The 55,262-nt window shown below is 70.7% G+C and carries 55 protein-coding genes (2 of these 55 cut by a window edge); 24 read left to right on the forward strand and 31 right to left on the reverse strand.

Going from position 1 to position 55,262, the window contains the following annotated elements; genetic code table 11:
- The 7 genes from ACWGKJ_RS13840 to ACWGKJ_RS13870 form a co-directional block, all read right to left on the reverse strand.
- Positions 1-505 carry the 5' portion of a dienelactone hydrolase family protein gene (locus ACWGKJ_RS13840; RefSeq protein WP_385019577.1) on the reverse strand. Its footprint begins 257 nt before the window's first position, so 505 of the gene's 762 nt are visible here — the first part of the coding sequence; its start codon is at positions 503-505; the stop codon falls past the left edge of the window.
- A gap of 419 nt (positions 506-924) precedes the next feature.
- Entirely contained in the window at positions 925-1,485 is a 561-nt protein-coding gene (locus ACWGKJ_RS13845) for a bacterial proteasome activator family protein (protein WP_385019649.1), read from the reverse strand.
- 76 nt (positions 1,486-1,561) lie between these two features.
- Positions 1,562-4,438 carry an FtsX-like permease family protein gene (locus ACWGKJ_RS13850; RefSeq protein ID WP_385019575.1) on the reverse strand — a complete coding sequence of 959 codons (2,877 nt, stop codon included), beginning with the start codon at positions 4,436-4,438 and terminating at the stop codon, positions 1,562-1,564.
- Entirely contained in the window at positions 4,435-5,175 is a 741-nt protein-coding gene (locus ACWGKJ_RS13855) for an ABC transporter ATP-binding protein (RefSeq protein WP_385019573.1), read from the reverse strand. Before ACWGKJ_RS13855 ends, ACWGKJ_RS13850 begins: the two co-directional genes overlap by 4 nt.
- Positions 5,176-5,538: 363 nt before the next feature.
- Entirely contained in the window at positions 5,539-6,144 is a 606-nt protein-coding gene (locus tag ACWGKJ_RS13860; protein WP_385019571.1) for a PadR family transcriptional regulator, read from the reverse strand.
- Positions 6,145-6,217: 73 nt separating this feature from the next.
- Positions 6,218-7,114, reverse strand: a complete 897-nt coding sequence (locus tag ACWGKJ_RS13865; RefSeq protein WP_385019569.1) for a hypothetical protein — start codon at positions 7,112-7,114, stop codon at positions 6,218-6,220.
- Between the two features lie 281 nt (positions 7,115-7,395).
- Complete coding sequence (locus ACWGKJ_RS13870) at positions 7,396-9,081, reverse strand: protein kinase domain-containing protein (RefSeq protein ID WP_385019567.1); 1,686 nt, start codon at positions 9,079-9,081, stop codon at positions 7,396-7,398.
- Between the two features lie 447 nt (positions 9,082-9,528).
- Here ACWGKJ_RS13870 and ACWGKJ_RS13875 point away from each other — a divergent pair, with 447 nt between their 5' ends.
- Complete coding sequence (locus ACWGKJ_RS13875; protein WP_385019565.1) at positions 9,529-11,211, forward strand: protein kinase domain-containing protein; 1,683 nt, start codon at positions 9,529-9,531, stop codon at positions 11,209-11,211.
- A gap of 147 nt (positions 11,212-11,358) precedes the next feature.
- On the opposite strand, the gene ACWGKJ_RS13880 is transcribed toward ACWGKJ_RS13875, so the two are convergent.
- The 3 genes from ACWGKJ_RS13880 to ACWGKJ_RS13890 form a co-directional block, all read right to left on the reverse strand.
- Positions 11,359-12,363, reverse strand: a complete 1,005-nt coding sequence (locus tag ACWGKJ_RS13880; RefSeq protein ID WP_385019563.1) for a phosphotransferase — start codon at positions 12,361-12,363, stop codon at positions 11,359-11,361.
- Between the two features lie 15 nt (positions 12,364-12,378).
- Positions 12,379-12,795 (reverse strand): pyridoxamine 5'-phosphate oxidase family protein, encoded by a 417-nt coding sequence (locus ACWGKJ_RS13885; RefSeq protein WP_385019561.1) that lies wholly within the window; start codon positions 12,793-12,795, stop codon positions 12,379-12,381.
- A 188-nt stretch (positions 12,796-12,983) separates the two neighbouring features.
- Positions 12,984-13,655 (reverse strand): response regulator, encoded by a 672-nt coding sequence (locus tag ACWGKJ_RS13890; protein WP_385019559.1) that lies wholly within the window; start codon positions 13,653-13,655, stop codon positions 12,984-12,986.
- Between the two features lie 328 nt (positions 13,656-13,983).
- Between ACWGKJ_RS13890 and pdhA the strand changes: the two genes are divergently transcribed.
- From pdhA to ACWGKJ_RS13910, 4 genes are all read left to right on the forward strand, one after another.
- Positions 13,984-15,147 (forward strand): pyruvate dehydrogenase (acetyl-transferring) E1 component subunit alpha, encoded by a 1,164-nt coding sequence (gene pdhA, locus ACWGKJ_RS13895; RefSeq protein ID WP_385019557.1) that lies wholly within the window; start codon positions 13,984-13,986, stop codon positions 15,145-15,147.
- A gap of 2 nt (positions 15,148-15,149) precedes the next feature.
- Complete coding sequence (locus tag ACWGKJ_RS13900; protein WP_385019555.1) at positions 15,150-16,130, forward strand: alpha-ketoacid dehydrogenase subunit beta; 981 nt, start codon at positions 15,150-15,152, stop codon at positions 16,128-16,130.
- A 14-nt stretch (positions 16,131-16,144) separates the two neighbouring features.
- Positions 16,145-17,599: a dihydrolipoamide acetyltransferase family protein gene (locus ACWGKJ_RS13905; protein WP_385019553.1), complete on the forward strand. Its 1,455-nt coding sequence runs from the start codon at positions 16,145-16,147 to the stop codon at positions 17,597-17,599.
- 137 nt (positions 17,600-17,736) lie between these two features.
- Entirely contained in the window at positions 17,737-18,231 is a 495-nt protein-coding gene (locus ACWGKJ_RS13910; RefSeq protein ID WP_385019551.1) for an SRPBCC family protein, read from the forward strand.
- A 48-nt stretch (positions 18,232-18,279) separates the two neighbouring features.
- Here the strand turns inward: ACWGKJ_RS13910 and ACWGKJ_RS13915 are convergent, their stop codons facing one another.
- Positions 18,280-18,687: an ATP-binding protein gene (locus tag ACWGKJ_RS13915; RefSeq protein ID WP_385019549.1), complete on the reverse strand. Its 408-nt coding sequence runs from the start codon at positions 18,685-18,687 to the stop codon at positions 18,280-18,282.
- Positions 18,688-18,910: 223 nt separating this feature from the next.
- Between ACWGKJ_RS13915 and ACWGKJ_RS13920 the strand changes: the two genes are divergently transcribed.
- The 4 genes from ACWGKJ_RS13920 (at position 18,911) to ACWGKJ_RS13935 (ending at position 21,200) form a co-directional block, all read left to right on the forward strand.
- Entirely contained in the window at positions 18,911-19,792 is an 882-nt protein-coding gene (locus ACWGKJ_RS13920; protein WP_385019547.1) for a helix-turn-helix domain-containing protein, read from the forward strand.
- Between the two features lie 3 nt (positions 19,793-19,795).
- Complete coding sequence (locus tag ACWGKJ_RS13925) at positions 19,796-19,990, forward strand: DUF397 domain-containing protein (RefSeq protein WP_385019545.1); 195 nt, start codon at positions 19,796-19,798, stop codon at positions 19,988-19,990.
- Between the two features lie 122 nt (positions 19,991-20,112).
- Positions 20,113-20,283, forward strand: coding sequence for a DUF397 domain-containing protein (locus ACWGKJ_RS13930; RefSeq protein ID WP_385019543.1), 171 nt, complete (start codon positions 20,113-20,115; stop codon positions 20,281-20,283).
- 179 nt (positions 20,284-20,462) lie between these two features.
- The gene (locus tag ACWGKJ_RS13935; RefSeq protein WP_385019541.1) at positions 20,463-21,200 is read left to right on the forward strand and encodes a S1 family peptidase; all 738 of its coding nucleotides are present in this window, start codon (positions 20,463-20,465) and stop codon (positions 21,198-21,200) included.
- Between the two features lie 51 nt (positions 21,201-21,251).
- On the opposite strand, the gene ACWGKJ_RS13940 is transcribed toward ACWGKJ_RS13935, so the two are convergent.
- Positions 21,252-22,025: a hypothetical protein gene (locus ACWGKJ_RS13940; protein WP_385019539.1), complete on the reverse strand. Its 774-nt coding sequence runs from the start codon at positions 22,023-22,025 to the stop codon at positions 21,252-21,254.
- A 169-nt stretch (positions 22,026-22,194) separates the two neighbouring features.
- Positions 22,195-22,668, reverse strand: coding sequence for a carboxymuconolactone decarboxylase family protein (locus tag ACWGKJ_RS13945; RefSeq protein ID WP_385019537.1), 474 nt, complete (start codon positions 22,666-22,668; stop codon positions 22,195-22,197).
- A 187-nt stretch (positions 22,669-22,855) separates the two neighbouring features.
- Between ACWGKJ_RS13945 and ACWGKJ_RS13950 the strand changes: the two genes are divergently transcribed.
- Positions 22,856-23,263, forward strand: a complete 408-nt coding sequence (locus ACWGKJ_RS13950; protein WP_385019535.1) for a TIGR03618 family F420-dependent PPOX class oxidoreductase — start codon at positions 22,856-22,858, stop codon at positions 23,261-23,263.
- 144 nt (positions 23,264-23,407) lie between these two features.
- Positions 23,408-23,785: a hypothetical protein gene (locus ACWGKJ_RS13955; RefSeq protein ID WP_385019533.1), complete on the forward strand. Its 378-nt coding sequence runs from the start codon at positions 23,408-23,410 to the stop codon at positions 23,783-23,785.
- Between the two features lie 7 nt (positions 23,786-23,792).
- On the opposite strand, the gene ACWGKJ_RS13960 is transcribed toward ACWGKJ_RS13955, so the two are convergent.
- Positions 23,793-24,911: an FAD-dependent oxidoreductase gene (locus tag ACWGKJ_RS13960; protein ID WP_385019531.1), complete on the reverse strand. Its 1,119-nt coding sequence runs from the start codon at positions 24,909-24,911 to the stop codon at positions 23,793-23,795.
- 139 nt (positions 24,912-25,050) lie between these two features.
- Between ACWGKJ_RS13960 and ACWGKJ_RS13965 the strand changes: the two genes are divergently transcribed.
- The 3 genes from ACWGKJ_RS13965 (at position 25,051) to ACWGKJ_RS13975 (ending at position 27,951) form a co-directional block, all read left to right on the forward strand.
- Positions 25,051-25,875 carry a TetR family transcriptional regulator gene (locus ACWGKJ_RS13965; protein WP_385019529.1) on the forward strand — a complete coding sequence of 275 codons (825 nt, stop codon included), beginning with the start codon at positions 25,051-25,053 and terminating at the stop codon, positions 25,873-25,875.
- A gap of 133 nt (positions 25,876-26,008) precedes the next feature.
- Positions 26,009-26,662 (forward strand): GntR family transcriptional regulator, encoded by a 654-nt coding sequence (locus tag ACWGKJ_RS13970; RefSeq protein WP_385019528.1) that lies wholly within the window; start codon positions 26,009-26,011, stop codon positions 26,660-26,662.
- On the forward strand, positions 26,659-27,951 hold the full coding sequence (locus ACWGKJ_RS13975; protein WP_385019526.1) for an MFS transporter: 1,293 nt from the start codon (positions 26,659-26,661) through the stop codon (positions 27,949-27,951). Before ACWGKJ_RS13970 ends, ACWGKJ_RS13975 begins: the two co-directional genes overlap by 4 nt.
- Positions 27,952-28,056: 105 nt before the next feature.
- On the opposite strand, the gene ACWGKJ_RS13980 is transcribed toward ACWGKJ_RS13975, so the two are convergent.
- Entirely contained in the window at positions 28,057-28,881 is an 825-nt protein-coding gene (locus ACWGKJ_RS13980; RefSeq protein ID WP_385019524.1) for a maleylpyruvate isomerase family mycothiol-dependent enzyme, read from the reverse strand.
- A gap of 185 nt (positions 28,882-29,066) precedes the next feature.
- Between ACWGKJ_RS13980 and ACWGKJ_RS13985 the strand changes: the two genes are divergently transcribed.
- Positions 29,067-29,870: a carbon-nitrogen family hydrolase gene (locus tag ACWGKJ_RS13985; protein ID WP_385019522.1), complete on the forward strand. Its 804-nt coding sequence runs from the start codon at positions 29,067-29,069 to the stop codon at positions 29,868-29,870.
- 135 nt (positions 29,871-30,005) lie between these two features.
- Positions 30,006-30,671, forward strand: a complete 666-nt coding sequence (locus ACWGKJ_RS13990) for a class I SAM-dependent DNA methyltransferase (RefSeq protein WP_385019520.1) — start codon at positions 30,006-30,008, stop codon at positions 30,669-30,671.
- Between the two features lie 90 nt (positions 30,672-30,761).
- Here the strand turns inward: ACWGKJ_RS13990 and ACWGKJ_RS13995 are convergent, their stop codons facing one another.
- On the reverse strand, positions 30,762-31,295 hold the full coding sequence (locus tag ACWGKJ_RS13995; protein WP_385019518.1) for a VOC family protein: 534 nt from the start codon (positions 31,293-31,295) through the stop codon (positions 30,762-30,764).
- A gap of 413 nt (positions 31,296-31,708) precedes the next feature.
- Here ACWGKJ_RS13995 and ACWGKJ_RS14000 point away from each other — a divergent pair, with 413 nt between their 5' ends.
- The 3 genes from ACWGKJ_RS14000 (at position 31,709) to ACWGKJ_RS14010 (ending at position 34,124) form a co-directional block, all read left to right on the forward strand.
- On the forward strand, positions 31,709-32,107 hold the full coding sequence (locus ACWGKJ_RS14000) for a GntR family transcriptional regulator (protein ID WP_385019516.1): 399 nt from the start codon (positions 31,709-31,711) through the stop codon (positions 32,105-32,107).
- Positions 32,104-33,060, forward strand: coding sequence for an ABC transporter ATP-binding protein (locus ACWGKJ_RS14005; RefSeq protein ID WP_385019514.1), 957 nt, complete (start codon positions 32,104-32,106; stop codon positions 33,058-33,060). Before ACWGKJ_RS14000 ends, ACWGKJ_RS14005 begins: the two co-directional genes overlap by 4 nt.
- A 101-nt stretch (positions 33,061-33,161) precedes the next feature.
- Positions 33,162-34,124, forward strand: coding sequence for a hypothetical protein (locus tag ACWGKJ_RS14010; RefSeq protein WP_385019512.1), 963 nt, complete (start codon positions 33,162-33,164; stop codon positions 34,122-34,124).
- Positions 34,125-34,130: 6 nt separating this feature from the next.
- Here the strand turns inward: ACWGKJ_RS14010 and ACWGKJ_RS14015 are convergent, their stop codons facing one another.
- Both ACWGKJ_RS14015 and ACWGKJ_RS14020 read right to left on the reverse strand, forming a co-directional pair.
- A complete protein-coding gene (locus ACWGKJ_RS14015; RefSeq protein WP_385019510.1) occupies positions 34,131-35,927 on the reverse strand; it encodes a thiamine pyrophosphate-binding protein in 1,797 nt (598 codons plus the stop codon).
- 4 nt (positions 35,928-35,931) lie between these two features.
- Positions 35,932-37,509 (reverse strand): FAD-dependent oxidoreductase, encoded by a 1,578-nt coding sequence (locus ACWGKJ_RS14020; RefSeq protein WP_385019508.1) that lies wholly within the window; start codon positions 37,507-37,509, stop codon positions 35,932-35,934.
- Between the two features lie 318 nt (positions 37,510-37,827).
- On the opposite strand from ACWGKJ_RS14020, the gene ACWGKJ_RS14025 reads away from it, so the two are divergent.
- Positions 37,828-38,880, forward strand: a complete 1,053-nt coding sequence (locus tag ACWGKJ_RS14025) for a LacI family DNA-binding transcriptional regulator (protein ID WP_385019506.1) — start codon at positions 37,828-37,830, stop codon at positions 38,878-38,880.
- 17 nt (positions 38,881-38,897) lie between these two features.
- On the opposite strand, the gene hisD is transcribed toward ACWGKJ_RS14025, so the two are convergent.
- From hisD to ACWGKJ_RS14040, 3 genes are all read right to left on the reverse strand, one after another.
- A complete protein-coding gene (hisD, locus tag ACWGKJ_RS14030) occupies positions 38,898-40,226 on the reverse strand; it encodes a histidinol dehydrogenase (protein ID WP_385019504.1) in 1,329 nt (442 codons plus the stop codon).
- A 129-nt stretch (positions 40,227-40,355) separates the two neighbouring features.
- On the reverse strand, positions 40,356-41,849 hold the full coding sequence (locus ACWGKJ_RS14035; RefSeq protein ID WP_385019502.1) for a CoA-acylating methylmalonate-semialdehyde dehydrogenase: 1,494 nt from the start codon (positions 41,847-41,849) through the stop codon (positions 40,356-40,358).
- Positions 41,850-41,896: 47 nt separating this feature from the next.
- A complete protein-coding gene (locus ACWGKJ_RS14040) occupies positions 41,897-42,997 on the reverse strand; it encodes a zinc-binding dehydrogenase (RefSeq protein ID WP_385019500.1) in 1,101 nt (366 codons plus the stop codon).
- Positions 42,998-43,398: 401 nt separating this feature from the next.
- Here ACWGKJ_RS14040 and ACWGKJ_RS14045 point away from each other — a divergent pair, with 401 nt between their 5' ends.
- Positions 43,399-45,012: a PucR family transcriptional regulator gene (locus tag ACWGKJ_RS14045; RefSeq protein WP_385019498.1), complete on the forward strand. Its 1,614-nt coding sequence runs from the start codon at positions 43,399-43,401 to the stop codon at positions 45,010-45,012.
- 36 nt (positions 45,013-45,048) lie between these two features.
- On the opposite strand, the gene ACWGKJ_RS14050 is transcribed toward ACWGKJ_RS14045, so the two are convergent.
- From ACWGKJ_RS14050 to ACWGKJ_RS14080, 7 genes are all read right to left on the reverse strand, one after another.
- Positions 45,049-45,711 (reverse strand): ThuA domain-containing protein, encoded by a 663-nt coding sequence (locus ACWGKJ_RS14050; RefSeq protein ID WP_385019496.1) that lies wholly within the window; start codon positions 45,709-45,711, stop codon positions 45,049-45,051.
- A gap of 77 nt (positions 45,712-45,788) precedes the next feature.
- On the reverse strand, positions 45,789-47,321 hold the full coding sequence (locus ACWGKJ_RS14055) for an APC family permease (RefSeq protein WP_453315735.1): 1,533 nt from the start codon (positions 47,319-47,321) through the stop codon (positions 45,789-45,791).
- 531 nt (positions 47,322-47,852) lie between these two features.
- Positions 47,853-48,356 (reverse strand): LURP-one-related/scramblase family protein, encoded by a 504-nt coding sequence (locus tag ACWGKJ_RS14060; RefSeq protein WP_385019492.1) that lies wholly within the window; start codon positions 48,354-48,356, stop codon positions 47,853-47,855.
- A 62-nt stretch (positions 48,357-48,418) separates the two neighbouring features.
- Positions 48,419-48,814 carry a PIN domain-containing protein gene (locus ACWGKJ_RS14065; protein ID WP_385019490.1) on the reverse strand — a complete coding sequence of 132 codons (396 nt, stop codon included), beginning with the start codon at positions 48,812-48,814 and terminating at the stop codon, positions 48,419-48,421.
- Positions 48,811-49,104, reverse strand: coding sequence for a hypothetical protein (locus tag ACWGKJ_RS14070; RefSeq protein WP_385019488.1), 294 nt, complete (start codon positions 49,102-49,104; stop codon positions 48,811-48,813). Before ACWGKJ_RS14070 ends, ACWGKJ_RS14065 begins: the two co-directional genes overlap by 4 nt.
- Before the next feature lie 233 nt (positions 49,105-49,337).
- Complete coding sequence (locus ACWGKJ_RS14075; RefSeq protein ID WP_385019486.1) at positions 49,338-49,808, reverse strand: NUDIX hydrolase; 471 nt, start codon at positions 49,806-49,808, stop codon at positions 49,338-49,340.
- 4 nt (positions 49,809-49,812) lie between these two features.
- The gene (locus tag ACWGKJ_RS14080) at positions 49,813-50,553 is read right to left on the reverse strand and encodes a helix-turn-helix domain-containing protein (RefSeq protein ID WP_385019484.1); all 741 of its coding nucleotides are present in this window, start codon (positions 50,551-50,553) and stop codon (positions 49,813-49,815) included.
- Between the two features lie 307 nt (positions 50,554-50,860).
- Between ACWGKJ_RS14080 and ACWGKJ_RS14085 the strand changes: the two genes are divergently transcribed.
- Both ACWGKJ_RS14085 and ACWGKJ_RS14090 read left to right on the forward strand, forming a co-directional pair.
- Positions 50,861-51,091, forward strand: a complete 231-nt coding sequence (locus ACWGKJ_RS14085; RefSeq protein WP_453315736.1) for a DUF7848 domain-containing protein — start codon at positions 50,861-50,863, stop codon at positions 51,089-51,091.
- Between the two features lie 59 nt (positions 51,092-51,150).
- Positions 51,151-52,959 (forward strand): NHL domain-containing thioredoxin family protein, encoded by a 1,809-nt coding sequence (locus tag ACWGKJ_RS14090; protein WP_385019482.1) that lies wholly within the window; start codon positions 51,151-51,153, stop codon positions 52,957-52,959.
- 28 nt (positions 52,960-52,987) lie between these two features.
- Here ACWGKJ_RS14090 and ACWGKJ_RS14095 read toward each other — a convergent pair whose 3' ends face one another.
- Both ACWGKJ_RS14095 and ACWGKJ_RS14100 read right to left on the reverse strand, forming a co-directional pair.
- On the reverse strand, positions 52,988-53,209 hold the full coding sequence (locus ACWGKJ_RS14095) for a DUF6458 family protein (RefSeq protein ID WP_385019480.1): 222 nt from the start codon (positions 53,207-53,209) through the stop codon (positions 52,988-52,990).
- A gap of 146 nt (positions 53,210-53,355) precedes the next feature.
- Positions 53,356-54,678: a M18 family aminopeptidase gene (locus ACWGKJ_RS14100; protein WP_385019478.1), complete on the reverse strand. Its 1,323-nt coding sequence runs from the start codon at positions 54,676-54,678 to the stop codon at positions 53,356-53,358.
- Between the two features lie 128 nt (positions 54,679-54,806).
- Between ACWGKJ_RS14100 and ACWGKJ_RS14105 the strand changes: the two genes are divergently transcribed.
- A complete protein-coding gene (locus ACWGKJ_RS14105; RefSeq protein ID WP_385019476.1) occupies positions 54,807-54,986 on the forward strand; it encodes a hypothetical protein in 180 nt (59 codons plus the stop codon).
- Positions 54,987-55,111: 125 nt separating this feature from the next.
- On the opposite strand, the gene ACWGKJ_RS14110 is transcribed toward ACWGKJ_RS14105, so the two are convergent.
- Positions 55,112-55,262 carry the 3' end of an acyl-CoA dehydrogenase gene (locus ACWGKJ_RS14110; RefSeq protein WP_385019647.1) on the reverse strand. 1,676 nt of this gene lie beyond the right edge of the window, so 151 of the gene's 1,827 nt are visible here — the last part of the coding sequence; its start codon lies beyond the right edge, outside the window — the gene reads right to left on this strand; it ends in the stop codon at positions 55,112-55,114.

Below are 55,262 nucleotides of genomic sequence, written 5' to 3' on the forward strand. Positions count from 1 at the left end.
TGTCGGGCTGGTCGGTGGCGAGACGGCCGCCGTGGAAACCACCGAGCGCGGCCACCCGGTCCGGGTAGGAGCCCGCGGTGTACAGGGCGAGCCGGGCGCCCATGCAGTAGCCGGTGATGCCGACCGGCCCGTCGGTGGCCTGGGGGCAGTCGGCGAGCCAGCCGAGATAGGCGTGCGCGTCGGAGACCACCAGGTCCGGTGTCAGGCCCTGCATCAGCGGCATCACTCCGGCGATCAGCGGGCCACGGTTGTCGTGGTCGATGTGCTCGGGCAGCGGGACCACCGGGGCGGGGCCCTGGCGGTAGAAAACATTGGGCACCAGGACCGCGTATCCCTCAGCGGCCAGCCGGTCGGCCATCGCGTTGAGCGCCGGGCGCGGCCCGAACGCGTCCTGGTAGAGCAGCACAGCGGGGTGACGCCCGTCGTCATCGGGGTGGACGAAATACGCGTCCGCCGTGCCGTCCTGGGTCGGAATTTCGACAGTACTGCTGCGTACGGCCTGCATGTCCGCGTCCCGTCTTCGTGGGGGTTGGCTTTCGCGCTCCACCCTCTCACCAAGCGGAAGGGGGTGTTCGGCCACCCGCCGAAACCGTCAGGCGTGGGTGCGGCGCGAGCCGCGGCAGCCACCGGCACACGGCGGAGGCCCGGCATCCCGCAGCGAGCAGGATGCCGGGCCTCCGGGCCCGCCGCCCGCCGCCGAGTTCGGGCACGGGAAGGAGCGACGGGCAGGAACGTAGAGGTACGGGCGGGAACCCAGACGTACAGGCCGGAACGTGGAGGTACGGGCCTGACCTCAGACGTACGGGCAGGAAGTCCGTGGTGGCCTGACCTCAGACGTACGGGCAGGAAGTCCGTGGTGGCCTGACCTCAGACGTACGGGCAGGAAGTCCGTGGTGGCCTGACCCCAGACGTACGGCCCTGAACTCACAGGTACGGCCCCGAGCGGATCGCCCCGTGGCCGCCTTCCACGTCCTCGTCCTCGGGGCCGGCCACGCCGGGCGGAAGCGCCCGCCGCATCTGCTCCAGCTGGGCCCGCGCCGCCATCTGCTGGGCGAACAGCGCCGTCTGGATGCCGTGGAACAGACCCTCCAGCCAGCCCACCAGCTGCGCCTGCGCGATGCGCAGTTCCGCCTCCGACGGGATGGCCTCGTTGGTGAAGGGCAGCGAGAGGCGCTCCAGCTCCTCCACCAGCTCGGGGGCCAGGCCGTCCTCCAGCTCCTTCACGGACGAGGCGTGGATGTCCTTGAGCCGGACCCGGCTCGCCTCGTCGAGAGGGGCCGCCCTGACTTCCTCCAGGAGCTGTTTGATCATGCTGCCGATGCGCATGACCTTGGCGGGCTGTTCCACCATTTCCGTCACTGGGACCTCGCGCGACTCGTCGTCACCGCCGGCCCCGCCGCCGAGCGCCATCCCGTCCTGTCCCACGATGAGGACCTTGGGGTGCTCCTCCGGCTGTTCCGACCGTTCACTCCTCGGCATCTCCATGCCGACATTGTCTCGCACACGTACTCCATGAGGGGTTCTGCCCCCGTTCCGGGTTGATCCACCGTGCGGCGCCGCATCAGCCGGCCCGCCGGGCCAGCACCAGCCGGGACCGGGTGAGGCCCGCGGCCAGCAGACCGGCCAGGACCGGTACGGCCACCACGAGGATGCCGATGGTCTCCCACGGCAGCTCGATCGGGGTGTACGCGGAGTCCATCGGGTGCGCCCGCATCTGGTCCAGCGCCCTCTTGAGGTCCGTGAGCCGCACCGCGACGGCCGGTATCACGCCCGCCGCGGTACCGAGCAGCACCCCCGCCCCCGCGACCACCGCGCACTGGAAGCCGCTGAGCGTGCGCCGTACGCCGGGCGGGGCGCCGATGGCGCTCAGGGTCGTCAGATCGGCCTCCGCGTCGGCCTTCGCCAGGCCCGTGGTGATGGCCGCGGCGCCCAGCGTCACGACACCGGAGAACAGCGCCAGGATCAGCAGGGTGGTGTCGTTGTTCTCCGGCTTCTCGTTCTGGGAGAGGAAGGCGACGTTGCCGGCCTGGGACATCTCGTCGCTGAAACGCTGCTTCTCGGCATCGGTCGGCGGGCGTGCGACCCGGTAGACGGAGACGTCCGGGCCGGTGTGCAGGCCGAGGCGGTCGGCGGCGGCCTGCGGCATGACCAGGCGGATCCCGGGGGTGGCCGCGAACCGGTCGGCCGCCCGGTAGACCGCGAGGCGGCTGACGGTCGTCCTGGCCTTCCCGGGGTGCCGTGCGCGGTTCGCCTTGTCCTCGGGGAGGTAGCGGTGGACGGCCTTCAGGGTGACCTTTCCGTCGGACCCGGCGTACGCGTTGTTGAGGAGTACGGGGGTGCCGGCTGCCAGCGCCCTGGTGGCGGCCGGGTCGGTCAGCCCGGCGTAGAGGCGCAGCGTCGCGCTGTCGCCGACGACGATCTCCGCGTCGTTGTCGAAGGCGGTGTCCGCGTACTCGGCGTCCTTGCACTTCGGTGAGTTCACCAGCTGCTTGTGCTCGGCCGCGGAGAGCCTGGCCGCCAGCTCCTTGCCCCCGGCTGCCTGCAACGGACAGATGTTGGCCTTGGGCTTCGGCATGGTGAGCGTGCCACAGGCAGCGGTGTCCGCGTCCGGGAACGCGGCGCAGTCGCTGCCCGCCCATATGCGGCTGATGGTGGCGGGGGCGCCCTGCACCGGCAGGTCGCGCCGGGCGAGGCCGCGGGCCAGTTCCAGTGCCTTCGCCGGGTTGGCGTGCTCCCGGTAGATGTCGGCGTTGAGCGTGATGACACCGGGCGGCAGGGAGTGGTGGGCGTTGTACGCCTGCTCGGCCTGGGAGCTCGCGCTGTACGTCGCGATGGCCACGGTGCCCGCGACCGCGGCCATCACCGCGGCGACGGCCGGGGCGGTACGGCCCCGGTTGCGGGCCGCGTCGCGCAGGGCGAGCCGTGGGGCGAGCGGGAAGAAGCGGCCCAGCCGGCCGAGCGATCCCACGATCACCGGAGTGCAGGCGAGCACGCCGAGTTCCGCCACGACCGAGCCCGCGGCGGCCGCCATCGCGTGCCCCTTGAGTCCGCCCAGGACCGCCACGGCGCCACCGGCCAGGATGGCGACGACGCCGAGCACCGGCAGCACCCGTGAAGAGCGGCGCACCCCGCGCCGGCCCGTCAGCGACTCGACGACCGGCTGCCGGCCCGCCACGATGGCCGGAGCCAGCGCTGCCAGTACCCCGGTGACCAGGCCGATCGCCGCGATGGCCAGCAGTTCCCAGGGCCGGATGTCGATGCTGCCGAAGCGCTTGCCCGCCCACCCCTCGATCAGGGGACGCAGGGCGATCGTCAGGACGAGACCGGCGGCGGTACCGGCCACGGCGCCCCCGGCGCCCAGCACCGCTCCCCCGGCGAGCACGATGGAGCGGATGTGCCGCCGGTCGCCGCCGCAGGTGCCGACCAGGCCGAGCTGGCGCCGTGAGCGGCGCGCGCCGACCGCGAAGGCGGGGCCTGCCAGCAGCACGATCTCCAGCATCGCCATGGCGACGACGGTCGCCAGCGCCGCGGTCAGCTCCAGTTCGTGCCCCGATCCGCCGACACTGAGCTGGGCGGCGGCCGGGACCTCGGAGTCCGGTGGCGGGTCGAGCACGACGCGGCGGGACTCGACCAGCACGCCGTGCTTGTTGGCCGCCAGGACGTCCTGCCAGCTCACCCCGGATGCCCCGGCGGCCTTGACGAGCAGGGCGGGGTCCCCGGGGTCGGGAGGTGTGACGCCGTGGTCGGCCGCGGCGGCCCGCTGCCAGGGCTTGATGAGGGCACCCGGCCGCACGTACAGGAAGCTCTCCTTCAGCCCGGAGGGTACTTCGACGGCGCCGGTGATCGTGAAGGTCTTGTCGAGGCCCCGGACCGTGGTGTGCGAACCGACGTGCAGTCCGGCCGACTTGAGGAAGGCGTCGGTGGCGACCAGGTCGCTGTCCGCCTTCGGGTACGTACCGCGCAGCAGGCTGACCATGCCGCGGACCATGGGGTCCGCGGTGTCCAGCTCGGTGATCTCGTCGGTCTTGATGCCGTAGCGGGTGGTGACGGTCGCCAGCACGTCCTGCTTGGTGATGGTGCGTGCGCCCCGGGGGAGCGCGGCGGTCAGGTCCGAAGGACCGCTGTGCGCGGTGGTGCGCGCGGCGGACGTACCGCCGGACTTGGTGTCGGCCGGCATGTACGAGTCGGCCTGCGGCAGTTGCTCGATCGGGCGGCCGTCGAGTCCCGGATCGCTGAACAGGGCGTCGGCCGCGCCCATCGTGGAGGTCAGCCTCTCCGACGGCGTCGAGACGGCACTGCGGTACGTGATGTCCGCCGCGGTGACGCCCAGCACCGGCAGCGCGATCATGGCGACGACCAGGGCGCTGCGGCCCTTGGCCCGCAGTGCGTCCCTGCGGGCGATTCGGAGGGCCGCGCGCCGGCCCTTGAAGACGCTCACCTGGTGCCCTCGGCCGTGAGCAGCGAATCGGCGTCCGCCCTGAGGGTCTGGTCGACGACCGAGCCGTCCCGCAGGAACACCACGCGGTCCGCCCAGGCCGCGTACCGGGGTTCATGGGTGACCATGACGCCCGCCGCGCCCGCGTCGCAGCGGGTGCGCAGCAGGGCCAGCACCGTCTCGCCGGTCTCGGAGTCCAGGGCGCCGGTCGGCTCGTCGGCGAGTACCAGCCGCCGGTCGCCGACGAGGGCGCGGGCGATGGCCACGCGCTGCTGCTGGCCGCCTGACATCTCGTCCGGGAAGCGGTCGGCGACCTCGGTGAGTTTCATCGCGTCGAGCGCCTCCCTGGCCTCCGCGCGGGCCTTGCGGACGGATATGCCGTCCAGTTCGCGCGGCAGGGCGATGTTCTCGGCCGCGGTGAGGGCCGGGATGAGGTTGTAGTCCTGGAAGACGTACCCGACGCTGCGGCGGCGGAGCGCGGCGAGCCGCTTGCGGCTGAGGGCGGTGATGTCCTGCCCCTCGATGATCACTTGGCCGGTGCTCGCGGTGTCCAGGCCGCCGGCCAGCGTGAGAAGGGTGGACTTGCCGGAGCCCGACGGGCCCATGACGGCGACGAGTTCACCCGCGCGGACGGTGAGGTTCACCCCGCGCAGGGCGTGCACCTCGGCGATGCCGCTGCCGTGGGTGCGGGTGAGTTCTCTGAGCTCCAGTACGGGTGGTGCGGTGGTCTGTGTGGACACGGGGTCCCCCCTTGGTGCGTGCGGTGGTCGGTCGGCGGGATGGGCGGTTGGGCGGCCGGGCGGTGGTCGGTCGGCGCCGGGTGGACGGTGGCGTGCGCTCTCGGACGGCGCCGGACGGGCGGTGGTGGCCGGGCCGGGTGACCGGATGGACCGTGGTGGCCGGCCACAGGGGCCGGGTGTCCGGCCGCATGGGCGTGGTGGCCGGCCGGATGGACGGTGGCCGGTCTGCCGGGTGGGCCGGGTGGCCGGTCCCGGACGGCCTGGCTGCGCCTGCCCGGCCGGGCGTCTCCGGTGCCCGAACAGCGCCCTGCGGATGCCCGAACGGGCCGTCATGGGCAGTTCGAACGGGCCGTCAGCAGCGGTTCAGCGGCCGGACTTTGAGCGGGGCCTCGCGCGGGGTCTGCGTGCTGCGGCCGGGGCGGGCTCCGTCTGTGCCGCGGCTGCCAGGCGAACCAGACGGGACTCGCAGTGGTCGAGCCAGCGGGCCTCCGCCTCCGCCTGGAAGATCAGCTGTTCCAGTACGAGCAGCCAGGCCACCTCGTCACGGTTGGCCGGGTCGTTCTCCAGGGCGCGGGCCTTCAGCCGGGTGTAGTCCTGCATCGCCTTGACCGTGTGGCCGCGCTGCAACTGGATGACCGCGCGGATGTCGACGCCGGGCGCCCCGACGGCCATCGCCAGCTTGATGGCCAGTTCGTCACGGGCCGGACTGGTGCGGTCGACGGGGGCCTCGTACCAGCTGTGGAGTTCCTCCCGGCCGGCGTCGGTGATGGCGTACAGCGTGTGGCCCGCGCCGTCCTCGGAGTCCTGCACCACCATGCCGTCGCGCTCAAGACGGGCGAGTGTCGTATAGACCTGCCCGACGTTGAGCGGCCAGGTGGAGCCGGTCCTGGACTCGAATTCGGTACGGAGCTGAGAGCCGTAGCGGGGGCCACGCTCCAGGAGGGCCAGTAGGCCGTGACGGATCGACATACTCAGTATGTATACCGAGTATGTCGTCAAAGGCAAACCCCGGCGGGCCTCCCGGTGAGCCGGACGCGGCCTCCTACGGCCGGCGCAGTCGCAGCCCCAGGAAGCCCAGACCGAGGCCGACCAGGGCGAGTCCGGCGCCCAGGGCCCCCACGTGCAGCGCGAGAGCGGAGGTGTCCGAAGCGGTCTGCTGGGTGGCGCGGTCGGCCGCCGCCTCCATGTTCTTGGCGGTGGGATCCGTGGGATCCGTGGTGTCCGTGTGGGCTGTCGGGGCGGTGCTGTCCGCCCGCGCCGTGTGCTCCCGTACCTGCCCGTTGTCGTCGTGGCCCCGCGTCATCGGGTGCCGGCCGGTCGGGCGGTGGACCGGTACGGAGAGGTGGCCGGCCCGTGCCGTGGCGCTCGGGTGGGCGGCGGGGTCCGGTCCGCCGGAAGGGGAGGGTGAGGCGCCCGGTTCCCTGCCGGGCCGTGGACGGCCCTGCCCGGCGGGGGCACCCGCCAGTGAGGGGTGTGCCGAGGGGTCCTTGGGGGCGCCCGCCGCGCCGCTGCCCGAAGTGATGGTGCCCGGGGTGGCGGTGCCGGGCACGGTGCCGGACGGTTCGGGTCCGCCCGTCCCGGGGGGCGTGCCCCAGGGGCCTCCGGGCCCCCTGCCGGTGCCCCCGCCCGCGCCCGGAGCGCTGCCCGCCTGGGCCCCCTTGCCCGGGGAGCCGTCGGTTTCGGTGGGCCCGGTCCCCGCCCCGTCCGCCGCACCCGCGATGCCGGCGGGGTCGGCGGCCGGGTCCCCGGTCGTGTTCCCCGCGATGACCCCCGCGTCGGCACCCGCCGCGGTTCCCGGTGGGGGTGCGAGCGCCGCACCGCTCACGGCGGCCCTGGGGGACGCGCTCTGGGTGACCACCGCGCCGGCTGCCGGTGGCGGCGCCGCCGAGTCCGTGGATACCGGGGACAGCATCACCGCAAGCGCCACCAGACCGATCACCGGGTGCCCCTTCTTTCCTGCCGGAGCGCCCGGCAGCAGAAAGCAAAAGAATGACGAATAGATCGTCACATCTCAGCACGATTCCGGCATCCCGGGCATAGCGAAAGGCCCGGCACACGCCGTACGTGTACCGGGCCTCTGGCCAGATGGGCCTACGCCTGAGAAAGCCTGCGAACAGGTCGGCCCGCACCCGAGGAGCCCGCACCCCCGAGGGGCCCGCACCCGAGGGGCCTTCGACCGAGGGGCCCGCACCCGAGGGCGCCGCCTCAGTTCGCGCCGCCTCAGTTCGCGTCGCCCGTCGAGACCCCGAGCGTGATGGTGAGGTCCTTGGGGCTGACGTTGGTGTGGGCCAGCGGGTACTGGTCCAGGACGACGTCCTGGCCCCACTGACCGCTGGCCTCCTTCTTCGTCGTGATGTGCCAGCCGGCCGCCTGGGCGCACGCCTTCACCGACAGGATGTCCTTGAAGGTGAAGTCGGGCAGCTCGATCTTGTCCGGGTCCGTGACACCCGCCGGCGGGTCGGAGCACTCCGTGGTCTCCATCGTCCGGTCCCGCTCGGGCCCCTTGTGCCCGGCCTTCACCGACGTACTGGAGTCCTTCTTGCCGTCAGCGGCGGCCTTGTCGTCCGAGCCGCCGTAGTGGACCGCCGCGATCACCCCGCCGACCGCCAGCAGCGCCACCACGACGGCGCCCACCAGCATCGGCGTCCGCCGCCCCCCGGAGCCGCCCGGCCCGGCGGGCGACGACGGGGCCGGAACACCGTACGGCGGCGGGGTCTGCATCCCGGCCCCCTGGACCCCGGACCCCTGCATCCCGGACCCCTGCACCCCGTACTGCTGCGCGCCGTACGGAGTGGCGGGCGACTGGTAGCCGTGCTGCGGCGGCGGGGTCTGGTATCCGCCCTGCTGGGGGTAGCCGTACGAGGACGCGGGGGACGGGGTCCCGTACGGTCCGGGCTGGTAGGGCGTCTGGACCTGGCCGCTCTGCGGCAGCGACGAGTCCACCGGCGGGAAGACCGCCGAGCCGACACCCGAGCCGCTGTTCGGCGCGGCGGCGCCTCCGACGACCATCGGGGCGGCGCCGGTGTGGCCCGACGTCATGACCCGTAGACACTCGTCCCGCATGGACTCCGCCGAGGGGAACCGCTCGTTCGGGTTCTTCTTCAGCGCGCGGGCGACCAGCGCGTCGACGGCCGGTGTGAGGGAGCGGTTGAGCGAGGAAGGAGCGACCGGCTCCTCCTGGACGTGTGCGTACGCGATCGCCAGCGGCGAGTCCGCGTCGAACGGCAGCCGTCCCGTCAGCAGCTGGAAGAGCATGATGCCGACCGAGTAGAGGTCGGAGCGCGCGTCGACGCCGCGGCCGAGCGCCTGCTCCGGCGAGAGGTACTGCGGGGTGCCGACGACCATGCCGGTCTGGGTCATCGACGTGACGCCCGACTGCATGGCGCGGGCGATGCCGAAGTCCATGACCTTCACGACGCCGCGCTTGGTCATCATCACGTTGCCCGGCTTGATGTCCCGGTGGACCAGGCCCATCTCATGGCTGGTGTCCAGCGCGGCCAGCACATCGGCGGTGATCTTCAGCGCCTTGTCGGCCGGCATCGCGCCGTACTGGGCGATGTCCGCCTGGAGTACGGAGCCGAGCGGCTGCCCCTCCACGTACTCCATGACGATGTACGGCATCAGCGCTTCGCCGAGGGTGTCCTCGCCGGTGTCGAAGACCGAGACGATGTTGGTGTGCGAGAGCTTGGCGACCGCCTGTGCCTCGCGCCGGAACCGCTCGCGGAACGACTGCTCGCGTCCCAGCTCCGTGTGGAGGGTCTTGATGGCGACCTGCCGGTCGAGCGCCTGGTCGTACGCCAGGTACACCGACGCCATACCGCCCTCGCCGAGCAGGTCACGGAGCTGATAGCGCCCTCCGGCGACCGAATCTCCCGCGTAGCGGCCCTGCGCGCCGTCCTGGCTCATGGCGTGGCTCCCCCTGTGGCGCACCGCTGGGGTGCGCTGCGTACCGATGTGGCGCTCGCCTGCCGTCCGTGTGGACCCGAGCCCCTTGACCTCTTACCCGCGACCTCTGATGACCCGCGACCTCTGCACTGCGGACTGCCTGCGGGTCCCGGCCACACCGGCCCCCGCCCGGGGCCTTCCGGAAAGCCCCGGGGAAAGTCTGCCCGAGGCCACCGACACGTCAAGCCGGGTGCCCGTTCCGTGACCGTACGCGTACCAAGCGTCTCGTAAGCGTTACCGGAAGGACGCAGGATTTGCATGGGTGACGCCCTTCCGGGTTTGATGGCCGGTCATCGCCGGACCGGGCCCTCCTCTGGAGCCTGTAGCGTGGCGAAGCACTGGGCCGCGAGGACCACCGAGCACCCGCGTACCACCGCTGACGCGGACCGAACACGACGGCGAGGACTGATGGCACCCGAATCCGATGCAGGCGGCGGCGGGGTGTCGGACGTGCCGGAGTCGTGGGGCGTCGGCGGACTCGTCGGCGACGGCCGTTACCGGCTGACCCACCGTCTCGGCCGCGGCGGCATGGCCGAGGTGTTCGCGGCCGAGGACGTCCGGCTCGGCCGCACCGTCGCCGTGAAGCTGCTCAGGTCGGATCTGGCCGAGGACCCGGTCTCCAAGGCCCGGTTCACCCGCGAGGCACAGTCCGTCGCGGGCCTCAACCACCACGCCGTGGTCGCCGTGTACGACTCGGGCGAGGACCACTGGGGCGGCAACACCGTCCCCTACATCGTGATGGAGCTGGTCGAGGGCCGCACCATCCGCGATCTGCTGATCAACGCCGAGGCCCCGCCGCCCGAGCAGGCGCTGATCATCGTCTCCGGTGTGCTGGAGGCGCTCGCCTACTCGCACCAGCACGGCATCGTGCACCGGGACATCAAGCCGGCCAACGTGATCATCACGGACGGCGGCGCGGTCAAGGTGATGGACTTCGGCATCGCCCGCGCCCTGCACGGCGCGCAGTCGACGATGACCCAGACCGGCATGGTCATGGGCACGCCCCAGTACCTCTCCCCGGAGCAGGCGCTCGGCAAGGCCGTCGACCACCGCTCCGACCTGTACGCGACCGGGTGTCTGCTGTACGAACTGCTCGCGATGCGGCCGCCGTTCACCGGCGAGACCCCGCTCTCGGTGGTCTACCAGCACGTCCAGGACGCGCCGGTCCCGCCGTCGCAGGTGGCCGGAGCGGTGCCGCCGGAGCTGGACGGGCTGGTGATGCGCTCCCTCGCGAAGGACCCGGACGACCGGTTCCAGAGCGCCGAGGAGATGCGGGCGCTGGTCGCGTACTCGCTGCAGATGCTCCAGCAGCAGGGCGGCCACACGGGTACGTGGAACACCGGCCCGGTCGCGATGCACGAGGGCGGCGCCACCCCCGCGATGGGCATGGCGGCCACCACGGCGATCGGCCACCCGCAGCACGGCGACACCTCGCAGGGCCCGATCCTGCCGCCGATGAACCCGGACGACGGTTCGTACGACGGCGAGGGCCGGAGCCGGGGCGGCCGTGGCTGGATCTGGGTGGTGGCCGTGCTCGCGGTGGTCGCCATCGCGGCGGGCATCGTCTTCGCGAACGGCGGGCTCGGCAGCAAGGGCTCCGGCGGTACGACCACCGACAAGTCGCCCACGTCCACGCACTCCAAGACCGACGAGCCGAGCGACACCCCGACGGACGACTCGTCCCCGGACACCAGCACCGACCCCGGCTCGTCCAGCGGCGGCCAGTACACCGACCAGCCTCCGTACACCCCGTCGGACACCCCGTCGCACAACAGGCCGTCGACGCCTCCGCCGAGCCCGTCGTCCTCGGGCGGCGGTACGTCGTCCAGCGGCGGGTCCTCGTCCTCGGGCGGCAAGACCAACGGCGGCTCCGACAACGGCGGTACGTCGTCGGACGGCGGCTCCTCGTCGACGGGCGGCAAGACGAACGGCGGCGGGTCGTCGGACGGCGGCAGCGGCGGCTCGTCGGACGGCTCGACGACGAACGGCGGCAACCAGGACGGCGGCTCCACCACGGACGGCGCGAGCACGGCCGGCACCGCCGCGGGGAGCACAGCGGGCGACGCGTCGACGGGCGTCACGGGCGGCTGACTCCGGGACGGCGGACGGCTGACTCCGGGACGGCTGACGTCGGGGCGGCCACCGCAGCCCCGGACGGAGCACGGAGCGGGTTTGGAGCCCGCGTGCGGGCAGCACCGCTCGGAGCGGCCCTCGCGGCCCCGCAGTCCGCCCCCCTTCTCACCCCGAGAACGCCTCGCGCACCGCGTCGTACTCGCGGGTCCACCACACCACCAGGGCCGATGCCGCCGGGAACAGCGGGTCGGCCCTGCGGTCGTGCAGCTGGTAGCGCCAGCGCAGCGTCCAGAAGTCGTTGAGCCGCTCCCACCACACCCGGTGGACCGCGGCGGCCAGCTCCGCCGGGGCCGCCGACGCGGCCCGCCGGTAGGCGCGCGCATAGGCCCGTACCTTCGTCAGCTCCAGCTCGCCGGTGGGCTGCACGAAGAAGATCACCGCCGCTCTGACCGCCTCCTCGGCGCGCGGCTTCACGCCCAGCCGGTCCCAGTCGATGATCGCGGCCGGTTCGGCGCCCCGGTAGAGCAGGTTCAGCGGATGGAAGTCGCCGTGCACCCAGCCGCCCGCGGCGCCCGGCGGCGGGCGGCGGTGCGCATGGCGCTCCAGGAGCCCCCGGCGCTCGCGGAGCCGGTGCTCGGCGAGCTCGTCGAAGGCGTCCCGGCCCGAGCGCCTGCGGGCCAGCCGGGAGAGCAGCTCCTCGATGACCGCGAAGGTGTCGGCGGGGTCGGCGCTCTCGTGCGCGGGCGGCGCGGACTCGGCCTCCATCACCCGTTCGAGACCGGTGTGGACCCGTCCGAGCAGGGCGCCGAGCCGCCGGGAGCAGGCCGTGCCGAGCTGGGCGCCCTCCCGGTGCCGCCCGTCGATCCAGGGGTGCAGCGCGTAGCAGCGCCCGCCGATCACCGTGACGGTGTCGCCGTCCGTGTCGGCCAGCGGCGGCGCGACGGGGACCCCGAGCACCTGGAGGCGCTGGGTGGCGCGGTGCTGGCGGCTGATCGCGGCGGGGTCGCCGTCGAGGTGGTGCTTGAGGAAGTAGTCGCCCTGGGTGGTGGCCAGCCGGTAGCCGCGGTTGAGCAGACCCTGGGCGACGGGCTCGCAGGAGAGCGCGTCACCGGGGGACCGGTAGCGGCGCAGTACCTCCCCGACAGGCGGTGTTGCATATGAGCGCGGCACTCGCCAGATGTTAGATCACTGAGAGGCTCCGGCTGTTTCCGGAGCGTTGTACTCCATCCGGTCCAGCGTGGCGAACTGCGGCCTGATGCGCAGATAGACCGCGTCGTACGGTTCGCCGTTGACCTGGACGGGGGCGGTCTCGAACCGGGAGATCTCCTCGGCGTCCGGTGCGGTCAGCTCGGCGGTTCCGGTGAACTGGACCGACCAGATGTGCGCGTCACCGGAGGCCAGGTTGTCGGCCGCGTAGGCGACGACGCTGCCCGCGCACGCCTCGTGGTGCCCGTGGCCCGCGTGCATCCGCAGGACCACGCAGCCGTCCGAGACGATGTGCCGGGCGATGGCCAGGAAGGGGAGCGCGCGCATACTGGCGGCGACTCGGCCGTACGACACGCGGCTGAGCAGGGCGATGGCGCGCTGTTCCTCGATGGGCATGGCTTCCACTGTCCGCGCCGTGGGCCGCCCCGGTAAGAGGACAGCAGCCCCATGATTGAGGACGTAAGTCCCGAATAAGGCCGGACAGGACGATTCAGAAAGATTTCAAACCATTCCGGGCCGACAGAATCCGGTTTCCCGGCCCCGGCCATCGGCCCTGGTCCTCGACCCCGCTCATCGGCCCCGGTTCAGCTGTCGTCCCGCTCCTGTCCCGCCTGGATCCGGGCCACGTATGCCGCCGCCTGCGAGCGCCGCTCCATGCCCAGTTTGGCGAGCAGGCTGGAGACATAGTTCTTGATCGTCTTCTCGGCGAGATGCAGCCGTTCGCCGATGACACGGTTGGTCAGACCCTCGCCGATCAGGTCGAGAATCTTCCGTTCCTGATCGGTGAGGCTCGCCAGCCGGGCGTCGCGTTTGCTGGTGCCACCGTCGCGCAGCCGCTCCAGGACCCGCGCCGTGGCCACCGGGTCGAGCAGTGATTTGCCGGCCGCGACATCCCGTACGGCCGACAGCAGCTCGCTGCCGCGGATCGCCTTCAGTACGTAGCCGGACGCGCCGGCCATGATCGCGTCGAAGAGCGCCTCGTCGTCGGAGAACGAGGTGAGCATGAGGCATTTGATGTTCTCGTCGGCGGAGCGGATCTCCCGGCAGACCTCCACCCCGCTGCCGTCCGGCAGCCGTACGTCCAGGACCGCGACATCGGGCCGGGTGGCGGGGATCCTGGCCAGGGCGTCGGCGGCGGTGCCCGCCTCGCCGACGATCTCGATGTCGTCCTCCATCGCCAGAAGCTCATGAACACCGCGTCGTACTACTTCATGGTCGTCAACAAGAAAAACACTGATTTTTCCATCTTCAGGCACGTTTTCAGTTTCCCACAAGAACTCTTCCCGTGCCCGGGGTGCCCGGTATAACGTGCCTCTGTTCCGGCGGCCTGCAAGGCTGTGACCAGTGATTGTTCGCCCATTTCTCGATTTACTTGGAAATCCAAGCAAAATCGCAGGTCAAGTGGGGTTTCGCAGTTCCGCGAAGCACTGGGTAACGTGCCTTTGAGAGGGTGCTCGCCGGGGCACCTGTCACGCCTGTTCCCGGTTCGCATCGCACCCACCCCGTGCGGGGGATCCGGATTCGGGCGAGCCGCACTGGCCTTACCGGCAACCCCGGGGGCCGGACCGACGGAGGAGCACGCACGTGACCGTGGAGAGCACTGCCGCGCCGCGCAAGCCGCGACGCAGCAGCAAGCGAGCCGGCGCAGCCAAGACGCCGCAGGCGCCTGACGAGCCCCAGCTCGTACAGCTGCTGACGCCCGATGGCGAGCGCATCGAGCACCCCGAGTACGAAGTGGATCTCACGCCCGAAGAGCTGCGCGGCCTGTACCGGGACATGGTCCTGACGCGCCGCTTCGACGCGGAGGCCACCGCACTCCAGCGCCAGGGCGAGCTGGGCCTCTGGGCCTCGCTGCTCGGCCAGGAGGCCGCCCAGATCGGATCGGGCCGGGCCCTGCGGGACGACGACTACGTCTTCCCGACCTACCGGGAGCACGGTGTGGCCTGGTGCCGCGGCGTCGACCCGACCAATCTGCTGGGCATGTTCCGCGGTGTGAACCACGGCGGCTGGGACCCCAACAGCAACAACTTCCACCTGTACACCATCGTCATCGGCTCGCAGACGCTGCACGCGACCGGCTACGCGATGGGCATCGTCAAGGACGGCGCGGACTCCGCGGTCGTCGCCTACTTCGGCGACGGCGCCTCCAGCCAGGGCGACGTGGCCGAGGCGTTCACCTTCTCGGCGGTCTACAACGCCCCGGTGGTCTTCTTCTGCCAGAACAACCAGTGGGCGATCTCCGAGCCCACCGAGAAGCAGATGCGGGTGCCGCTCTACCAGCGCGCCCAGGGCTTCGGCTTCCCCGGCGTCCGGGTCGACGGCAACGACGTACTCGCCTGTCTGGCCGTCACCAGGTCGGCCCTGGAGCGGGCCCGCCGGGGCGAGGGCCCCACGCTGGTCGAGGCGTACACCTACCGGATGGGCGCGCACACCACGTCCGACGACCCCACCAAGTACCGCACGGACGACGAGCGGCAGGCGTGGGAGGCCAAGGACCCGATCCAGCGGCTGAGGGCGTATCTGGAGAAGCAGAAGTTCGCCGACGAGGCGTTCTTCACCGGCCTGGAGAGCGAGAGCGAGGCGCTCGGCAAGCGGGTGCGGGAGGTCGTACGGGCGATGCCCGACCCCGACCCGCTGGCCATGTTCGAGAACACCCACGTCGACGGCCACGCGCTCGTCGACGAGGAGCGCGCGCAGTTCGCCGCCTATCAGGCGTCCTTCGCGGACTCCGCCGAGGAGGGCAACTGATCATGGCTGCGAAAAGCATGAGCATCGCGAAGGCGCTCAACGAGTCGCTGCGTACGGCGCTGGAGACCGATCCGAAGGTCCTCATCATGGGTGAGGACGTCGGGAAGCTGGGTGGTGTCTTCCGTATCACCGACGGGCTGCACAAGGACTTCGGTGAGGACCGGGTCATCGACACCCCGCTCGCCGAGTCCGGCATCGTCGGTACCGCGGTCGGTCTGGCCCTGCGTGGTTACCGGCCGGTCGTGGAGATCCAGTTCGACGGTTTCGTCTTTCCCGCGTACGACCAGATCGTCACGCAGCTGGCGAAGATGTACGCGCGGGCGCTCGGCAAGATCAAGCTGCCGGTCGTCGTCCGTATCCCGTACGGCGGCGGCATCGGCGCGGTCGAGCACCACAGCGAGTCGCCCGAGGCGCTCTTCGCGCATGTGGCGGGGCTGAAGGTCGTCTCGCCGTCCAACGCCTCGGACGCGTACTGGATGATGCAGCAGGCCATCCAGAGCGACGACCCGGTCATCTTCTTCGAGCCGAAGCGGCGGTACTGGGACAAGGGCGAGGTCGACACCGACGCGATCCCGCACCCGCTGCACAAGGCGAAGGTGGCCCGTGAGGGTTCGGACCTGACACTCGCCGCGTACGGGCCGATGGTGAAGGTCTGCTTGGAGGCGGCGGCTGCCGCGGCCGATGAGGGCAAGTCGGTCGAGGTGGTGGATCTGCGGTCGATGTCCCCGATCGACTTCGACACCGTGCAGACCTCGGTGGAGAAGACGCGCAGGCTGGTCGTGGTGCACGAGGCCCCGGTCTTCCTCGGCGCGGGCGCGGAGATCGCCGCCCGGATCACCGAGCGGAGCTTCTACCACCTGGAGGCCCCGGTGCTGCGGGTCGGCGGGTACCACGTGCCGTATCCGCCGGCGCGCCTGGAGGACGAGTACCTGCCGGGCCTGGACCGGGTGCTCGACGCCGTCGACCGCTCGCTTGCGTACTGAGGAGCGCCGTGACCATGACTGATATCGCGACTCCGGTCCGTGAGTTCAAGATGCCCGACGTGGGCGAGGGACTCACCGAGGCGGAGATCCTCAAGTGGTACGTCGCACCCGGCGACACCGTCACCGACGGCCAGGTCGTCTGCGAGGTCGAGACCGCGAAGGCAGCGGTCGAGCTGCCCATCCCCTACGACGGTGTGGTGGGTGAGCTGCGCTTCCCGGAGGGCACCACGGTCGACGTCGGCCAGGTGATCATCACGATCGGCGGGGGCGCCGGGGCCGCCCAGGCCGCCGCCCCGCAGCAGATCGAGCAGCCCGCCGAGCAGGAGCAGTCGGCGGAGCAGGTGGAGTCCGCGCGGGATTCCGGGGAGGCCGCCCAGGAGGCGAAGCCCGCGGCCCGTCAGCCGGTGCTCGTCGGGTACGGGGTCTCCGAGTCGTCCACCAAGCGCCGGGCCCGCAAGAGCGCGGCGCCGGAGCCGGAGGCCGCACCGGAGGGCACGTACGACGCGCCGCCCGCCGCCGCCCCGGTCGCGCCCGCAGCGCCCGCCGCGCCGGTCAACGGGCACACCGTCTCCCGCCCGCTGGCCAAGCCGCCGGTCCGCAAGCTCGCCAAGGACCTCGGCATCGACCTGGCCACGGTCACGCCGTCCGGCCCGGACGGGATCATCACCCGCGACGACGTGCACGCGGCCGCGGCCCCGGCCGCGCAGCAGCCCACGGTTGCCGCAGCCGCTCCGCCCGCTGCCGCCGAGGTGCTCACCGCGCCGGACGCCCGGGAGACCCGTATCCCGGTCAAGGGCGTACGGAAGGCCACCGCGCAGGCGATGGTCGGCAGCGCCTTCACGGCCCCGCACGTCACCGAGTTCGTCACGGTCGACGTCACCCGCACGATGAAGCTCGTCGCCGAGCTGAAGACCGACCGGGCCTTCGAGGGACTGCGGGCCAACCCGCTGCTCCTCATCGCCAAGGCGCTGCTGGTCGCGATCAAGCGGAACCCGGAGGTCAACTCCGCCTGGGACGAGGAGACCCAGGAGATCGTCCAGAAGCACTACGTCAACCTGGGCATCGCCGCGGCCACCCCGCGCGGTCTGCTCGTCCCGAACATCAAGGACGCCCACACCAAGACACTGCCCGAACTGGCCGGCGCACTCGGCGAACTGGTCTCCACCGCCCGCGAGGGCAAGACCTCCCCCGCCGCGATGCAGGGCGGCACGGTGACCATCACCAACGTCGGCGTCTTCGGCGTCGACACCGGCACCCCGATCCTCAACCCGGGCGAGTCCGCGATCCTCGCGGTCGGCGCGATCAAGCTCCAGCCCTGGGTCCACAAGGGCAGGGTCAAGCCCCGCCAGGTCACCACACTGGCGCTCTCCTTCGACCACCGCCTGGTCGACGGCGAACTCGGCTCCAAGGTGCTCGCCGACATCGCGGCGATCCTGGAGCGGCCGAAGCGGCTGATCACCTGGGCTTAGCGGGCGGGCACTGCTGCCTGAACGGCCCCCGGAATCCGCCATCGGCGTCCGGGGGCCTTCCGCTGTCCGCCCCGACTACGCTGACCGGCAACCCAGTTGAGAGAGGTTGAGCGATGCGTCTTGCCGATGGTCCCCATGTGGAGTGTGAGATAGAGATCGCCGTGGCACCGGATCGGGTGTGGGAGTTGGTCTCGGACATCAGCACATCCGCCCGTTACAGCCCCGAGCTCCAGGCGGTGGAGTGGCTCGACGGGGCCGAAGGGCCGGTCGTCGGGGCGTGCTTCGCCGGGCACAACCGCAACGAAGGTCTTGGCGAGTGGAGGACCGTGAGCCGGATCGCGGAGCTGGAACAGCACCGCACCTTCCGGTGGGAGGTCGTCTACGACAAGGAGCGGAGCGGCGCCCCCCTGGCCAGCTGGACCTACACGCTGGAGCCGCTCGCGGACGGCGCCCGCACCCGCGTCCGGCACGGCATGCGGCTCGGCACCGCCGAGGGCCCGCTCCAGGCGTTCATCGCCAAGCACCCCGACCAGGAGGAGCAGATCATCGACGGCCGGCTGGCCCTGCTGCGTACCGGCATCGAGTCGACGCTGGCCGGTGTGAAGGCCGACGCGGAGGGCGCGACGGCCTGAGCGGTCGTACGGAACGGGCCCCGGACGCGGTGTGCGTCCGGGGCCGCGCTATGTCCGTACGAGGGCGGGGGCAACGTCGAGTTCGGCCCAGACCGCCTTTCCCACGGTCAGGGTCTGTACGTCCCAACGGGCCGCGACCGTCTCCACGATGAGCAGCCCGCGCCCGAACTGGTCGTCCGGATCGGCCTTGCGCGGCACGGGCAGCCGCTCCCCGCGCGGATCGGTCACCGCGATCCGTACGGCCCTGCCGTCCAGGCTGACCTCGACCCGGAACAGCCGGTCCCGCAGACAGCCGTGCAGCACGGCGTTGCCGCACAGCTCCCCGGCCACGAGTGCGGCGTCGCCCGCGAGTTCGGGGTGCCCCCACTCGGCGACGAGCGAGGCGACACGTCTGCGGGCCAGGGGCACGCTGCGCGGGTACGGGGGGTAGTTGACCTTGTCGTGCCGTACGGCCATGACACGTGCCTCCTCGTGCGAGTGCGGCGGTGGCAGTACCGCACCGGGCAGGCCGGAGCGGTGCACTTCCGCCAACTGGCGCCGCTGTGCGAGCGGTTGCGTACTGACCGTAGCGGTGTGACTTGCTGGGCAGCAAGTTATTCGGGCAGAAAATTCTCTGCCCTTGTTGTGTTGCGCCTGGGACGACAGCAGACTGAAGCGAATTGCGGGGAAGGGACGGCACATGGCAGGTACGAGTCCGGACCGGGGCAGGGCGGTCTCCACCGTCCTGGGACGGCGTCTGGGGAGCGAACTGCTACGTATGCGTGAGGCGAGTGACCTTCGCCAGTCGCACGCGGCTGAAGCGCTGACAGCGTCCGTCGCCAAGGTCGCGAAGATAGAGCGCGGACTTGTGCCGGTTCGCGATCCGGACGTCCGGGCGTTGTGCCATCTGTACGGCAATGATGATCCCGAGGCCGTCAACCGGCTGCTGGCTCTTGCCAGGGCGGACCGGGAGAGGCGCAAGGCCCACGGGTGGTGGAATCAGTACCCGCAGCTCCAGGCGATGGGCGAGTACGTGGCGCTGGAAGACATCGCGACCCTTGTGCGTACCTGGCAGCTTGCTGTCATCCCGGGCCTGCTCCAGACCGCCGACTACGCCCGCGCCCTGGCGGTGGGCAACGGTTCGTGGTCCGACCTCGACGAGATCGACCCGTTCGTCGAGTCCCGCATGGCGCGCAAGGCGCGGCTGGTGGGAGAACATCCGCTGGAGCTGTGGGCCGTCGTCGGTGAGGGCTGTCTGCGGCAACTCGTCGGAGGCCGGGAAGTCATGCGCGAACAGCTCGGTCATTTGCTGGAAATGACACGACAGCCCCACGTGAAGTTGCAGGTGGTGCCTTACCTCGCCGGTGCTCATCCGGGGATGACCAGCGCGTTCACGATCGTCTCGTTCGCCGAACCGGGTGCGCTCGATGTGGTGCACATGGATACCACGTCGACCACGCTGTGGTTGGAGGGCGATACTGATTCCGCGCATCACGGCCAACTGTTCGAGCGGATTACTCGGTTGGGCCTGGCTCAGCGCAATTCGATCAGGCTGGTAGAGAGCATCCTCAAGGAGCTGTAGCGCGTGACCCCGTTCGAGTTCGCCAAGTCCAGCTTCAGCGGGGGCAACGCCGGACAGGAGTGCGTGGAGGTCGCTGTGAACGTGCCCGGCACGGTGGCCGTGCGGGACTCGAAGGACGCGGCGGGGCCTCTGATCTGCGTCGGTCCCGGTGCGTGGGATTCGTTCCGGCGTCACGTCGTGGAGGGTCCGACCCTCTGACCGTGAAGCCGTGACGGGCTGTCCACACTGGGTTTAGCCGCCGCTATGACCCGGGAATTCCTGGGAGAGTGTCGTCCAGCACTGTCCCAGAAGGGAACGATCCTGTGCGGTCCTTCCGGTTCATGAAGTCCAGTTACAGCGCCGGTTCCGCTGACTGCGTGGAGGTGGCCCGCAATGTCCCCGGAGCGGTGGCCGTACGCGACTCCAAAGACCCGGCGAGTCCGCTGATCCGCGTCCGGCCCGCCGCCTGGGACGCGTTCCGCGTCCACCTGGTCGGCGGCTCGAATCCCTGACCCGGTGAGCCGCGCTCCGCGCCCGTCCTGTCTCGGTTCGGTGTCAGCTTCGAGTGCATCCGGGCGAATCGGCTCCGCGACGCGTCTTACGGGTCAAGGTCGTCCGTCGTGAGACGGCTGGAGCGAGGGCCCGCGTCGCTGGAGCCGTGGGTCCCTCAGAGAGAGGGGAGTTGCTTCGGATGGTGCACCGTCTGCGTGTTCTTCTGCTGGCCGTCTCGCTGCTGATCGCAGGCGGACTGGTGTCAGCCGCACCGGCCTCCGCCGTCATCGGCGGGTCGGTGAGTACCTACGCCCCCTGGGCCGTACGGATGGTGGTCGACGGCAAGCAGGAGTGCACCGGGACCGCGGTCTCGTCGCAGTGGATCATCAGCGCCTCGCACTGCTTCTTCGAGCAGGCGCAGCCGGTCGCCGACTCCCGGATCTCGTTCCGCGTCGGCAACCTGGACGAGCGCAAGGGCGCCACGGTTCATCCCGTACGGGGTAGCCGGGTGGGCAGCGCGAAGGCCGACATGATGCTGATCAAGGTGCAGCCGATGAAGGTCCGGGCGGCGAAGCTCGCCACGGTCGCGGCGCGCCCCGGGCAGCTCGTGCAGCAGTACGGGTGGGGCGCCACCTGCACGGGGGACGAGAACAAATGTCAGTCCCCCGTGGTCAAGCAGTCGAAGCTGCGCGTTCTGCGGTCGGACGACCCGCACTGCGAGGGGTTCGCCGTACCGGGCGGGACGGACTTCTGCGCGCAGAAGGTCTCCGGGATCCCTGCCGGTGGTGACTCCGGAGGCCCGGTGATGACGATCGGCCCGCGCGGCAGCGAGAAGCTCATCGGGGTCTTCTTCGGCTCCGACCGGGCGAAGTACGCGGGGGCCGCCGAGGTCTCCCAGCAGCTCAAGTGGATCCGCTCCGTCATCACCCGGCACTGAGTCCGGCGGGGGAGCTCCAGGGCCGCCCGGACCGGGTCCGGGCGGCTCGCCTCACGGCGAGGTGAAGCCGCTCTCGCCCGGCTTGCGGCAGCTGACGATGTTGGACATCGGGATGTCCCCGAAATAGTCCATCTCCTGGGTCGGGCCGATCGGTCCCATGACCACCACGGTCGCCGACTCCAGCGTCGTGCTGTTGGCGTAGAGGGTCGGCTTGGCCAGGAGCTTGCTCCGCGCGGGCGGTCCGTCGAACCTGTTCAGGCCGGAGACCGAGATCTTGTAGATGTGCCGGTCCGCACTGGCGTAGCCGCCGCACTCCTCGTTGTTCGCCATGGACACCAGCTCCCGCTTGGGGCTCCTGACGTGGGCCTGGGAGTATCCGACCGGGTCGGCGAGGAACGCGCTCAGCTCGCTCTTGGCGTTCGAAGGGCGCCACGCCCGCATGCCGCCCGACTTCCGGAGGGCGTCGGGCGAGCGCGAGTCGGCGCGGAAGAACTCCATGGTGCCCGCCGCCGAGGTGAGCGTGTATCCGTGCGCGGGGGCGGCGGGCTGCGCGGGCCCGGCTTCCTGGTCGTCCCCGGTCCCGGTCCTGTTGCCCGTCAGGCGGGCCGGCTTGGGCGGCACCTCCGGCGCGGGCATCCGCTGCACCGACGGGGCGTGGCCGCAGCCGGCGCCGTGGGTGTGCCGCTCCTCCATGGCGCGGACCACGGCCGCGTTCCCCGCCGAGCGCTGCAGGGCAAGCAGCCCGCCGGGCGCGCCCGGCCTGGTGGTACGCCGCACCGCTCCACGGCTGCTGGCGTTGTCATTCCGTTGTTCCTGCGCGCGCAAGGCGGTTCCTTCCATGGCCGACACCACAGCATTACCGGTACGGACCCTCCCGGAGGAAGGGCCTTGAGGGCACATCCCGGGTCGGTCCGGACCGGACCCGGGGGCATCGCGGGGTGCCCCCGGTCCGGGAGCACCCCGGCCGCACCGCCCCCGGGCCGGGCGTACGTCGTCAGCCGAGCTGTCCTGGACGGTAGTCGCCGCCGGGCTGCCGGATGATGACGTTCCCCCGGTTGAAGGCGTTGATGATGGCGATCAGGCCGACCAGCGCGGCGAGCTGGTCCTCGTCGTAGTGCTTGGCGGCGTTGGCCCAGACTTCGTCCGTGACGCCACCGGCCGCGTCGGCGAGACGGGTGCCCTGCTCGGTCAGCTCCAGCGCCGCCCGCTCGGCCTCGGTGAAGACCGTGGACTCCCGCCAGGCGGCGACGAGATGGAGGCGTACGGCGCTCTCACCGGCCGCGGCGGCGTCCTTGGTGTGCATGTCGAGGCAGCCTCCGCATCCGTTGATCTGGCTCGCGCGGATCTTGACCAGCTCCTGGGTGGCGGCCGGCAGCGACGAGTCCGCGACCGCCTTGTTCGCGGCGATGATGTGCTTCCAGACCTTCGCCGCGACCGGGTTGTCGAACATGTTCATACGGGCCGTCATGGCGCGCTCCTCTGTCGTTGTCTCTGCCGTTGTCGATACCTGCACCGATACGACGGATCAGGCCGGCGCGATGTGACATCGGCGCGGAACACGGGTGCGGGACACCGCAGGACGTACGCCGAAAGTCCGGTTCGACCGGGGCCCCGGACCGAAGCGGGGCGGGGGCTGGGCGGGCTGGGATGGGCGGATGAGCATTCTCACGCGGCATCCGGCCGACCCCGCTGTCCTGGACCGACTGGCCACCGAGCGCACTGTCTGGCTGTGCGGTGTCCGACCCGACGGCTCACCCCATGTGACGCCGGTCTGGTTCGTCTTTCTCCGGGACAGCTGGTGGATCGGCGTGGACAGCGGCTCGGTCAAGGTACGCAATCTCCGGGAGGACCCGCGGGTATCCCTGGCGCTGGAGGACGGCCGGTTCCCCGTCGTGGCGGAGGGCGTTGCCCACCTGCGCCACGACGGGTTCCCCGCCGAGGTGACGGCCGCGTTCGCCGCGAAGTACGCCTGGGACGTCACAGCTCCCCAACGCCCGGACGGGCGACGCGTACTGCTGCATGTCCAGGTCCGGCGCTGGCTGCTGCTCGGCGTCGCGCAGTGATGGCGGAGGCCGAGCGAGGACATCCCAGCACCTGGGGCCTGCGCCGCACGACAGCCTCCCGGGGCCGCCGGTATTGACCGGGCTGGCCAAGTGTGGCGATATTGTGCCCAGTTGAGTGAGACCGGCAGGCATCTGGGGGATTGCGTGAAGACAAATACTGTGTCACGGGGCGCCGCGGTCGCACTCGCGGCGGCGATGGTGCTGTTCGGCGGGGTGGCGGCCCGTGCGGACGACCCCGGCACCGACCCGGCCGGGCCCGGTCCGACCTGCCCGGAGCTGTCCGTCTGCTTCATCAAGGACGGGGCGATCGTGGCCGAGTACCACGAGGTGACGCCCTGGGAGTCGCTGCCGGCCCCGCTGGCCGGCCCCCTCCAGGTGGTCAACAACCGGCCCTGGACGGCCTGGATCGGTGACACCAAGGGCGGCGCGGAGTGCCTTCGGCCCGACTCGGTCAACGACATCTATCTGACCACGATCGACTCCGTACGGGTCACCGAGTCGGACGGGTGCGCAATCGTCTGAGCCGGGGCTACTCGTCCCCGCTGAACATGCTGATCAGGCTCTGCGGTGTCGCGTCACCGAAGAGGATCCCGTGCAGTTCGGTGCCGTCCGCGGCGGCCGCCGCGCTGCGCGGGAACATGGCCTGCTCGTACGAGGTGAGCGCGGCCTCGATGTCGTCGGGGTGCGCGGCGATGGCCTCGCCGAGGTCGGCGCCGTCCAGCATGGCCAGATTGGCGCCCTCGCCGTTCGGCGCCGCGAGGTGGGCGGCGTCGCCGAGCAGGGTCACCCCGGGCACCCGCTCCCACCGGTGCTCCACGGGCAGAGCGTTGAGGGGGCGCAGCACCGGCGCGGACTCGCCGTCGGTGATCAGCGCGGTGATCTCGGGCGCCCAGCCGGTGAACTCCTCGGCGACCCGTGCGGCGGCCGCGGCGGAGTCGGTGAAGTCGATGGCGGCGAACCACTCCTGCGGCTTGGTGAGCGCCACATAGGTGTGGAGGGTCCCGCCGCTCTCGCGGTGCGCCGTGATGCCCTTCCCGGGTGCGAGCACGGACAGCGATCCGGCGCCGACCGTCTTCGCGGTGACCGGGTGGCGGTTGTCGGCGTCGTGGAGATAGGTCTCGACGTACGACATGCCGATGTACTCGGGGGTGGTGGCCGAGAGCAGCGGCCGGACCCGGGACCAGGCGCCGTCCGCGCCGACCAGCAGGTCGGTGACGGTGGTGGTGCCGTCGGCGAACCTCACCTCGTGGCGGCCGTCGCCGAGGGCGCGTACGCCGCTGACCTTGTGGCCCCACCGGACGGTGCCGTCCGGGAGCGATTCGAGCAGGATCCGCCGCAGCTCGCCGCGGAGCACCTCGGGGCGCCCGCGTTCGGTGTCGTCGTCGTACAGGACGGTCCCGTCCGTGGCGAGGATCCGGGTCGCCTCGCGGCCCTCCAGGATGAGGCCCCGGAACTCGTCCGTCAGTTCCGCCGCCCGGAGTGCGGGCTGGCCGTTGTCCTCGTGGATGTCGAGCATGCCGCCCTGGGTGCGTGAGGTGGCGGAGGCCTCCGCCTCGTAGACCGTGGGCCGGATGCCGTGGACGTGCAGGACGCGGGCCAGGGTGAGTCCGCCGAGGCCGGCGCCGATGATCGTGACGTGGCTGGTCATGGGGGTGTCCTTCCGTGGTGCGGGGCGCCGGGCCGGTGTCCCGGTGGCCCTCTGGAATGCTGTTCCACAAATAGCCTGGAACGTCGTTCCAGGGTTGTCAAGCTGGAACGGGGTTCCAGACGTATGTCAGGATGTGTGCATGGCAACGAGGACACGTCGTACGGAGCGACGCGAGGAACCGCTCTCCCGGGAGCGCATCGTCGAGGCCGCGGTCGGGCTCCTCGACTCCGCGGGCGAGGGCGGCCTCACCTTCCGCGCGCTGGCCGAGCACCTGTCCACCGGGCCGGGCGCGATCTACTGGCATGTCACGGGCAAGGGGGAGCTGCTCGACGCGGCCACGGCCGCCGTCCTCGATGCGGCGATGGCCGCTGCGGCGGCCGGTCTCGGTGCCGCGGCTGATCCGGGCGCCGAGGCTGGTCCCGGTGAGGCCGCTGATCCGGGCGCCTCGACTGGTCCCGGTGAGGCCGCCGGCGGTCCCGCTGGGGTCGCCGCCGCTCCCGCCACCGTCGCCGGGGCGACCCCGCAGGAGGCGATCCGCGCCCTCGCCCTCGGTGTGTTCGACGCGATCGATGTCCACCCGTGGGTCGGCACCCAGCTCTCCCGCGCCCCCGGGCAGTCCCCGATGCTGCGGGTCCTGGAGCACATCGGACGCCAGGTCCAGGCGCTGGGCGTGCCGCATGCCGCCCAGTTCACCGCCGCCTCCGCGCTGCTGAACTACATCACCGGAGTGGCCGGGCAGAACGCGGCCAACGCCCGTGCCCACCAGGCGCGTCGGCCGAGTCCGGGCCGTGCCGAGTTCCTCGGTGCGGCGGCGGACGCCTGGGCCGCACTCGACCCCGTCGAGTACCCCTTCACGCGGGGTGTCGCGGACCAGCTGCGCGACCACGACGACCGGGCGGAGTTCCTCGCGGGGATCGACCTGGTCATCGCCGGTATCACCGCGGTGCACCCCCTCCCGGAGTAGCCGCACCCCCACTCGCGGAGTAGCCGCACCCGGAATCCCCCTTCCGTCCGGGCGTCGCCCCCGTACGGGCAGCGGCGTCCCGCCATCCGGACGCCTCTCCCCGACGCATCCCTGTTGTATCTATGCTGTGCGCATGCCCGTCGCCCCGCTGAGACAGCCCCCCGCAGCCGACCGCGTCTACACCCACGTCAAACAGGCCGTGCTCGACCGCCGCTACGAGGGCGGGACGCTCCTCACCGAGGGCGAGCTCGCCGACGCCGTGGGCGTCTCCCGGACGCCCGTACGGGAGGCGCTGCTCAAGCTGGAGGTCGAAGGGCTCATCAAGCTCTACCCCAAGAAGGGCGCCCTGGTCCTCGCCGTCTCCGCGCAGGAGATCCACGACGTGGTCGAGACCCGGCTGCTGGTCGAGGAGTTCGCCGCGCGGAAGGCCGTGCCCGCGCCGCCCCGGCTCATCGAGCGGCTGGCGGAGCTGCTCGACGAGCAGACCGCGCAGGTGGCGGCAGGCGATCTGGCCGCGGCCGCCGTCAGCGACCGCTGCTTCCACGCGGAGATCGTCCGCAGCGCGGGGAACGAGATCCTCTCCCGCCTCTACGACCAGCTGCGCGACCGGCAGCTGCGGATGGGCGTCGCCGTGCTCCACGCGCACCCCGACCGCACCGCCACCACCCTCGCCGAGCACGGCGAGATCCTCGAAGCGCTGCGCGGCGGGAACGCCGACGCCGCCGTCGTGGTCGTCCGCCGGCATGTCACCCGGGTCCGGCACCTGGCCCGGGGGGAGGACCGATGAGCGCGGTGCTGCCCGGCGATCCGCCGGGAGGCAGGCGTGCGGTCACCGTCTGGTGCATCGGCGTCGCCGTCTACTTCGTGGCGATCGTCTTCCGTACCAGCCTGGGCGTGGCCGGTCTGGACGCCGCCGCCCGCTTCCACATCAACGCCTCCGCCCTCTCCACCTTCTCCATCCTCCAACTGCTCGTCTACGCGGGGATGCAGATACCCGTCGGCCTGCTCGTGGACCGGTTCGGCACCAGGAAGGTGCTGACCCTCGGGGTGGTGCTGTTCACGCTGGGCCAGCTCGGCTTCGCGTTCTCGCCCTCGTACTCCACCGCCCTCGCCTCCCGCGCGCTGCTCGGCTGTGGTGACGCCATGACCTTCATCAGCGTGCTGCGGCTCGGCAGCCGCTGGTTCCCCGCCCGGCGCGGCCCGATGATCGCGCAGCTGGCGGGCCTGGTCGGGATGGCCGGGAATCTCGTCTCGACGGTCGTCATCTCCCGTACGCTGCACGGCCTCGGCTGGACCGCCACCTTCGCGGGCAGCTCGCTCGCCGGGGTGCTGGTGCTCGTGGTGATGCTGCTGTTCCTGAAGGACCACCCCGAGGGCTTCGAACCGCCGCCGTCCCCGCACCGGGGAGCCGCGTCCGTGCGCCGGCAGATCGCCGCCGCCTGGCGGGAGCCCGGCACCCGGCTCGGGATGTGGGTGCACTTCACCACGCAGTTCCCGGCGATGTTCTTCCTGCTGCTGTGGGGGATGCCGTTCCTCGTCGAGGCGCAGGGCCTGTCCCGTGCCACCGCGGGCGAGCTGCTCACCCTGATCGTGCTCTCGAACATGGTCGTCGGCCTGGTCTACGGGCAGATCATCGCCCGGCACCAGGGCGCCCGCGCCCCCATCGCGCTCTCCACGGTCGGCGCCACCGCGCTGCTCTGGGCGTCCACCCTCGCCTACCCGGGCTACCACGCGCCGATGTGGCTGCTGCTGACGCTGTGCACGGTGCTCGGCGCCTGCGGCCCGGCCTCGATGATCGGCTTCGACTTCGCACGCCCCGCCAACCCCCCGGAGCGCCAGGGCACCGCGTCCGGCATCGTCAACATGGGCGGATTCATCGCGTCGATGACGACGCTCCTCGCGGTCGGGGTCCTGCTGGACGCGACGGGCGACAACTACCGGATCGCCTTCTGCTCCGTGTTCGTCCTGGAGGCGCTGGGCGCCAGCCAGATCCTCCGGCTGCGGCGGCGGAGCGCACGCCGTGAGAGCGAGCGGCTGGTGACCAGCCGGGTGGAGGCCGTGCACGTCCCGGCGTAACCACGTCGCCGCGTGGCCCCGGGCGTGCGGCCGGTCAGGGCGGGCCGGTCACGGCGGGTCGGCCGCAGCGGGCCGGTCAGGGGGTCACCGGCGCACGACCGCCGGTCAGGGCGTCACCGCGAACGACCCCAGGATCGCCGCGCCCAGCTCCTCGTCGCCCTCGGTCTTGATCTGGTCCATGACCGACGCCGGCCTGACCCGCCCGCAGGCCAGCCGGAAGTACGTCTCCCAGTCCATCGCGATCGTCACGGCGGGCCCCAGCGACGGCGATCCGTCGACCGAGCCCTGCCCTTCGGCGTTCACCCGGACCGTCCGCATGAACTCGACGGCGCCGGTGATGTCGAAGACCACCGCGGTGTTCGGCGGCGCACCCGCCCCTTCCGTGACGACCTTCGGCAGCGCCTCCACGAGGGTGTCCCGCGCCACATAGGCACCCGGCGAGTCCAGATTCCCCGGCCTGCCCAGGGTGGTGCGCAGATCCTGCTCATGCACCCAGACGTCGAACGCACGCATCTGGAGAGCCAGTTCCAGCGTCTGCTCCGCACCGAGCGGCGCGCGGACCAGGGTGTCCGGCTTCCGGGTCTCGTTCCGCAGCTGCCGCGAGCGCCGGATGATCGTGTACTCCAGGTCCGCGAGCATCTCCGGCGATGTGTGGTGGCGCCGCACGTCGACCTGCATCTCCATGTACCGCTCGTGCTCCGTCTTCACATGGAAGAGGTCGCGGGGCAGGGTGTGGATCGGCCGCGGGTCCCCGAGCTGTTCGTTCTCCATGCCGATGATGTGGGAGATGATGTCGCGCACCGACCAGTTGGGGCAGGGCGTCCCGCGGTTCCACTCGCCCTCGACGAGCGGCTTCACCAGCTCGGTTATCGCTTCTGCGGAGTGGGTCCAGGCGTCGGCATAGGTCTGAAGGCTTGGATGGACTGTCACGGGACCCCTCGGAGCGGTGTTCTGCGGTACGGCGGGCGTAGACCTGCTGGTTTTCGAGGCGCTGCTGGGGGTCTGGGGGCATCCCCCGGAAAGGCACAGTACGCTGCCCAGTGGCACCCCGGCAGTGCTTTCGTGTGACGATCGTAGGCCCGCGTTGAAGGCCCGAATGCCAGGACGGTGGTACTGTGCGCGCCTCTCTCCTCCAGATCGCAGTGAATCCTGCGGAATCGCCCGCTTCACGCCGTTTGCGCGTGGCGGATCTCGTACGGGAACAGTCCGGTGCGGACCTCGTCGTCCTGCCCGAACTCTGGTCCGTAGGCGCCTTCGCGTACCAGTCCTTCGAGTCCGAGGCCGAACCGCTGGACGGGCCCACGTACCGGGCAATGGCCCAGGCCGCCCGTGACGCCGGGGTCTGGCTGCACGCGGGCTCGATCGTGGAGCGGGGCCCCGGGGACGCGCTCTACAACACCTCGCTGGTGCTCACCCCCGAGGGCGAACGGGCCGCCGCCTACCGGAAGATCCACCGCTTCGGCTTCGACAAGGGCGAGGCGGTCATGATGGCCGCGGGCGGCGAACTGGTGACGGTGGACCTGCCCGAGACCACGCTCGGCCTGGCCACCTGCTACGACCTCCGCTTCCCCGAACTCTTCCGCGGCCTGACCGACGCGGGCGCCCGCCTCCTGGTCGTCCCCGCGGGCTGGCCGGAGCGCCGCCGCTCGCACTGGACGCTGCTCGCGCAGGCGCGCGCGGTGGAGAACCAGGCGTACGTCCTGGCCTGCGGGTCCGCCGGTACGCACGCGGGCGTGGAGCAGGCGGGCCACAGCATCGTGGTCGACCCCTGGGGCGAGGTGCTCGCCCAGGCGGGCGCGGGCGAGGAGGTCCTCACGGCCGAGATCGACCCGGGACTCGTCGCCACGGTCCGCGAGCAGTTCCCGGCCCTGAAGGACCGGCGGCTGGGGCTCGCCCCGCCTGCGGTCCCGCCGCGCTGACGTCCGGGCCGGGCGGCGGCCTGGGTCCGCCCCCCGGCTGATCCACGGGGCCGGTCCCGCCGTGCGGCCCCGGGCCCCGGCCCCGCCCCGCCCGGGTGGGCAGGGCCCGCCACCCACGACGTACGGAGCGCCGCCATGACCGAACCCGGACCCCGGCCCGAACCCGGCTACCTGCGCACCATCCGCGCGTCCTACGACACCGCCGCGGTCTCCTACGAGGAGATCGTCCGTGACCATCTCGCGAACAGCCCCTACGACCGGGCGATGCTCACCGCCTTCGCCGACCAGGTGCGCACCGACGGCGGTGGCCCGGTGGCCGACATCGGCTGCGGTCCCGGCCGGGTGACGGCGTATCTGGACGCCCTGGGCGTGGACGCGTTCGGTATCGATCTCTCGCCGGGGATGGTCGATGTGGCCCGCCGGGCCTGTCCGGGGCTGCGGTTCGACGTCGGGTCGATGACCGCCCTCGACCTGCCGGACGGCTCGCTCGGCGGCCTGGTCGCCTGGTACTCGATCATCCACCTCCCGCCGGATGTGCTGCCCTCGGTGTTCGCCGGGTTCCACCGGGTGCTCGCGCCTGGCGGCCGGCTGCTGCTCGCCTTCAAGGCCGGTGACGAGGTCCGCCATCTCGGCCGCGGCTACGGCCACGACCTCTCGCTCGACGTCCACTGGCTGCCGCCGGCCCGGGTCGCCGGATGGCTGGCCGATGCCGGGTTCGAGGTCCGCGCCCAGCTGGTACGCGAACCGGACCCGCAGGAGAAGCAGCCGCAGGCGTACCTCCAGGCGACCCGGGGCCGCTGACCGACGAGACGCTCCATGGAGGCCGGGTCCGGTCAAGGCCGCACGGTTGACTCCCTGGGGCCAGGTCCGGCCAAGGCCGCACGGTTGCGGTCAGTGCCAGTTGTTGTTGCTGGTGTGGTCGCCTGCGAGCCAGCGGGCGAGGTCGGCGTGTGCCGTGGCGCGCCGCTCGGCGTCGATCTTCTCCACATCGGGGTGGTCGACCGCGAACTCCAGGATCAGCCCGTTGGGGTCCGTGATGTACAGCGAGACGCAGAAGCCATGGTCGATCACGTGGGCGTTCGCCTCCGGAATCCCGGCCGCGTCGATGCGCTCGCGCATGGCTTCCTGGGTCTCGGCCTCGACCTTGAAGGCGATGTGGCGCAGTGGGGTCGCATTGATGCTGGTCCTGAACTCCTTCTGGTCCTCGGGGTCGGCGAACTGGAAGAAGGCCAGTGCGCTGCCGTCAGCCAGACCGTAGAGGGCATGGCTGTAGACGCGCTCGGCCCCGGACAGCACCTCGCGCTCGGTCCACGTGGCCACCAGGGGCAGGCCGATCACGTCCTCGTAGAAGCGCCGGTTGGCTTCCTGGTCGTCGGTGATCCAGGCGTGGTGGTGGAGGCGGAGGGGCAGGGCGGCCTGTGTCATGTCGGGTCATCTCCGTTGGTCAGGTGGGGTGTCGGGCCGGACCTCCGGGTGGTTGCCGGCTCGTTGACCAGCATGCCGCCAAATCATGTTGAACGTTAAATCAATTTGGGCCATGTTCGTGGACGGGGATGCCGGCTGCCCGATCACCGACCCAACGGGGAGGGATGGGGCGGTCCGCGCCCGCCGAACCGGACCCCCGCCCTTGCCCCCGCCGTGCGGGTCCGCTCCGGGCTGCCGCGCGATCCGTCCGCGCCCGCGCCGGCCGCGTACGCCCTGAGCTGCGCGGGCTGAGCTGCGCGCGTGGGGTCGCCCGGTCCGGGCCCGGGTGGAGCGCCCGGGATATCGCGGACTTGACGTCTCTCCCGTCCCCGTGCGAAGTTTCACTAGTCAATTAGTGAAAGAGGGTGCGCCTGGTGGCCGACCACCATGTCGAATACCGCATCGACCGCCACAGCGGCATCCCCGCCTATCTCCAGATCGTCCAGCAGACCCAGCAGGCGCTGCGCCTGCGCCTCCTCGAACCGGGGGACAAGCTCCCCACGGCGCGTGAGGTCGTCGAGATCACGGCCATCAACCCGAACACCGTGCTCAAGGCCTACCGCGAGCTGGAGCGCTCGGGCCTGGTCGAGGCGCGGCGGGGTGTGGGCACGTTCGTGCGCGGCACGCTCGACGGCACCGGCGCCGACTCGGCCTTCCGCGCGGAGCTGGACGGCTGGGCCCAGCGGGCCCGCGCCGCCGGTGTCGGCCGGGAGAGCGCCGCCGCGCTTCTCACTTCGGTACTGGACGAGCACTTCCCGAAGGGGGATCAGTGAGCACCACCAGCAGTTCCCCGGCCGCGATCGCGGCGACCGGCCTCACGCTGCGCCGCGGGCGCGGCCGACGTGCGGCACTCGCCCTGGAGGACTGCTCCTTCCGGGTCCCCGCGGGCAGCGTCTGCGCGCTGGTAGGTCCCAACGGCGCGGGCAAGTCCACGCTCCTGCACGTACTCGCCGGCCTGATCAGGCCGGACGGCGGCCCCGCAACCGGAACCCTCCCGGACGCCGCCTCCGGAGCGGGCCCCGTCACCGTGCTGGGCGCCGCGCCCGGCGTCCACCGCGACAGGGTCGGCTACCTGGACCAGGAGCAGCCGCTCTACGGCCACCTCTCGGTCGCCGACACCCTCGCGCTGGGCGCCCGTCTCAACGCGGGCCGCTGGGATGCCACTTATGCCGACCGGATCGTCGAACAGGGCAGCATCGACCCGCGGCGCAAGGTCCGCGGACTCTCCGGCGGCCAGCGCACCCGGGTGGCACTCGCCCTCACCCTGGGGAAGCGGCCCGACCTCCTGCTGCTGGACGAACCGATGGCCGAGCTGGACCCGCCGGCCCGTCAGCAGCTGATGGGGCTGCTGCTGGCCGACGCCGCCGAGAACGGCACCAGCATCCTGTTCTCCTCGCACATCGTCTCCGAACTCTCCTACTCCTGCGACCACTTGCTGCTCCTCGACGGCGGACATGTCCGCCTGGGCGGATCCGTCGAAGCGCTGCTCGCCGCACACACCCTGGTCACCGGCCGGGACACCGGCCTGGCCCCGCACACGGTGGTGGAGTCCCGCCCCACCGGCCGCGGCCTCACCGCGCTGATCCGCCCCCGCGGCCCGCTCGCGGGCACCTGGCAGACCCAGAAACCCACCCTGGAAGAGCTGCTGCTGGCCCATCTCCGTACACCGTCGGCCCCGGCGCTCCTCACCCCGGACATGCGGGGGGACACCACGGCCGCCGCCTGACCGCACCGGTCCCGCCGACCGCACGCCTCCGGTACCCCGTCACCCAAGTCAGCTCCCCCCCCCACACACCACCGTCCCACCGCAGCTCACAAGGACTCCTCATGACCACCGCTCCCGTGGACCAACACGCCCCCACGCCCTCGCTCCGACCGTCCGCCCTCGACCTGCTCCGGGCCGAACTGCGGCTGCACCGGGCAGCGCTGTGGTGCTGGGCGGCCTTCGTGGTCGTCACCGCCGGGCTGCTGCTCTGGCTGTGCGGCCCCGGCGCGAACGCCACCCAGAAGATGTTCGACAGGTTCGGCTACGCCGGGGTGCAGGAAGACGCCTGGAAGGGCGCGTTCCACAGCGCCGTCCCGTTCTTCTCGGGCACGTACAACGACCTCTTCTACGATCCGGCCACCCTGATCAGCATCGCCACCTTCTGCGTGGCCGTCTTCGCGGCCGGCCCGCTGATCGGCCGCGAACTGGAGAGCGGCACCACCAGGCTTGCCTGGTCCCAGTCCGTATCCCCGGCCCGCTGGCTCGCCGCCAAGCTCGCCGTCCCCGCTCTGGTGACCACCGTGAGCACCGGTCTGCTGATCCTGCTCTACCGGCTGCTGTGGTCCTCCCACAGCGACCTGCTGCGGGCCGGATACGACCCCCGCCACCTGTACTTCTCCATCGGCCCTTCCACAGTCCTCGCCCCGCTCCTCGCCCTCGCGATCGGCGCGCTCTGCGGGATGCTGCTGCGCCGTATGCTGCCCGCCATGGCTGTCGCGGCCGTCGTCCAGTACGCGGTGACAGCCGTCCGCAGCGGTCTGTGGCCCTTCCAGCGTGCGTGGCAGGTGCCCGACCTCTCCGTGGACAGCCGGGCGATCACCTCCACCGGCGCCCGGATCACCGACCCCGAGTGCTACGACAACGCGCGGTGCCTCGCCCAGCACCACGTGACCGGCTTCACCCGCACCTATCTCCCGTCAGCCGACTTCTGGCCCCGCCAGCTGATGGAGTGCGGCGTCCTCGTCATCCTGGCCGCGCTCGCGGTCGCCGTCGCTTTCCGGGTACTGAAGCGCCGTACGGCCTGAGCCACGTCAGAAGCCGCGCCGGGACACGTAGTCGTCGCGGGTCTCACCGTGGTAGGCGGGCACGGTGATGTCCCACCAGCCGGTGGGGTGCATCTCCGTCCAGGGCAGTTCATGGGCGCTCATCGCCTCGATGACGACCGGGCCCCGAGTCCCGAAGGCACGGCGCACGGCGTCCGCGAGCTCGGCCGGGTCCTCGACGCGCTCGGCCGTACAACCCAGGGACCGCGCGAACTCGGTGATATCGGCGAAGTACGGCTTGCCGTCCTTGGTGGTCCAGCCGCTCACGATCTGGCGCTCCTGGCCGAAGAGGCTGATCTGGAGGTCCTTGATGGCCTCCCAGCCGCCGTTGTTGAGCACGACCACGACGAGCGGCAGATCGAGCATGACAGCGGTGGCCAGTTCGGTGCCGGTCTGCAGGAAGCTGCCGTCACCGACGAGGGCCAGGACGGGCCGGTCGCCCACGGCGACCTGGGCGCCGACCGCGGCGGGCAGGCCGAATCCGATGCCGGACATGCCGCCCGCCACGATGTTGGTGCGCGGCCCGTGGACGGGGAACTCGTTGAAGGCCTGGTTGGCGGGGTTGCTGGAGTCGGTGACCAGGATGCCCTCGCGCGGGAGCGCCTCGCGGATCTCCACCATGGCCCGCGAGTTGGTCATCGGCAGGTGGTCGGTTGTCCGCATCGGCCGCAGGTGCTCCTCCCACTGGGCCTTGAGGTCCCGCAGTTCGGCGAAGTAGGCGGAGGAGCGCCAGTCCGGGGCCTCGCCCAGCTGGTTCAGCTCGCCGAGCAGCGAGGTGAGGCAGGCCCTGGCATCACCCACGATCCCGACCTCGGCGGGATAGTTGCGGCCGATCTCGAAGCCGTCGATGTCGATCTGGACGAGCTTGGTGTCCGGGATGTTGAAGGTGACGCCCGGCTTGTACGAGGAGGTGATGCGGTCGCTGAAGCGGCAGCCGACCGCGAGGATCACGTCGGCGGTGCGTGTGACGCCGTTGCCGGAGATCGACCCCATGTCGCCACAGGGCCAGGCGTACAGGTCGTGGTCGGCGGGGAAAGCGCCCTTGCCCATGAAGGAGTGGGTGACCGGGGCCCCCAGACGTTCGGCGACGGCGAGCAGTTCGGCGGTGGCCTCCGCCGCGATGACACCGCCGCCGGCCAGGATGACCGGGCGCTCGGCGGCGGCCAGGAGCGCGGCGGCCTCGGCGATGCGCTCGGGGTCGCCGGCGGTGCGGCCGTGCGCGCGGCGCATCCGGGGCTGCCCGGGTTCGTAGTCGCCGTACTCGGCCTGCAGGTCCTGGGGGATGTCGAGCAGGACGGGGCCGCGGCGGCCTTCGTACATGGTGTTGAAGGCCTGGGCCAGCACGGTGGGGAGCTGGTCGACGCGGCTGGGCTGCCACCACCGCTTGACGACGGGCTCGGCCATACGGGGAAAGTTGTTGCCGTGCGGGCGGTCGATCTCCTGCAGGACGCCGTGGTTCTCCATGTAGGTGTGCACGGCGCCGGTGATCAGCAGGAACGGCTGCGAGTCGGCGAACGCGGTCGTCAGCCCGGTGAGGGTGTTGGTCGCCCCCGGGCCGATGGACGTACAGCAGGCGGCGATCCTGCCGGTGGCCCGGTAGTGGCCGTCGGCCATGTGGGCGGCGCCCTGTTCGTGCATGGCCGGGATGACTTCGATCTCGTCCTTGCGGTCGACGAAGGCGTCGATGAGGGCGGTGTTGCCGTGCCCGGGGACGGCGAAGACCTTCTCGACGCCTTCGCGGATCAGGTAATCGACGACGATCTGGCCGCCGGTGAGCCTGGACATGTCTCTACCTCTTGGTCGGGTGCTGGGCGGGGGCTGCTTGCTGGGTGGTTCCGGTGATGCGGTCGGCGACGCGCAGTGCGTTCGCGGCGATGGTCAGCGCCGGATTCATCACCGGCAGCGACGGGAAGAAGGACGAGTCGACGACGTAGAGGTTCTCGACGTCGTGGGAACGGCAGTCGGCATCCAGGGCGGAGTCGGCCGCGTCGGCGCCGGAGCGGACGGTGCCCGCCTGGTGCGAGTTCACTTCGATGCCGGTGCCCTGACTGAAGACCAGCGGGTACCCCATGCGGCGCAGGATCTTCTTCGTCTCCCGGACCAGGACCTCGTGCGCGCGGACGTTGTTGGGCTTCCAGGCGACCTGGATGCCGCCCTCGGGCGTCAGGGTGATGCGGTTCCGCGGATCGGGCAGGTCCTCGGTGAACAGCCACCAGTCGAGACTGCGGTGGGCGGCGTAGCCGAGCGCCCACTGGGGGATGCCGGGGCGCTGGCCGGCCAGCATCTCCGCCTGGAGCTTGCCGATGAGCTGGACGTGTCCGAGCGGGTAGGGGTGGTCGTCCGTTCCCCTGGTGTAGAAGTCGTTGAAGTAGAGGGTCTTCTGGAACTCGACGTTGTTCTTCCGGGTGGGGTGGACGGCGACCATGACGGTGTTGTTGTGCACCATGTAGTGGCGTCCGACCGTGCCGGAGGAGTTGGCGAGGCCGTCGGGGTGCCGCTCGTTGGCCGAACGGAGCAGCAGGGCGGCCGAGTTGACAGCGCCGGCGGACACGACGACGGTGTCGGCGCCGACGCTGACCGACGCCCCGTTGTGCGTCAGCTCGACGCCGGTCGCCCGTCGGCCGGAGTCGTCGGTGCGGACGCGGGTGACGTGGGCGTTGGTGACCAGCTCCACGGAGCCGGACGCCAGGGCGGGGCGGACGAAGGTGACGTCGGCGTCGGACTTGGCCAGGACGCGGCAGGGGAAACCGTCGCAGAAGGCGCAGCGGATGCAGCGTCCGCCGTCGCGCAGGTCGATGCCGATCGGGAGGTTCGACGGGGTGAGCCCCATCCGGGTCAGGGCGTCGGCGGCTTCCTGGACCGTGCCCTCGTGCCCGAGCGGCGGGTAGGGGAAGGGCTCGGACCGCTTCAGCGTGGGGTCGTCGTGCTGGTCGCCGTGGACCCGCAGCAGCTCCTCGGCGCGCAGGTAGTAGGGCTGCAGGTCCTCGTACCGGAAGAGCCACTCCGGCGACGTGCCGTCGGCGTGCTCGGTGGCCTTGAAGTCCTCGCGGCGGAAGCGGACCAGTGAGGAGCCGTAGAGCTTGGTGTTTCCGCCGACGTAGTAGTAGTTGCCGGGCGTGAAGGCCCTGCCGTCGACGCCGTACCACTGCTCCGCGTTCTGATAGCGCTTGCGCCGGAAGACGGCTCCGGCGTCCCAGTTCTGCTTCTCCTGCGGCAGGAAGTCGCCGCGTTCGACGAGCAGCACGCTGGCCCCGGTGTCCTTGAGCGCGTACGCCATGGCGCCGCCGCCCATGCCGGAGCCGACGATCACGAAGTCGTAGCGCGTCCTGGTGGGGCCGCCGTCGGGGGGAGTTCGTTTTCCACTCATGGGAGTTCATCCCTCGCTGGAGATCTGGAGTGTGCGGAGGACCTGCTGCAGAACAGGGGGAGGGCGTCGGCCGAGGTGCGGAAGCCGTTGCTCCGACGTCACCGGGAGGGGTGTCCGCCGACCGGAGGGGCGGCGCGACCACCCTTTGGTTATTCGATTAACTACTTTGGTTATTCGATTAACTAGAGGCGAGGTTAACACCGCGACCTGCGCTGTCAACCGCTGCGCGGGCCCGGACCGATGCCCTGTGAACAGGGGTGCCTCGGTAAGGTTGACCGTGCGCCGGGCGAGCGAGGGGAAGCGGGGACCGTGGTCACGATGCGAGATGTCGCCCAGGCGGCAGGCGTCTCCCAGGCGGCGATCTCGTACGCCTACAACCGGCCGGAGAAGCTCTCGGCCGCCCAGCGGGAGCGCATCCTCCAGGTCGCTGACCGGCTCGGCTACGTCGGTCCCCATTCGGCAGGCCGGACCCTGCGCACGGGGCAGGTCGGCGCCATCGGCCTGATGATCACCGACTCGCTGCCGTACGCCTTCGACGACCCCGCCACCAGCGCCCTCCTCAAGGGGATCTCCGAGGCGGGAGAAGTGGCGGAGACCGCGCTCACCCTGCTGCCGTGCCCGCTGGAGTCGGACCAGCCGGCGCAGCGCTCGGGGGTGGTGCTGCGGGGTCTGGTCGACGGCTTCCTGGCCTATGCGATGCCGGAGGGCCACCCCGCGGTGGAGACCGTGCTGCGCAGGAAGCTGCCGGTGGTGGTCATCGACGGGCCGAACCCGGGCGGGCTGGCGTGGATCGGCGTCCGGGACCGGGAGGCCGCCCGCTCGGCCGCCGCCCACGTGCTCGCCCTGGGGCACCGGTCGGTCGGGATTCTCGTCGACCGGCTGGTGCCCGACGGGCACCGCGGTCCGGTGTCCCCCGCCAGGCGCCGCCAGGCACGCGACCGGGTCATGCGGGAGCGGCTGGCGGGTTTCGCCGCAGCCTTCCGTGCGGCCGGTGTGCCCTGGGCGTCGGCCACCGTGATCGAGGCAGGCGGCTTCAACGAAGCCGCCTCCGTTTCGGCCGCCGAAGCCCTGCTCGACGCCGGGCCGGTGACGGCCGTGCTCGCCGCCACGGATGTCCTCGCTCTGGCCACGATGGGCGTGGCGCGCGGCCGCGGCCTGAGCATTCCCGGGGACCTCTCGGTGACCGGCTTCGACGATCTTCCTGCGGCGGCCGGGGCCCGACTGACCACGGTGCGACAGCCGTTGGTCGACAAGGGACGTCAGGCCGCCCGGTTGCTGCTCGATGTCATCGAGGGCGGAGAGCCGCAGGAGATCTTCCTGCCGACCGAACTGGTCGTGCGCGGTACGACAGCTCCGCCCGGACATCGCTGAGACCTCGGCGGACACGGCTACCGCCGGGTTCCGCCGGGACGGACGTCCCGGTCGGTCCACGACAGGGGAGTCCCACCGTGGCGCGCGGCCCGCAGATCGCCCGAGCGGGCGTGCCCCTCGAAGTTCTCCAGCCGCGAGGCGCGGCCGCAGATCTCCCCCAGCAGCGCGCTGCTGGCCTTGTCCCTGACCTCCTGGTAGGTGACGGTCTTGAGGTACTTGCCGACCCACAGGCCGCCGGTGTAGCGGGCGGCGCCCATGGTCGGCAGGACATGGTTGGTGCCGATCACCTTGTCGCCGTAGGGCACGCAGGTGTCCTGGCCCAGGAAGAGCGCACCGTAGTCACGCATGCCGGTGAGGGCGTCGCGGGGCTCGGCGGTGAAGATCTGTACGTGCTCGCTGGCGTAGGTGTCGGCCAGGGCGAAGGCCTCTTCCTGGCTCTCGACGAGGATGACCTCGCCGTGGTCACGCCATGCGGCACCGGCGACCTTTCCGGTGGGCAGTCCCGGCAGCAGTTCCTCGACGTACTCAAGGGTGCGCCGGCCGACCTCGGGGGAAGTGGTGATGAGCACCGCGGGGGAGTCGGGGCCGTGCTCCGCCTGGCTGAGCAGGTCGACGGCGACCGTGAAGGGGTCGGCGGTCTCGTCGGCGACGATGAGGACCTCGGTGGGGCCCGCGAACAGGTCGATGCCGACCTCGCCGTACAACTGCCGCTTCGCCTCGGCGACATAGGCGTTCCCGGGACCGGCCAGCATGTTGACCGGGGCGATCGTCTCGGTGCCCAGGGCGAGCGCGGCCACCGCCTGGACCCCGCCGAGCACGTAGATCTCCTCGGCGCCGGCCAGATGCATCGCGGCAACGCTGACGGGCGGCGGCGTGCCCTGGTTGGGCGGGGTGGTGGCGGCCACGCGCGCCACGCCCGCGACCTTCGCCGTCACGATCGTCATGTGGGCCGAGGCCGTCAGCGGGTAGCGTCCGCCGGGCACATAGGCCCCCGCCGCGGTGACGGGTATGTTGCGCTGCCCCAGGAACACACCGGGCAGGGGCTCGGTCTCGAAGTCGTGGAGCGAGTCACGCTGCGCCTGGGCGAAGTTCTGCACCTGCTGCTGTACGAAACGCAGGTCGTCCAGGACGGAGGTGGGCACTGTGGAGACGATGGAGTGGATCTCCTGCGGGCTGAGCCGATAGGAGTCCCGGGCCCAGGAGTCGAACTTGGCGGAGTACCGGCGGACGGCGTCGTCGCCGTCGGCCCGCACATCGGCGATGACCTCGGCCACGGTGTCGACGACATCCGGGCGGCTGGCGCGGACCGTGTTCTTGGCCGGCGCGGACTTGAGAACGACAGGCACGGCTGCGTCTCCTCGTGTTTCGGAGCGGACAAGCCACAGGGCTCGGCCGGAGGGCGGGAAGGGGGCGGAGTCAGCGCCGTCCACGGATCAGCGGCCGGCGATGCGGCCCGGCTGACGGACGTGCCTGTCTCAGGCGTTCTGCGGGAAGCCGAGGTTGATGCCGCCATGGCTGGGGTCGAGCCAGCGGGACGTGATCACCTTGCCCCGGGTGAAGAAGTGGACGCCGTCGGTGCCGTGAGCGTGGCTGTCGCCGAACAGCGAGTGCTTCCACCCGCCGAAGGAGTAGTAGGCCATCGGGACCGGAATCGGCACGTTGATGCCGACCATGCCGACCTTGATCTCCTGGGAGAACCGCCGTGCGGCGCCACCGTCGTTGGTGAAGACCGCGGTCCCGTTGCCGTACGGGCCGGCGTTGACGAGCCGCACGGCCTCGTCGTACGAGTCGACCCTGACCACCGAGAGCACCGGGCCGAAGATCTCGTCGGTGTAGATGCTCATGCCGGTGGTGACATGGTCGAAGAGCGTGGGGCCGACGAAGAAGCCCTCGCCCTCCGCGTCGGGCCGGACGGTGCGGCCGTCCACGACGACCGAGGCGCCCGCCTTCTCCCCGGCGTCGATGTAGCCGGAGACGCGCTGCCGGGCCTGGGCGGTGATCAGCGGGCCCATGTCGCAGCCGCGGGTGCCGTCGCCGGTGCGCAGCTTCGACGTGCGCTCCTTGATCTTCGCGACCAGTTCGTCGGCGATACCGCCGACCGCGACCACCGCGGAGATGGCCATGCAGCGTTCGCCGGCCGAGCCGAAGCCGGCGTTGATCGCCTGGTCGGCTGCCAGGCCGAGGTCCGCGTCGGGCAGGACGATCATGTGGTTCTTGGCGCCGCCCAGCGCCTGGACACGCTTGCCGTGCGCGGCGGCCGTCCCGTACACGTACCGGGCGATGGGAGTGGACCCCACGAACGAGATGGAGTCCACGTCCGGGTGCGTGAGCAGACCGTCCACGGCGGTCTTGTCACCGTTCAGGACGTTGAACACGCCGTCGGGCAGCCCGGCCTCCTTCCACAGCTCCGCCAGCCACAGGGCGGCGCTCGGCACCCTCTCGCTGGGCTTGAGTACGACGGTGTTCCCGGCCGCGATGGCGATCGGGAAGAACCACAGGGGGACCATGGCCGGGAAGTTGAAGGGCGTGATGATGCCGACGACGCCCAGCGGCTGGCGCACGGAGTGGACGTCGACGCGAGTGGAGGCGTTCTCGGTGAACCCGCCCTTGAGGAGGTGTGCGATGCCGCACGCGAACTCGACGACCTCCTGGCCGCGGCTGACCTCGCCGAGTGCGTCGGAGAGCACCTTGCCGTGCTCCGACGTGATGATCTCGGCGAGCTCGGGCTTGCGCTCGTTCAGCAGTTCGCGGAAGCGGAAGAGGACGCGGGTGCGCGCCGCCAGCGAGGTGTCACGCCAGGCCGGGAAGGCCGCGGCGGCGGCGCCGATGATCTCGTTGACGTCGCTCTCGTCGGCGAGGGCGAGGCGGGCAGTGGTCTCGCCTGTCGCGGGGTTGGTGACGTCGGCGAAACGGTCGGCGGCGCCTTCGTGGACGCTGCCGTTTCGCCAGTGGTGCAGGGTGAGTGCCATGTTCTGAGTCCCTTGCTGGTACGGGTGGGAGCGGGGCCGGACACGGCCTAGACCTGGACCTCGATGAGGGCGCGGCCGACGATCTTTCCTTCGCTGAGCAGGCGGTAGGCCTCGTCGGCGCGTTCCAGCGGGAAGCGCCGGCTGATGAGCGCCCCGGGGTCGAGCCGGCCGTCGGCCACGAGTTGTCCCAGGTGGGCCAGGTCGCTGCGGGGCCTTCCGCCGAAGGAGCCGCAGATCTGGATCTTGCGGCGGACGATCCGCGTGATCTCGACCTCGGCGGTGCGGCCGGCGGGCGCGATCCCGATCACCACGCACCGGCCGCCGTCGGCGGCCATCTCGGTGGCCTGCCGGAAGGTGGCGGGCTGCCCAATGGCCTCAAGGACGAGGCTGGATCCTCCGCCCGTGATGTCGCGGACCGCTTCGACCGCGTCGGTCGTGGAGGCGTTGACCACTTCCGTCGCTCCCAGACGCAGGGCGGCGCCGAGCCGGTCGTCGGCGATGTCGACGGCGACGATCCGGCCGGCTCCCAGCGCCTTGGCCACCGCCACCGCGCTGAGACCGACGCCTCCGGCGCCGATGATCACGACTGGAGCGCCCTGGCGGAGTTCTCCCACGTGGACCAGCGCGCCGTAGGCGGTGAGAAACGCACAGCCGAGGATCGCCGAGTCCTTGAGGTGGCTGCCGGAGGGGAGCGGGGCCGCACCGAGCGCGGGCAGTACGGCGTACTCGGCCAGTCCGGCCATCGAGTACATCCAGACGGGGTCGCCATTCGCGTCGAACAAGCGCGTAGTGCCGTCGTAGAGCGTGCCCTTGAGTCGGTTGTGCGCGAAGAAGGGCTCGCACAGCTCTTCGCGTCCCGACGTACACATGGCGCAGGCTCCGCACGGCATGATGAAGGCGCCGACGACGCTCTGGCCTTCGCCGAGGTGCTCGACGCCGGCTCCCACCTCGGCCACCGTGCCGGAGATCTCATGGCCGAAAACCGCGGGAAAGGGGAAGGCGACAGAGCCGTCCTGGACATGGAGATCCGTGTGGCAGACGCCGCAGGCCGCGACCCGCACCAAGATCTCTCCCGGCCCGGGGCGGGGGGTGCGCAGGTCGGCCATGTCGAATGATCCGGACGGTCGGGAGACAACAGCGGCTCTCATGGGTCCTCCTGGAAGGGGCTCTCACGCTGCGTGTTCGCGTGTGGGGCACCATGTGCGTGACGGCTGCAGGGAGCTGTTGGTCGTCCGCCGGGCGGGTGTCGTCACGTGGTGGCTGCACACCAGCATGGGAGCGCACACAGAGCCACGGCAGACACAGCGTGTGCAAGAATTGCTCGATACGCTGCATCATTCGTGCAAGGGCTGTTCGGTGGCCCTTCGGTGCAGGATGGTGCCGGGTTGGCGTGAATCCGTTGGTTGTGAACATGCTGTCGACGCGCCAGTGGCGCCCCCCCCCCCCCGCGAGTGGGAGAAGCCCCTCTCGTTCTCCGGTCGTCCTGTCCTCAGGCCCCGGGGGCCCGCCGTTACCCGTCGAACAATCGCCGGTCTGAAGAGGTCCTGTCATGGCTCTGTCTGTTGCGGCTGCCCTGCAGCTGGAGGTCTTCAGCCGTACGACCGTGCAGGTCCACGCCGGTGAGGACCAGCTCCACCGCACCGTCCGCTGGGTGCACCCCGTGGAGATTCCGGACATCGGTCAGTTCCTGACGGGCGGGGAACTCCTCCTGACGGCGGGACTCGGCGTGGGGCGCAGCGCAGGCGATCAGCGGCGTTACCTCCGTGAAGTCAGCGAGTCCGGAGCGGCGGCCCTCATCCTGGAGCTCGGCGGCCGAGTGTTCACCTCCATGCCCCCCGCCCTCATCGACGAAGCGAAGCAACTGGACTTCCCCTTGATCGGCCTGGCGGACGAGCTGCCGTTCGTCGAGGTGTCGGCCCAGGTGCATGAGCTGGTCACCGATGAGAGGAATTCCGATCTCCTCTCGTTCCAGCGGCTCAACGACGACTTCATCCAGCTGCTGCTGGCCAGCCGGAGCCATGTGTCGTTCACCGAAGCGCTGGCCCACCATGTGGGCTCTCCCGTGGTCCTGGAGGACACGGATCACCAGGTCATGGCCTATGCGGGCGGAACGGCAGGCACCGACCGGCTGATGAAGAACTGGGGGCTGCACGCCCGGATGGCACACCGGGGCGACACCCCCGGCGGGCACAGTCGCTCGCACATGGTCCAGTCCCATGACGAGCCCGGCTGCACCCGGCGGATGGTCGTCCTGCGGGGCGAGGCGTGGGGGTGGATCCATGTCTTCCACGGCGACGGTCCGTTGGTGGATGTCCATGCCTACGCACTCGATCGCGCCGCCGACACGATCGCCATCGCCCTGCTCGGTGACCGGGAAAGCGGCGCACGCGCCTCCCACCGGCAGAGTTCGCTGATCAACCGGCTGCTTCTGGGCGACCTCACCGGCGAACAGTTCGTCGACCGCGCGCTCAAGGTGGGGCGGGATCTGCGGGACCGCCCCCTGGCCGTAGCCGTGCTGAGCAAGGACCCCGGCGCCGAGGGCTCGGCCGGTCTGCTCCTGGACTCGGTGCTCAAGGACCTGAAGCTGCCGGCCGTCGTCGCGGACACCGGCGACCATGTCGTTGCGATCACCGGGCTGACGAAGCAGTTGTCCGTACAGCAATTCGCCGCTCGGCTCGACACCTGCGGGGCACGGGGCGGGGTGAGCCGCAGCGGCCCGCCCGCCCTGCTCACCGACGCCGTACGGCAGGCCCGCACGGCCGCCTCGGTCGCCGAGACCCGCTCCAGTCCGGCCACCCTGCACTTCGACCGCCTGGGTGTCCTGCGCCTGCTGGTCGCGTTGGCGGACGGGCCCGAGCTGCGGCGGTACGTCGATGACGAACTCGGCCCGCTGCTCACTCATGACGGATCCGAGACGAATCCGCTCCTGCCCACCTTGAAGGCGTACCTCGCCGCGGACGGCAACAAGTCCCGTGCCGCCGAGGCGCTCTACATCCAGCGGCGCACGCTCTACTACCGCATTGAGCGCCTCAACGGCCTTCTGGGCAGATCCGTCGACGATCCTGAGGTGCGCGCAGGTCTGTCCCTGGCGCTGCGCGCGCTCGACCTTCTCGGCACCTCGTCCCGGATGCCCGCATCCCCGTATCCCGGGGCGAATCCGTAGGCCGTGTCCGGCGGCCGGGCGGCGGGCACGGGCGAGTCAGCGGTTCCTGCTGGCCCAGGCGATCCCCTGGCGCATGAGGCGCTCCACAGGCTCCGCGGTCAGGTCGTCGAGGTAGTGGCCCAACGCGCTGTAGAAGACGCGGCCCGCGCCCCATTCCTTGGTCCAGGCCTGCGGCATGCGCTGTCCTTCGAGCCAGGGCATGTGCTGACCGTCGAACACGGTCTCCAGGAGCACATGATTCCGCGGGTCGACGTTCATGTAGTACTGCTCGCTCGCCGCCCGGAAGTCTTCCACCCCCTGGGTGACCGGGTGGTTCCTGTCGACGACGAGGAGGGGGTACGGGTGGCGTACTCCTTCTCCGGCCGGGTGATGGAAGACATCGGCACCGAGCATCATGTGATACATCACGCTGCCCCGGAACGCGGCTCCCCCGCCGTGCCAGGAGACGAACCCGGTTCCGGCTTCGACAGCTCCGAGCAGAGCGGATTCCTGTGAGGCGGTCAGCGTCTCGCTGAGGAGTGCGTTGTTCCAGTTGTTGAGGATGACGTCATAGCGAGTGAGGTCCTGGTCGAGGACGAAGATGTCGTTCGATTCTTCGACCTCGAATCCGAGTCCGTCGAGCAGAGCGCGTGTCCATTCCGCGACGCCGTAGGGGTTGTGCCCCGGCCATCCTCCGTAGAGATAGAGGGCGCGAGTCATTGGTTCTCCCTGTTCGTGATCGTGGACGTGAGCGTATGCCCGACGCGACGCCGGGCCGACCGAGGCCCTGAGGTTTCTCACGTCCTCCGGCCGGACGTCTTCCGGCCGGACGTCTCCGCTCCGGACGTCTCCGCTTCGCTGCGTCCGATGCTCAGGTATACGTCGGGGCGGGTCTTCCGCCACCGCATCCCGAGGAGAGCACCGACGATGAGGATGGCCACCAGCAGCAACTGCTGGCCATAGGCGAGCCATTGTGGCGCCTCGATCGACATCGCGTAGTGGACCGAGGTCAGGGCCAGGAGCAGCAGAAGGCCGGCCAGGGCCAGTATCGGTGCGAACAACGTGTTCCAGACCTGCTCGCGATGCTCGATGACGCGGAAATACCGCAGTACGGAAAGCGTGGTGAGCGTGAACAGCATCAGCAGCGCGAACGTACCCAGGGCGAACATGGAGGAGTACATCTTCACTGCGTCGATGCCCCCGAGAAGGAAGGGCAGAGTGCAGACGACCGCCAGTAGCGTGGAGATGGCGGAGGCGTTGGCCGGGGACCCGTGCCGGCCGTGTGCGCGTCCGAGAAAGCCCGGAAGGATGCGGTCGCGGCCCAGGGAGTAGAGGTAGCGCGAAAGAGAGTTGTGGGTGGAGAGCGCGCCCGCGAAGACGCTGGTGACGACCAGGGCGGTCATGGCCTGTGCGACGGTGCCGCCCATGTAGTGGCGGAAGCCGCCGTTGAACAGGGACGTCGGATTGTCCGCCCCGGCCGCCGCGACCCGGTCCGGGCTCCAGAACGTCACGAGCGCCCAGGACGTGAGGATGTAGAAGCCCGCGAGTCCGCCGATCGCGAGGTAGGTCGCCCGGGGAATCGTCCGCTCGGGCTGCTTGACCTCGTCCCGGTAGATGGCCGATGACTCGAACCCCATGAAACACGAGATGGCGAAGAGTGTGGCGACCCCGAGATCTCCCCCGAATATGTGGGTCGGTTCGAAGGACTGGATTTGGTAGCCGTGCGGCCCGCCGCTGAAGAGCACGGGCACGTTGAACATCATGACCAGTGCGACTTCGATGACCATGAAAAATGCGAGGACTTTACCCGAGAGTTCCACATTGAAGTGCCCCAGGGCTGTGATGATGCCGCAACATATCGCGCCCCAGATCCACCAGGGGGCGGTGGGGAGATCGAAGGCTTTGAGTACGTTCTCGACCGAGACGCCGAAGAACGCATAGGTCCCCACCATGTACACGAGATAGGTGAAGGCGGCCAGGAATCCCGATCCGAGGCCCACGGTCTTCGAGAGTCCTGCGGTGATGTACGTGTAGAAAGCGCCTGGCTTGGTCAGGTTGCGGGTCATCGTGGTGAATCCGACTGCGAAGAGCAGAAAGATGAGACCGACGAAGGCATAGATCATCGGAGTTCCAATGCCATTACCTCTTGTGATTCCAAGGGGCAGTACTCCGGTGACATTGCCAATGGGCGCCGACATGGCAAGCACGGTCAGTGCCAGCTGCAGCGTTCCCATCGTGCCTCGCAAGGCGCCTCTGCCCTCCGGCAGCGCAGCTCCTTCTCCGGCAAGGGCTTCGTCCCGAGGGCGGGCTTCTATGCTTTCGGCGCTCATGGGGTCCTTTCTGGGCCGCACCCCGTACGTCTGCCTCCAGGAGAGTCGTGCCTGGCGGTGGAGGGGGGCGGGGCCCTGCTGCCATCTGCGTCCTCAGCGGACTGCGCTGCATCCGCGGGAGCGACCTCGCACATGGCGGGAAGTCGGGCGGCGAAGGCAGGCGGAACTCTGCGTTAACGGCAGAATGGGCGATCCCGGCCAATGGCCGAAAGACACACACCGTGCAGCGATAGCCACCACGCTGCACAGTCCGGGAAGTCGCGCGTGGGGGGCGGGGGTGCGGCAGCCCGCTCGCACGGCCTTCGTCGTGGTCCCGTGCACCTCGGCCGGAGCACGGGATCAGACGAAGGCCGCCCCTGCGTCGGTGAATCCCCGGGTGAGCGAATCCCCGGGTGAGCGAATCCCCGGGTGAGCGAATCCCAGGGCGAGCGACCCCCGTTCAAGTCACGCTGCGAAGATGCAGGACAGAAAAGAAAGCTCAGACCGGCAGCTTTCAGACCTCGCGCCCTCCTCGGGCCCAGCCCTCAGTCCTCAGTCCTGGTGCTCCTTCTCGTGTTCCTTCTCGTGCATGTGGATCACGGAGACCGCGATGGCGATCATCAGCGCCGGGTCGGAGTCCTCGCGGACCACGTTCACCGCGTACGCGTCACGGACGCTGAACCACTTCTTCGAGATGTCGGCCAGCAGCTCGTTCTCGTACTCGACCGCGAACTCGCGGTCCAGGATGTTCCCGCTGACCTCCAGCTCGGTGCCGTCGACCAGCTTCACGCGGTAGTGGTCGTGCAGCAGGGTGAGCTTCTTCTTCCTGACGGTGGCCAGCTCCTCGCCGTCCCGCTTCAGGGTCATCGTGTCGCTGATGGCGATCAGCTTCTCCTTGAGCGTGATCAGCACCCGCCCGTCGAGATCCTTCAGCTCAAGGGTGTCGCGGATGCGCATCACCTTGCCGTCGACGAGATACGCCTTGTGGCCGTTCTCGTCCTCGATCCAGTAGTCGTCGCCGATGTCGAAAATACGGTCCCGCACCAGGAATTTCATGCGGATGACGTTACCGCCGGGCGCCGCACCGGGGCAGGGCCGGGCCAACTCGGCGCGGAGAGTCAGACCTTGAGCACGGTGACGCTCCTGCCGCACAGAGGCGCCAGGCCGTCCACATCGGACGTCAGGACGGTGACGGGCCCGGAGGCGGCCCGCGCGGTGGCGGCGACGATCGCGTCCAGCGCGTACTCGTGGCCGCCGCCGAGCCCTGCCTCGCGGAGGAGGCGGACGGCGCCGGCGGCTGTCTCCTTACTCACCGGCTCCACCGTCAGCCGCGACAGCGCCCAGTCCATGCGGCCCCGGTGTGCCCCCTGTGGGTCGGCCTCGACGAGCGTGACCGCGCTGGTCACCACCCGTACGTCGTGGCGCAGGGCCGCCGCCAGCCTCGCCGTCATGGCGCGGTCCGCGCCGAGGTAGAGCGACAGGGCCTGACTGTCCAGCACCCAGGTACCGCTCACGCGGCCCGCTCGGCGCCCGGCCGCGTGGAGCCGAACATCTCCCGCTCGGCCGCCTCGATCTCCTCGGGCGTCAGCGGGCCGTGGAGCTCCTCGTTCGCTGCGATCAGCTCCGCGAGGCTGTCGCGTTCGATCTGGCGCTGGATGGCGGCCTCGACATAGGGGGAGACCCCGCGCTTGCCGACGCGGGCCCGGACGGCCGAGATGGTGCCCTCATGTACGGAGACGGAGACGGACATCGTGGGGCCCTCGCCCGGGGGGTAGACCGTTTCGCTTCCGCTCGCTTCGCCCATACCGGAACTCTAACAAAACTTCTATGAGAGGGGCCGCCGGACGTCGCCGCCCCCGTGCTGCCTGGTCGGCGGGCCATATGCCGCAGGTCACACCGGCCCGGGTGGCACCCTTGACCCCATGAACGATGTGACTCCCCCTCCCGCACCCCGTCGCGCATGCGGGAGGGCGACACCCTGTGCGTGTGGAAGCTGGACCGGTCGGGACGTCCGTACAGATTGACTGCCGACCGCGGCTATCCCAGGTAGGGCGTCGGCCGGTTCTCCAGGAAGTGTTGGATGCGCAGCCGCTGGGTGTGGTGCATGGGCAGTTCACTCACCTCGCCCGGGTCCACGAATCGGAGTTCCGTGCTCTCCTCAGAGATGGCCAACGTCCCACCGACGACGCGGCCGCGAAAGCACACGTTGAACTGCCGCCGTACCTCCCCATCCGTGTACGCGATGATGTGGCGCGGGTCTGTGTAGGTGCCGACGAGCCCCGTGATCTCCACGTCGAGACCCGTCTCTTCCTTGACCTCGCGCACGGCCGCACCGGGCAGGGAGTCGTCCATGTCCATGCCGCCGCCCGGCAGCGCCCACAGATCGTTGTCCCGGCGTCGTTGAAGCAGGATGCGGCCCCGCTCGTCGGTGACGACGGCGGAGGCCGCTACGACCAAGCTGTTGGGGTGGGGGGCGTTGGGATCGTCGTAATACTCGGTGCGTGCCACCGGCTCACCCTTCCACGGTCCGCGCTGTCTCCCACACGGCGTTGAAGCTGTTCGCGTAGGCGTCGAACACGCCCCCGTCGCCACTGCGCCGAAGGTGCCACACGGGCGCACCGTACGCGTTCACGCCCCACACGTGGGCATTGACCAACACCTGATCGTCCGCGCGGTACAGGCTGTTGTAGAGCGTTGTTCCGTGCATCCGCAGTTCAATGCCCGGTACCCGGAGAAGCGGCTGGTAGTGCATCAGTGCCAGACGGCACCGGCTCTCGATCCCGTGACCGAACTGCTCCTCCTGGCCCCGCTGTCGCACGTTCTCCGCGTCCGCGTCCCCAAGGGCGATCCGGATCGCGCATCCCCCGGCGGCCCGCTCCCGGAGAAGGCCGTTCAGGCGCGGGTACGCCTCATGCAGGAACACCCCCGCGTAGACCAGTACGTCAATGTGCTCCCGCGCTTGGGCGAACAGCTCCACGTACGTGGAAACGGGCACGTCCGCCCGCTGGTCGTACAACGCCACAAGTTCCGGGCTGACGGCCCGCGCGGCGCGTGCCTGTCTCAGCATCGGCCAGAGCGCGTGTACGTCCTCACCCAGGGTCTCGGCAGCTTGCAGGGCTGTCGCGCGCCGTGGTGTGCGGCCAAGGTTGACCCACCGTTCCACGGATTTGGGATCTACTCCCACCGACTCGGCCAGGCTCCCGTGCGTCCATCCTCCGGACGCCATGGCGGCCCGGAGACGCTCGTTCGGCATGGCGATCTCCCTTGTACGCGGACGCTCCAGGGACGTTCTACCTGCTGTGGGACGTCCCGAAGTGGGAAACGTACGAGGTTCCCCCGTCTCGGCGACGGCTGGAAGATCGCCTCATGAGCGAGCCCAGGACGTATCCCAGTGCACCGGTAGAACTACCGTTGTGGCCAACGGCCTTGGAGCCGACACCCGTGGACGGATGTGCCGGTTGCATGGAGTTGGCCAACGTGCGTGACCGTGCCCGTGCGGGGGCGACATGACCACGGTGTCCGACTGCAACGTCTACATGCGACGCCACGGAGGGGCACCAATGAGTACACGAACGGTGTACCGGTTCGTATCCCACACGATCCGGAACGCTCCGGAGGGTGGAGTCGTCCACGAGGCGTTCTGTACCGCTGCTGACTGCGGGGCCGACTCCGGTCCCCAGCATGACCAGGAAGCCGCACAGGACTGGGCTCTCCGGCACGCGGGGCGCACCGGTCACGATCTTTTCCGGCGCGTGGTCACCGATCATGGGCGGGTGACCCGCGCCGGGTAGCAGGGGTCAGGGCTGGGTGAGCCGCAGGAGAGAGCACCAGGAGTGGCACCCTTGACCCCATGAACGATGTGACTCCCCCTCCCGCACCCCGTCGTGCCCGTGTCCGCGCCCCCGAGCTGGTCGGCAAGGGTGGCTGGCTCAATACGGGCGGGCAGCAGTACACCCTCGCCGATCTGCGGGGGCGCATCGTCATTCTGGATTTCTGGACCTTCTGCTGCATCAACTGCCTGCACGTCCTCGACGAGCTGCGCGAGCTGGAGCAGCAGCACAGCGACACCGTCGTGATCATCGGGGTGCACTCCCCGAAGTTCGTGCACGAGGCCGAGCACCAGGCCGTGGTCGACGCCGTCGAGCGGTACGGCGTGCACCACCCCGTCCTGGACGATCCCGAGCTGGCCACCTGGAAGCAGTACGCGGTCCGGGCCTGGCCGACGCTCGTGGTGATCGATCCCGAGGGGTATGTCGTCGCCCAGCACGCCGGTGAGGGGCATGCGCACGCCATCGAGACGCTGGTCGGTGAGCTGGAGGCCGAGCACGCGGCCAAGGGGACGCTGCGGCGCGGCGACGGTCCCTATGTGGCGCCGGAGCCGGTCGCCACCGATCTGCGCTTCCCGGGCAAGGCGATCGCGCTGCCGAACGGCCATCTGCTGGTGTCGGACACCACCCGTCACCAGTTGGTCGAGCTGGAGCCGGACGGCGAGACCGTCGTACGGCGGATCGGCGGCGAGGGCGTGTTCAACGAGCCGCAGGGGCTGGCGCTGCTGCCCGGCGGGAAGGTCGCGGTCGCCGACACCGTCCACCACGCGATCCGTACGTACGACCCGGAGAGCGGCGAGATCGCGCTCGTCGCCGGGACCGGCAAGCAGTGGTGGCAGGGTTCGCCGACCAGCGGGCCCGCGCTCGGTGTGGCGCTCTCGTCGCCCTGGGACCTCGCCTGGTTCGACGGGCGGCTGTGGATCGCCATGGCCGGTGTCCACCAGCTGTGGACCTACGACCCGGAGAACGGCACCGTCGAGGTGGCGGCCGGGACCACCAACGAGGGGCTGGTCGACGGGTCTGCCGCCGACGCGTGGTTCGCGCAGCCGTCCGGGCTCGCGGCCGCCGGGGAGCGGCTGTGGATCGCCGACTCCGAGACGTCCGCGCTGCGCTGGATCGACCGGGACGCCACCGGGGGCGCCGTGGTGCACACCGCCGTCGGCACCGGGCTCTTCGACTTCGGCCACCGGGACGGCGACGCGGAACAGGCGCTGCTCCAGCACCCGTTGGGGGTCACCGCGCTACCGGATGGTTCGGTCGCGGTGTCCGACACGTACAACCACGCGCTGCGCCGCTATGACCCGGCGACCGGCGAAGTGACCACGCTGGCAACGGACTTGCGGGAGCCGAGCGACGCGGTGCTGGTCGGGGACGACATCGTCGTGGTGGAGTCCGCGCGCCACCGGCTGACCCGGCTGCGCCTGCCCGACGAGGCGGTACGGGTGGAGAGCGTCGCCCACCGCACCCAGCGGGCCGCGACCGATGTGGCGCCGGGCAGGCTCCGTATCGATGTCGTCTTCCAGGCCCCCGCGGGCCAGAAGCTTGACCTCCGGTACGGGCCCTCCACCCGGCTGCTGGTCTCCGCGACCCCGCCCGAGCTGCTCACCGGCGGGGACGGCTCCGGTACGGATCTCTTCCGGGACGTGGAGCTGAACCCTTCGGTCACCGAGGGCGTGCTCCATGTGTCGGCGATGGCCGCGTCCTGCGACGACGACCCGGCCAACCAGTACCCGGCCTGCCATGTGCACCAGCAGGACTGGGGCGTCCCGGTCCGTGTGACGGACGAGGGGGTGGCCCGGCTGCCGCTGGTGCTGGCGGGGATGGACGGCTGACCGGCGCGATACCGGGGTGGACCGGCCGTCAGCCCAGGTGGTGGTGGTCGTCCTCGACGACCGTGGTCGCGGTGGGCATCGTCGGCCGGCGACGGCGCAGGACGCTGGTGTAGACGGCGATGCCGATGACACCGACGAGCATCATGATGATGCCGACCAGGTCGAGGTTGACCCCGTTCATGTGCCAGTCGGTCGCGAAGGTGAGGATGCCCCCCACCACGAGAAGAATGATGCAGCCGCCAAGGCCCATCGGTGTTCGCCTCCGAAGTCGTTGTGGCTGTTCGGTCCGTACAAGGCGCGTACCCGGGGCCGGAACGGTCAATCAACATGCTTTCGGATCGGTGGAGTTCGGGGCCGGCGGCCCGTGCCGGTCCCCGGCCGGGGACCGGCCCCCGGTCAGCCCTCCAGGAAGGCGGCCAGGGAGTTGGCGAGCAGGTACGGGTCGTCGGCCCCGCACAGTTCACGGGCGCTGTGCATGGAGAGGATCGCGACGCCGATGTCCACGGTGCTGATGCCGTGCCTGGCCGCTGTGATGGGGCCGATGGTGGTGCCGCACGGCATGGAGTTGTTCGACACGAAGTGCTGCAGGGGCACCCCGGCCTTCTCGCACGCGGCGGTGAACACCGCCCGCCCGCTGCCGTCGGTGGCGTACCGCATGTTCACGTTGACCTTGAGGATCGGTCCGCCGTTGGCGCGCGGGTGGTGGGTCGGGTCGTGGCGCTCGCTGTAGTTGGGGTGCACGGCGTGGCCGGTGTCGGACGAGAGGCAGACCGACCCGGCGAAGGCGCGGGCGCGGTCCTCGAAGGTGCCGCCGCGGGAGAGGACGGAGCGCTCCAGGACGGTGCCGAGCAGCGGCCCGTCGGCGCCGGTGTCGGACTGGGAGCCGTTCTCCTCGTGGTCGAAGGCGGCCATCACCGGGATGTGTGACGGCTCGTCATCCGTCGCGGAACCGGAACCGGAGGCGGATTCCGTCGCGACGGCGGCCAGTGCCGCGGTGGCGGCGTGCACCGAGAGGAGGTTGTCCATCCGGGGCCCGGCGAGGAGTTCCCGGTCGCGGCCCAGGTAGGAGGGTGCCTCGACGGGGCTCACCATGAGGTCCCAGCCGGTCACGTCGTCGGCGGCGACCCCGGCCTCGTCGGCGACGAACCGCAGCAGGTCGCCCTCCCGGACCTCGCCGAGGCCCCAGACCGGCTGCATATGGCGCTGCTTGTCGAGCTTGAGTCCGTCGGTGTGGACCGAGCGGTCCAGGTGGATGGCGAGCTGCGGTACGCGCAGCAGCGCCCGGTCCACGTTGACCAGCCGGTGGCTGCCGTCGCGCAGCGTGAGCCGCCCGGCGAGGCCCAGGTCCCGGTCGAGCCAGGTGTTGAGCAGGGTGCCGCCGTAGACCTCGACCGCCACCTGGCGCCAGCCGTCGCTGCCGCTGTCCGGGAGGGGCTTCACCCGCAGGTTGGGGGAGTCGGTGTGGGCGCCGACGATCCGGAACGGGGTGTGCGGCGACGCGTTCTCCGGGACGTACCAGGCGATGACGGCGCCGCCCCGCAGCACGTATTTGCCGCCCGTCGACCCGTCCCAGGCGTCGGTCTCCGACACCTGCCTGAAGCCTGCCTTCTCCAGCCGCCCGGCGGCGTTCGCCACGGCGTGGTACGGCGAGGGGCTGGCCGTGAGGAAGCTCATCAGGTCGTCGGTGTGGCCGCGGTCGAAGCGGACGGAGGTGCTCATGGCAGCCACCATAACGACCGCGGCTGCGGCCCCGCCCGCCGGAAGGGAACGGGGCCGCGGGGCCGGTGGGCGCATGGGACATGTGGGACGGATCGGCCACTGTCAGTGGCGGGTGCCACTATCGGCGCATGGTCGAATACGGTGCCGACACCAGGGAGCCCGTGCTGCTGGGCGAGGTCCTGGCGCATGTGCTCAACGCCGCAACCGCCCGCGCCCGCAGGCCCCCGCGCCCGGAGAGGGCGCCCGTGAGAGCGCACGGCGGCGGTGCGCCCCGGGAGACCGGGGCCGCGCCGCCGCCGTGCGGATGACCGCGGCTCCGCGGAGCCGCTGCGAGGTTCCGCCGGGGTACGGGGTTCCGCCGGGGTACTGCGAGATCCGGCGCCGGCCCCGCGTGACTCCGCGGGGCCGACGTGGACCGGCTGCCGGCTGCCGGCTAGAACGCCGCCTCGTCCAGGTCCATCAGCGAGGTCTCGACGGTCTCGGCGAGGGCGCGCTGCGTGCTCACGCCGGGCAGGATCTCGGTGGCGAAGAACTTCGCGGCCGCGATCTTGCCCTGGTAGAACGCGACATCCTTGGCGGAGGCG

The organism is Streptomyces sp. NPDC054757 (genome assembly GCF_053612185.1).

Bases quoted from the DNA above. Each gene is read 5' to 3' on its own strand.
- ACWGKJ_RS13845 (WP_385019649.1), bottom strand. From the start codon at position 1,485: ATGGAGATGCCGAGGAGTGAACGGTCGGAACAGCCGGAGGAGCACCCC.
- ACWGKJ_RS13860 (WP_385019571.1), bottom strand. From the start codon at position 6,144: ATGTCGATCCGTCACGGCCTACTGGCCCTCCTGGAGCGTGGCCCCCGC.
- ACWGKJ_RS13870 (WP_385019567.1), bottom strand. From the start codon at position 9,081: ATGAGCCAGGACGGCGCGCAGGGCCGCTACGCGGGAGATTCGGTCGCC.
- ACWGKJ_RS13875 (WP_385019565.1), top strand. From the start codon at position 9,529: ATGGCACCCGAATCCGATGCAGGCGGCGGCGGGGTGTCGGACGTGCCG.
- ACWGKJ_RS13885 (WP_385019561.1), bottom strand. From the start codon at position 12,795: ATGCCCATCGAGGAACAGCGCGCCATCGCCCTGCTCAGCCGCGTGTCG.
- ACWGKJ_RS13900 (WP_385019555.1), top strand. From the start codon at position 15,150: ATGGCTGCGAAAAGCATGAGCATCGCGAAGGCGCTCAACGAGTCGCTG.
- ACWGKJ_RS13905 (WP_385019553.1), top strand. From the start codon at position 16,145: ATGACTGATATCGCGACTCCGGTCCGTGAGTTCAAGATGCCCGACGTG.
- ACWGKJ_RS13915 (WP_385019549.1), bottom strand. From the start codon at position 18,687: ATGGCCGTACGGCACGACAAGGTCAACTACCCCCCGTACCCGCGCAGC.
- ACWGKJ_RS13920 (WP_385019547.1), top strand. From the start codon at position 18,911: ATGGCAGGTACGAGTCCGGACCGGGGCAGGGCGGTCTCCACCGTCCTG.
- ACWGKJ_RS13930 (WP_385019543.1), top strand. From the start codon at position 20,113: ATGAAGTCCAGTTACAGCGCCGGTTCCGCTGACTGCGTGGAGGTGGCC.
- ACWGKJ_RS13935 (WP_385019541.1), top strand. From the start codon at position 20,463: ATGGTGCACCGTCTGCGTGTTCTTCTGCTGGCCGTCTCGCTGCTGATC.
- ACWGKJ_RS13945 (WP_385019537.1), bottom strand. From the start codon at position 22,668: ATGACGGCCCGTATGAACATGTTCGACAACCCGGTCGCGGCGAAGGTC.
- ACWGKJ_RS13950 (WP_385019535.1), top strand. From the start codon at position 22,856: ATGAGCATTCTCACGCGGCATCCGGCCGACCCCGCTGTCCTGGACCGA.
- ACWGKJ_RS13960 (WP_385019531.1), bottom strand. From the start codon at position 24,911: ATGACCAGCCACGTCACGATCATCGGCGCCGGCCTCGGCGGACTCACC.
- ACWGKJ_RS13965 (WP_385019529.1), top strand. From the start codon at position 25,051: ATGGCAACGAGGACACGTCGTACGGAGCGACGCGAGGAACCGCTCTCC.
- ACWGKJ_RS13970 (WP_385019528.1), top strand. From the start codon at position 26,009: ATGCCCGTCGCCCCGCTGAGACAGCCCCCCGCAGCCGACCGCGTCTAC.
- ACWGKJ_RS13975 (WP_385019526.1), top strand. From the start codon at position 26,659: ATGAGCGCGGTGCTGCCCGGCGATCCGCCGGGAGGCAGGCGTGCGGTC.
- ACWGKJ_RS13990 (WP_385019520.1), top strand. From the start codon at position 30,006: ATGACCGAACCCGGACCCCGGCCCGAACCCGGCTACCTGCGCACCATC.
- ACWGKJ_RS13995 (WP_385019518.1), bottom strand. From the start codon at position 31,295: ATGACACAGGCCGCCCTGCCCCTCCGCCTCCACCACCACGCCTGGATC.
- ACWGKJ_RS14010 (WP_385019512.1), top strand. From the start codon at position 33,162: ATGACCACCGCTCCCGTGGACCAACACGCCCCCACGCCCTCGCTCCGA.
- ACWGKJ_RS14015 (WP_385019510.1), bottom strand. From the start codon at position 35,927: ATGTCCAGGCTCACCGGCGGCCAGATCGTCGTCGATTACCTGATCCGC.
- ACWGKJ_RS14020 (WP_385019508.1), bottom strand. From the start codon at position 37,509: ATGAGTGGAAAACGAACTCCCCCCGACGGCGGCCCCACCAGGACGCGC.
- ACWGKJ_RS14025 (WP_385019506.1), top strand. From the start codon at position 37,828: ATGCGAGATGTCGCCCAGGCGGCAGGCGTCTCCCAGGCGGCGATCTCG.
- ACWGKJ_RS14035 (WP_385019502.1), bottom strand. From the start codon at position 41,849: ATGGCACTCACCCTGCACCACTGGCGAAACGGCAGCGTCCACGAAGGC.
- ACWGKJ_RS14040 (WP_385019500.1), bottom strand. From the start codon at position 42,997: ATGAGAGCCGCTGTTGTCTCCCGACCGTCCGGATCATTCGACATGGCC.
- ACWGKJ_RS14045 (WP_385019498.1), top strand. From the start codon at position 43,399: ATGGCTCTGTCTGTTGCGGCTGCCCTGCAGCTGGAGGTCTTCAGCCGT.
- ACWGKJ_RS14050 (WP_385019496.1), bottom strand. From the start codon at position 45,711: ATGACTCGCGCCCTCTATCTCTACGGAGGATGGCCGGGGCACAACCCC.
- ACWGKJ_RS14055 (WP_453315735.1), bottom strand. From the start codon at position 47,321: ATGAGCGCCGAAAGCATAGAAGCCCGCCCTCGGGACGAAGCCCTTGCC.
- ACWGKJ_RS14060 (WP_385019492.1), bottom strand. From the start codon at position 48,356: ATGAAATTCCTGGTGCGGGACCGTATTTTCGACATCGGCGACGACTAC.
- ACWGKJ_RS14070 (WP_385019488.1), bottom strand. From the start codon at position 49,104: ATGGGCGAAGCGAGCGGAAGCGAAACGGTCTACCCCCCGGGCGAGGGC.
- ACWGKJ_RS14080 (WP_385019484.1), bottom strand. From the start codon at position 50,553: ATGCCGAACGAGCGTCTCCGGGCCGCCATGGCGTCCGGAGGATGGACG.
- ACWGKJ_RS14085 (WP_453315736.1), top strand. From the start codon at position 50,861: ATGAGTACACGAACGGTGTACCGGTTCGTATCCCACACGATCCGGAAC.
- ACWGKJ_RS14090 (WP_385019482.1), top strand. From the start codon at position 51,151: ATGAACGATGTGACTCCCCCTCCCGCACCCCGTCGTGCCCGTGTCCGC.
- ACWGKJ_RS14095 (WP_385019480.1), bottom strand. From the start codon at position 53,209: ATGGGCCTTGGCGGCTGCATCATTCTTCTCGTGGTGGGGGGCATCCTC.
- ACWGKJ_RS14100 (WP_385019478.1), bottom strand. From the start codon at position 54,678: ATGAGCACCTCCGTCCGCTTCGACCGCGGCCACACCGACGACCTGATG.
- ACWGKJ_RS14105 (WP_385019476.1), top strand. From the start codon at position 54,807: ATGGTCGAATACGGTGCCGACACCAGGGAGCCCGTGCTGCTGGGCGAG.